Raw genomic sequence first — 56,446 nt, 5'->3', positions numbered from 1 at the left:
TTGCGGGCATGACGAGTACGAGCGCGAGCATCGCGCAGGAGCCCGCGGGCGGTGTCGCCGGGTGGGCGGCGGGGCTCGTCGACACGATGGGCGGGCCGGGTGCCGGGCTCGCCATCGCGCTGGAGAACCTGTTTCCGCCGCTGCCCAGCGAGGTGATCCTGCCGCTGACGGGCTTCGCGGCCGGGCAGGGCGTGATCAGTCTCGCGTCGGCGCTGTTCTGGACGACGCTCGGTTCGGTGGTGGGCGCGATGGCGCTGTACTGGATCGGCGCGCTGTTCGGGCGGCGGCGGATGCACGCGTTGTGGGCGCGGCTGCCGCTGGTGAAGGTCTCCGATCTGGAGCGTACGGAGCGGTGGTTCGCCCGGCACGGCACCAAGGCGGTGTTCCTGGGCCGGATGGTGCCGATCTTCCGCAGTCTGATCTCGGTGCCGGCCGGTGTCGAGCGGATGCCGATGCCCGTCTTCCTCATGCTCACGACACTCGGCAGCCTGGTCTGGAACAGCGTGCTCGTGCTCGCCGGCTACTGGCTCGGGGACGGGTGGGACGTGGTCGAGGGGTACGTGGGGGTGCTGTCGAAGGCCGTGCTGGCGCTCGTGGCGGTGGCGCTGTGCGCGTATCTGGCGGTACGCCTCCGGGGTCGGGGGCGCGCGCAGCACCGCCGCACGTCGTGAGGGCCGCCCCGGAGCCCGTACCCCGGGGAGCGGCGCCGGGGTTAGGCTCGGGAACCGTGGGGGAAGGCGAACGGGCGCGAACGGGCGCCCACTTGAGGTCGATGAGGGCCGTCGGTGTCGTCCTGGGATGTCTGAGCGGCCTGCTCGGCGTCCTGTACTTCCTGGCCGCCGGAACCGCCCTCGGAGCGTTCCTGCTGTGGCCCCGGACCCGGCCGTACGCGCTGGAGATCCTGGTGGCCGGGGCCCGGAGGCCGGCGGCGCTGGAGCGGGGCCGACGCCGGGTCTTCTTCGGCGACCGCTTCCCCGACGCGTACGAGACGTCCGGGCGGCGACTGCTGCGCTACCTGGCCGTCCGCGGCTGGACGGGCCTGGTGTGCGGGATCGTCCTCGGGCTGCTGGCCTTCGGCGTCGTGCTGGCCGGGCTGCTGGCCCGGGGGCTGGTGCGGGGGACGCTCGGCTGGGAGGAGCTGCTCACCCAGCTGCTGCTGGGCGGCGTCCTGCTCTTCCTCGACGTGCAGGGCCTGTACGCGCTGGCCGCCCTCGACGCCCGGCTCGCCCGGGAGTGCTTCGGCCCCTCCGAGGGGGAACTGCTGCGGCGGCGGATCGACGAGCTCGCGGTCAGCCGGGCCGCGGTGGTCCAGGCCGTCGACGCCGAGCGCCGGCGGATCGAGCGCGACCTGCACGACGGCGTCCAGCAACGGCTGGTGGCCCTGGCGATGCTGCTCGGCCGGGCCCGCCGGAGCCGGGACCGGGACCCCGGCCAGGCGGACGCGCTGCTCGAACAGGCGCACCGGGAGGCCCGGGAGGTCCTGTCCGAGCTCAGGGACGTCGCCTGGCGGGCGTACCCGTCGGCGCTCGACGCCCTGGGGCTCGAAGAAGCGCTGGGCGGGGTGGCGCAGCGCTGCGCCGTCCCGCTGCGGGTCCGCTACGAGGCGGGGGACGAGCCGCTGCCCCGGCCGGTGGAGACGGCCGCCTACTTCGTGGTGTCCGAGGCCGTCACCAACGCCGCCAAGCACTCCTCGGCCTCGGCCGTCGCCGTACGGGTGTCCCGCGACGGGCCGCTCCTCACCGTGCGGGTCGAGGACGACGGCACGGGCGGCGCGGACCCGGCCGGCGGCGGACTGACCGGCCTGCGCAGCCGGGTCGCCGCGCTCGACGGCGTCCTGCGGATCGACAGCCCCCTCGGGGGACCCACCACTCTTGTCGCGGAGCTGCCGTGCGCGTGATCATCGCCGAGGACTCGACCCTGCTGCGGGAGGGTCTGGTCCGGCTGCTCGTCGAGGAGGGCCACGAGGTCCTCGCGGCGCTCGGCGACGCCGGGTCCCTGGTAGCGGAGGTCGAGGCGCGCCGGCCGGACGTCGTCGTCGCCGACATCCGGATGCCGCCGACCCACACCGACGAGGGGCTGCGGGCGGCCGTGGAGATCCGCGAGCGGCTGCCCGGGACGGGGGTGCTGGTCCTCTCGCAGTACGTCGAACCCAGTTACGCGGCCCGGCTCCTCGCCACCGGCGCGGACCGGGTCGGCTATCTGCTCAAGGACCGGGTGGCGCAGGTCGAGGAGTTCCTCGACGCGCTCGACCGGATCCACGCCGGCGGCACGGCGCTCGACCCGGAGGTCGTACGGCGGCTGGTCGTGCGCGGCGACCGTGCCGATCCGCTGGCCCGGCTCACCCCGCGCGAGCGGGAGGTCCTGGAGGTGCTGGCCCAGGGGTACACGAACGCGGCCATCGGACGGCAGCTGCACCTTTCGCTGAGCGCGGTGGAGAAGTACCTCAACTCCGTCTTCGACAAGCTGGACCTGCGCCGGACCGACGGCCACAGCCGCCGGATCCTGGCCGTGCTGCGCTATCTGGAGTCGTGAACGCCCGGCGGCTCCCCGGCCCACCGACCGGGGCGCGGCACCGCCCCACCCGGCCGGACACCACGCCGCCCGGCGCGGCACCGCCATCCGGCCGCTTCGCACCCACCGCCCGCCGCGCGGCACCGCCGCCCGGCCGGTCACGCTCGCCACTCGGCGAGGACCTCCTCGGTGTGCTCGCCGGGGAGCGGGGCGCGGCCGGGCGCGTCGGCGGGGGTGGCCGCGAAGCGGGAGGCGGGGGCCGGCTGGAGGGTGTCGCCGATCTCCACGAAGGCGCCGCGGGCGGCGAGTTGGTGGTGTTCGGCGGCCTCGGCCGCGGTGAGGACCGGGGCGACGCCGGCGTCCACGGCGTCGAAGAGCTTCACCCAGTGCTCCCGGTCCCGGGTCTCGAAGCGGCCGGCGATGAGGGCGCGCAGCGCGGGCCAGGCCGCCGGGTCGGCGCGGTCGGGAAGGTCCTCGGCGTCCGCGAGGCCCAGTCGGTCCAGGAGGTTCGCGTAGAGCCGGGGTTCGATGGCGGCGACGGCCAGGTGGCGGCCGTCGGCGGCGCGGTAGAGCGCGTAGTGCGGGGCGTCGGTGACGGTGTTGTTGCCGGGCACGGCGCGCCACTGGTGGACGAGGGTGGCGATCAGGGCGGCGCCGTCCGCGAGGGCGGTGTCGACGACCTGGCCGCGGCCGGAGCGCTCGCGCGCGTGGAGCGCGGCGAGCAGCCCCTGCACGTGGACGTTGGCACCGCCGGCGAAGCTGGAGAGGTACGCGGACGGCGGCGGCACCGGGGCCCCGGTGACCGGGTCGGTGTCCAGGGCGCCGGTCAGGGCGAGGACCGCCAGGTCGTGGGCGGCTCGGCCGGCCCACTCCCCCTCCTGGCCCCAGCCGCTGACCCGTCCGTAGACGAGTCTCGGGTTGCGGGCGAGGGCCGGCTCCGGGCCGATGCCGAGGCGGTCGGCGACGCCGGGGCGGAATCCCTCGACCAGGATGTCGGCGTGCTCGGCTAGGGACAGCGCCCTTTCCACTCCCTCGGCGCTCTTGAGGTCGAGGGCGACCGAACGGCGGCCCCGGGAGAGGGGGTTCTCGGGCGCGCGGCCGCCGTCGGGTGCGGGCGCGGTGGCGGGCGCCCGGTCGACGCGTACGACGTCGGCGCCGAGGTCGGCGAGGACGGTGCCGGCGTACGCGGTGGGCGCCGAGCCCGCGAATTCCAGTACCCGTACTCCGGTCAGCGGTCCCGCCATGGCCAACTCCCTTGAATTTACCGGTCTGTGGTGTTCTCCCACGGTAATTCGGCGCGTATCGGAGAGGACTGCGGAATTCCGTAGCGCCCTGAATTCGGCGGCGTTCGAGACTGGCGGAAGGCTGGGGGAATTCCCCCTTCTCCGATTCGGAAAGGCAGGACACATGGCCGTCGTCTACACCGCCGAGGTCGCCTCCACCGGAGACGGGCGCAACGGCGTCGTGCGCTCCTCCGACGGGCTCCTCGACCTTCCGCTGTCGAGTCCCAAGGCCGTGGGGGGCTCCGGCACCGCGACCAACCCCGAGCAGCTGTTCGCCGCCGGGTACGCCGCCTGCTTCCACAGTGCGCTCCGGGTCTCCGCGCGCGAGTCGAGGACCGCGCTCGCGGACGACACCGTGACCGCCGAGGTGTCGCTGCACAAGGAGGAGGACGGATTCCGCCTCTCGGTGGTCCTCACGGTCGAACTGCCGGGTCTCGACGCCGCCGAGGCGCGGCGCCTGGCCGATGCCGCACACGGGCGGTGCCCTTACTCCAAGGCGATTCGCGGAAATGTCGAGGTCCTCGTGAACCTGGCCGAGTGATCGGGCGGCGCCGGATGGGACATCGGGCGCCGCGTACGCGAACGGGCGGGGAAAAGCCCCCGTGGTCCACGACCACGGGGGCTTTCGCCTGGCGGCGGCCCTGGCGTCAGGGCTTCGCGGCGGCGGCCGCGGCGGCCGCCGCCGGGAGCGCCTCGACGACCCGGCTGACCGCGCGGTCGTCGTGCGAGGCCGAGACGAACCAGGCCTCGAACGGCGAGGGCGGCAGATAGACGCCCTGCCGGAGCAGTTCGTGGAAGAAGGGCGTGTAGCGGTACGACTCGGTGGCGCGGACGCCGTCGAAGTCGACGACCTCGTCCTCGCTGAAGAAGACCGAGAACATCGTCCCGGAGTACTGGACCCGGTGTGCCACGCCCTCCTTGTCGAGGGCGGCGGACACCTCGCGGCCGATGGTTCCGGAGACCTGGTCGAGCCGCTCGTACACCTCGGGGGTGGTGTTCCGGAGGGTGGCGAGGCCGGCGGCGGTGGCGACCGGGTTCCCGGAGAGGGTGCCGGCCTGGTAGACGGGTCCGGCGGGGGCGAGGTGGGCCATGACGTCCGCGCGGCCGCCGAAGGCCGCCGCCGGGAAGCCGCCGCCCATGACCTTGCCGAAGGTCAGCAGGTCGGGGGCGACGCCGTCCCGGCCGTACCAGCCGGAGCGGCTGGCCCGGAAGCCGGTCATCACCTCGTCGGAGACGAACAGCGCGCCGTGGCGGGCGGTGATCTCCTTGAGGCCGGCGTTGAAGCCGGGCAGCGGTGGGACGGCGCCCATGTTGCCCGGGGCGGCCTCCGTGATGACGGCGGCGATCTCGTCGCCGACCTCGGCGAAGACCTTCTCGACGGCGGCGAGGTCGTTGTACGGGAGGACGATCGTGTCGCTCGCCTGGGCGCCGGTGACGCCGGGGGTGTCAGGCAGCGCGAAGGTGGCGAGGCCGGAGCCGGCGGAGGCGAGGAGCGCGTCGACGTGGCCGTGGTAGCAGCCGGCGAACTTCACGATCTTACCGCGGCCGGTGAAGCCGCGGGCCAGGCGGATCGCCGACATCGTGGCCTCGGTGCCGGAGCTGACGAGCCGCACCTGCTCGACGGGGGCGACCCGGCCGACGATCTCCTCGGCGAGTTCGACCTCTCCGGTGGACGGGGCTCCGAAGGAGGTGCCGCGCTCCACGGCCCGGGTGACGGCCTCGACGACGGCCGGGTGGCGGTGGCCGAGGATCATCGGGCCCCAGGAGCAGATGAGGTCGACGTACTCGTTGCCGTCGCTGTCGGTGAGGTACGGGCCCTCGGCCGAGGCGATGAAGCGCGGGGTTCCGCCGACGGCGCCGAAGGCGCGGACCGGGGAGTTGACGCCGCCGGGGGTGACCTTGCGGGCCCGCTCGAAGAGCGCCTTGCTGCGGGTCTCCGTGCCGCTCATCGGCCGGCCTCCTCGGGGGCGTCGGACGCGGGGGTGTCGACGGTGAGCGCCGCGTCCAGGACGACCGCGCCCTTCGGCAGGACGCGGACCGGGTTGAGGTCGAGGGCGAAGCCGGCCGGCCAGTCCTGGACGAGTTCGCCGACCTTGTGGAGGAGTTCGGCGGCGGCTTCGACGTCGACGGCGGCCCGGCCGCGGGCGCCGGCGAGTATCTTCGCGCCGCGCAGCCCGGCGAGGAGCTCGGCGCCCTCGCCCGGGGCCAGCGGCAGGAGGCGGTGGCCGACGTCGTCGAGGACCTCGGTGAAGATGCCGCCTAGTCCGGCGGTGAGCACGGGGCCCAGGTCGGTGGTGTGGACGCCGACGATCAGCTCGACGCCGTCCGGGACCAGTTCCTCGACGAGCACCTGACCGCCGAGCGCCGCGAGCCGGGCGTACGCCGCGGGCGCGGTGTCGGCGGTGACGCCGATCTCGACGCCGCCGGCCTCGGTCTTGTGGAGCAGGCCCGGGACCACCGCCTTGAGCACCGCGCTGCCGCCGGTTTCGGTCACGGCGCGGGCCGCGTCCTCGGCGTCCTCGGCGATCCGCCCCCTGGGCACGGCGACGCCGGCCTCGGCGAGCAGCCGCTTCAGTTCGGGTTCGGTGGCCTCGGCACCGGGTCCGGGGACGGTCCCGGGGCGCGGGGCGTCCGGCAGCGTACGGGGCCGGCTGACCTCCCAGAGCGCGGCGGCGGCGCGCAGGGCGCGGGCCGGTGTGGGGTACTCGGGCAGTCCGGCCTCGCGCAGGTCGCGCGGGGCGTCCGGGGCGAGGAAGTCGGCGCCGGTGCGGGCGACGAGGATCGGCTTGCCGCCCTTCTCGGCGGCCCGGGAGAGGGCGTTGACGGCCTTCTCGACGTCGGGTCCGGCCATCACGCAGAAGGCGGCGACGATGATGTCGACGGTGTCGTCGGCGATCAGGACGTCCAGGGAGCGGTCGAAGAGCGAGGGGTCGCTGAGGACCGTGGCCGTGATGTCGACGGGGTTGTCGATCGCGCCGAAGGCGGGGACGATCTCGGCGAGCGCCTCCTTGCTGCGGGGTTCGAGGGCACTGAGTTCCAGGCCGTGGGCCTCGACGGCGTCGGCGGCGAGGATGCCGGAGCCCCCGGAGGTGGTGACGACGGCGACGCGGTTGCCGGCCGGGCGCCGCTCGGACTCGAAGACCCGGGCGACGTCGAGGAGTTCGTCGATGTCGTCGACGCGGACGATGCCGAGGCCGCGCAGTGTCGCGTCCAGGACGCGGTCGTCGGTGGCGAGGGCGCCGGTGTGCGAGGCGGCGGCGCGGCCGCCGGCCTCCGTGCGGCCCGACTTCAGCAGGGCGACGGGCTTGCCGGAGCCGGCCAGTTCACGGAGGGTGCCGATGTCCGGGGTGTCCTCCAGGTAGCCGAGGAGGCCGGTGACCTCGGGGACGGCGGCGAGTTCGCGGAGGACTTCGAGCGCGGTGACGTCGGCGTCGTTGCCGGTGCTGACGACCCAGCCGGGGCGCAGGCCCCGCTCCAGGGCGAGGCTGGCGGCGCCGAAGCCGAGGGCGCCGCTCTGGGAGACGAACGCGAGGGTGCCGGGCTCGAAGGGCACGGACTCGGCGCCGAAGAGGGGGCTGAAGGTGGCGAGGACGCGGTTCTCGTAGCCGACGGCCCCGATGCAGTTGGGGCCGATGATCCGCAGGCCTCCTGCGCGGGCCTTGGCGACGACCTCGGCCTGGAGGCGGGCGCCCTCCTCGCCGGTCTCGGCGAAGCCGGAGGAGGCGATGACGGCGAGCTTGACGCCGGCGGCCACGCAGTCGTCGACGGCGCCGGGGACCCGCTCGGCGGAGACCATGATCAGCGCGAGGTCGACGGGTCCGGGGGCGTCCTTGACGCTGGGGTACGCGGGGACGCCGAGGATCTCCGGGGAGCGCGGGTTGACCGGGAGGACGCGGCCCTTGTAGCCGTACCGGAGGAGGTAGTCGAGCGGCTTGCGGCCCAGGGCGCCGGGACGCTCGCTGGCGCCGATGACGGCGATGGATTCGGCTTCCCAGAGGGCCGAGATGTCACTCATGCGATGGCCTCGATCTTCTTCTCGTTCGGGTCGTTCGTCCGGTCGCCGTCGTCGCCGTGGGGTTCGGCGGCGGCGAAGAGGCGGGTGAAGGCGGCGATGTGCCGCGCGCCGTCCGGGTCGGCCGCCAGTTCCCGTACCAGGACGGTCGGTTGGTGCAGTGCCTTGTCGACGATCCGTCGCACGCTGCGGCCGATCTCCTGCCGTGCGGCGCCGTCGAGCCCGTCGAGGCGGCGTTCGAGCCGGTCGAGTTCGGCCTCCGCCGCCTCGGTGGCGGCGGTGCGGAGGGCGGTGAGGACGGGCTTGGCGCCGGCGAGGCGCAGGCCGGTGCGGAACTGCTCGACCTCCGCGTCGATCAGTTCGTGCGCGGCCTGGACGCTGGCCGCCGAGATCTCGTCCTCCTGGCCCTCCTCGGCGATGCGGCGCAGGTCGACGAAGGTGACGCCGGGCAGCTCCGCCGCGCCGGGCGCGATGTTGTGCGGCAGCGACAGGTCGAGCAGGAACAGCTCGCGGCCGTCCCGGGCGGCGAGCGCCTCCTCGACGTGCCCGGCGGTGACGAGGTGGCCGGTGGCGGCGGTCGCGCCGACCACCACGTCCACCTCGGTGAGCAGCCGGGGTACGTCCTCCAGGCCGTATCCCGTTCCTCCGGTGGTGTCGGCGAGGCGCTGGGCCTTGTCGGGGGTGCGGTTGGCGACGTGCACCCGGTCGAGGCCGGAGCGGCGCAGTGCGGCGACGACGACCCCGGCGAAGGCGCCGGCGCCGATGACGAGGGCGGTCTTGCCGTGCAGCGAGCCGACCTCGCGCTCGAAGAAGCCGAGTCCCGCGGTGGCGAGCGAACGGCCGGCCTCGTTGAGTCCGGTCTCGTTGCGGGCCCGCTTGCCGACGCGCAGGGCGGTCTGGACGGCCTTGGCGAGGACCCGGCCGGTCCGGTCGAGCCGCTGGGACCGTTCGAGGCCCAGTTTCACCTGGCCGAGGATCTGGTCCTCGCCGACCACGACGGATTCCAGTCCGGAGGCCACGGCGAAGAGGTGGCGTACGGCTCCGTCGGCGTGGTGGCTGTAGAGGTGCGGGGCGATCTCGTCGCGGTCGACGCCGGTGTGCTGGGCGAACAGTTCTCCGAGGTCGCCGAGTTCGCCGGGGCCGGAGGGGCCGCCGCGGGTCTCGGCGTAGATCTCCAGGCGGTTGCAGGTGGAGACGACGACGGCGGCGTCGATGCCGTCGACGGAGGTCGCGTCGGAGACGAGGTCCTCGGCGGGCCGGTCGGTGCCGGCGAGTCTCTCCAGGAGGTCGAGCGGGGCGCTGGCGTGGCTGATGCCGAGGACCAGCATGGTTGCGGACGAGGTCACCGGGTCACCGGTCCAGGCTCTGGGCGAACTCGGAGGCCCAGTAGGTGATGATCTGGGTGGCGCCGGCGCGGTGGATGGAGGCGAGGCTCTCGCGGACGACCTGGTCGCGGTCGATCCAGCCCTTGGCGGCGGCCGCCTCGACCATGGAGTACTCGCCGGAGACCTGGTAGGCGGAGACGGGCACCTGCACGTGGTCGGCGATGAGCCGGACGATGTCGAGGTAGGCGAGCGCGGGCTTGACCATCACCAGGTCGGCGCCCTCGGCCACGTCCAGCGAGACCTCCAGAAGGGATTCGCGGATGTTGCCGGGGAACTGCTGGTAGCCCTTGCGGTCGCCGCGCAGGGTGGACTCGACGGCGTCCCGGAAAGGGCCGTAGAAGTGCGAGGCGTACTTGGCGGAGTAGCCGAGGATGGCGACGGACTGGTGTCCGGCCCGGTCGAGGGCCTCGCGGATGCGGCGGACCTGGCCGTCCATCATGCCGCTGGGGGCGACGATCTGGGCGCCGGCGTCGGCCTGGACGACGGCGGCCCGGGCGTACAGCTCGATGCTGGCGTCGTTGTCGACGTCGCCGTGGGCGTCGAGGACGCCGGTGTGGCCGTGGTCGGTGTACTCGTCGAGGTTGATGTCGCCGATGATCACGGTGGAGTCGCCGACTTCGGCGGTGACGTCGCGCAGGGCGACCTGGAGGATGCCGTCCGGGTCGACGGCGCCGGTGCCGGTGGGGTCCTTGTGCTCGGGGATGCCGAAGAGGATGAGCCCGCCGACCCCGTTGGCGACCGCCTCGGCGGCGGCCTTGCGGAGGGTGTCACGGGTGTGCTGGAAGACGCCCGGCATGGAGGGGATCTCCCGCGGTTCGGTGAGGCCCTCGCGGAGGAAGAGGGGCTGCACGAGGTTGGCGGGGCCCACCCTGGTCTCGGCGGCGAAGCGGCGCAGCGCGGGTGTGCGGCGCAGCCTGCGGGGACGGTAGTAGGGGGCGGCGGGGTCGGTGGCCGCGGTGTTGCGGCCGTAGGCGTCGTACGTCATGAGCGTGACTCCTTCGAGGGCGTGGCGGCGTGCGGGAGCGGGTGCGGGTGCGGGGACACGGACACGGCATCTCCTAGAGGGCCTCGCCGAGGAACACCTGCTCCAGGTGCTTGGCGACGGGCTCCTCGGGGCGGCTGAACCAGTAGCCGTGGCCGCTGCGCTGGAAGAGCTTCAACTCGCCGAGCTGGACGAGGGTTTCGGCGAGCTTCACGGCGAGTCCGGCCGGGTCGATCACCGGGAGGCCGTGCAGCTCGTGGATGCCGAGGTGCCAGAGGATCTCGTTGGGGATGCCCTCGGCGGGGATGATGACCTCGGCGCCGGCCCGGGCGGCCCGTTCGGCTGCGGCCGAGTACACCTCGACGAACTCGTCGAAGTCCCCTTCGAGGGAGCGGTGTACGGAGTCCCAGCCGCCGGGGACGACCTCGTACGAGCTGAGCGAGGACTCCAGGCGGTAGTGGCGGATGTTGGCCCGGATCGGCTCTTCCAGGGGCGGCATGAAGCCGAGGACGCCGAAGCGCTGTCCGGTGAGCGCGGAGAGGAAGAACGCCGTCTCGCCGTAGCCGAGGGTCGGGATGGAGGCGAGGTGGCGGGCGTCGCGCAGACCGGGGTCCTGGCCCGCGGCGATCACCCAGGCGTCGTAGCCCTCCCGCTCCGCGACGAGCGCGGACTCGGAGAAGTGCCGGCTGAAGAGGACCTGGGCGGAGTGGTGGCCGACCAGGCCGAAGGGCGTGCGGTCGGGGTAGGTGTCGGCAGGGAGGGTCTTGATGTCGACGGTGGTGCCGGGTGCGGCGATCGCGTCGAGGTGCTCCCGGTACCACTGGTCGAGCAGCGGCAGGCGTCCCTCAACGGTGTGCTTGTGAAACCAGATCCGCATGTGCGTCACCTTTCAGGGGTCGTGGTGCGACGTCGAGAAGTGATGCCTTGAGCAGGTAGTCGATGGCCGAGCGGGGGTCGGCGGCGGTGCGCCGCAGGGCGGCGAGCCGGGCGGGGAGTCCGGCCGGGTCGGCGAGGCCCGCCGTGCGGGCCTCGCTGCGCGGGAGGACCGCCGACTCGACGACGGAGCGCCGCCGCTCCAGGGCCTCGTCGACGAGGGCTTCTCCCGCGGTGTCGCCGTGCAGGACGGCGGCGAGGGCCCGGCCGGTCTCCACCGCGTCGTGCAGCCCGCAGTTCATGTTCATGCCGCCCGCGGTGGAGGTCAGGTGCGCCGCGTCCCCGGCGAACAGCACCCGGCCGGCCCGGTAGCGGGGCAGCAGGAAGCGCGCGAGCCGGTAGGTGTGCGCGTCGGCGACGCGCACGGCCCGGCCGGCGGCGCCCGGCAGTGCCTGCTCGACCCTGGCCCGTACGGCGTCCGGGGCGAGCACGTCGGCCCGGTCGGTGCCGCGCGGGATCCGGAAGATCAGCCGCCAGTGGTCGGGCATCCCGAGGGCGCTGAACGAGGCCCGCGGGTCGCGGACGTACGCCAAGGGGGCGAGGCCGGGCACCAGTTCGTCGAGCGGGGTCTCGGTGACCACCCGGAGCGCGTAGTCCGGGTACTCCTCGGCCGTTCCCGGGAGCCCGGCGAGCTCGCGCAGCCGGCTGCGGCTGCCGTCGGCCGCCAGGACGTACGGGTGGCGGGTGCGGGTGACCCGTCCCGCCGCGTCCTCGGCCCTCAGCCGCACCCCGGCGCCGGTCTCCTCGGCTCCGGTGACCGTGGTCCCGAACCGCACGTCGGCGAGGCCGGTCGCGGTCAGTTCGGCGAGCAGCAGCGGGGTGAGCCGGGCCTGTTCGACGTGGAGCCGGTACGGGTGCGCGGTGTGCTCGGCGAGCACGGCGTAGCGCAGCTCCGCGTGGACACGGCCGTCCAGGTCGCGCCACTGGACGCGGTCGACGGTACGGCCCTGGCGGCGCAGTGCCGCGGCGACGCCGAGTTCGTCGAGCAGATCGAGGGTGGCCGGGTGGAAGGTGGAGGCGCGCGACTCGGTGGCGAGTTCCTCCCGCGCCTCGAACACGGTCACCGGCACCCCGGACCGGGCCAGGACGAGCGCGGCGGCGAGCCCGACGGGGCCGGCGCCGACGACGGCGACCGGCGGGAGGGCCGCGGGTCGGCCGGTCGGGTGCGGTCCGGCCGCTCCTCCCGGGACGGGCCCGCCGCTCACGACGACGCCACGACGGCGGAACCGGCCGCGGAGCGGGCTCCGGTCCGCTCGGCGAGCCGGCGCAGCAGCGGGTGGGCGTCCGCACCTTCCGCCGGGAGCCCGAGGGCGTCCCGGGCCCACCAGGCGCTCGCCAGGTTGGAGGTGAGGAGGGTGTGCGCGCCGTCCCGGCCGAGCTCGGCCAGGGCGTCGAAGGTGAACATGCCTGTGCCGGTGAACAGCAGCACGGCGTCCTCGGGCAGTTCGGCCTCCCGTACCTGTGCGACGAGTTCGCCGGTGGTGACGTCGTACGGGGAGAAGCGGGCGCCCGCCCGGATCTTGACGACCCGGTCGACCTCGAGGCCGGCCGACTCCCAGTAGGCCCGGGACAGCTCGGTGAGCCAGGGCTCGTACGGCGAGATCAGGACCAGCCGCTCGGCGCCCACGGCCCGCGCGGTGTCGAGGATGGCGAGCGCGGCGGATCGTACGGGGGCTCCCGCCCGCTCGGAGAGTTCCGCGCACAGGGCCCGGTCTCCCTCGGGCGTGAGGAGGTAGTGCGAACCGGTGCAGGCGACGACGGTCGCGTCGAGGCGCAGTCCACCGAAATTCGCCAGCACTTCGGGAAGCAGGTCGTTGTACTTCTCGAGGCGGCCGCGCAGGTCCTTTCCGGGAAGCACCGGAAAACGCGAGGTGTGCACATTGAATTCGGGGCTTACGAGGCTGCCGATCTCGGGTTCGGCCGCGGCGTTTCCCGAGGGAACCACCACGCCGAGTCGAGGCGCCGAATGCAGAGCCATGAACGAGTCCCTCCCATCCGTCGTTGTCGATGACACGACCGTACGGCCGGAACGGTCCGCGCATCGATACGGGATTCCGCACCCGCAGGGCCGCCGCGGAATGCGGAATGCGGAAATACGAACGGCGCCGCACCGTGAATGCGGTGCGGCGCCGTCGCCGGGATGTGAAAGCGGAATTCAGCGGGCCCTGGCCGCCTCGGCCACGAACTCGTCGATCTTCGCCCGGCGGGTCAGTCCGCCGTTCACGGCCCAGTTGCCCTCCGGGACCTCGTGGACGACGAGCCAGACCACGGTGTCGGGCCCGACGGCGTCCCGGACGTGCCGGGTGACCTCGACGGAGAGGGCCTCGTTCCGCTCCGGGGTGAGGAACCCCTCCAGTGGCGTGACCACCACCAGGACGCCCGGCGGCGTGCCGGCCCCGGTGGTCGCGAGGCCCTTGGCGGCCTCGCGGACGTACACCCAGGTGGCGGCGGCGAAGAAGTCGGTGTGGGGCAGCTCCATGGCCGTCAGCACGGAGTCGGCGACCTGCTGCTGCAGGACTCCGGCGGCGGCTTCGGAGAGGGTGCCCTCGGGAACGGTCAACTCGACCAGCGGCATGGTGGATCCCATCGTGCGAGCGTGTGGGTGCGGGAGTGCGACCGAAGGGTCAGCAGGCCAGCGCGGCCTCGAACCGGTCTATGGCAGCGGCCAGTTGGGCGCGTCTGCGGATGTCGAGCTTGCGGTAGATCCGAGTGATGTGCAGTTCCACGGCCCGGGTGGACACCGTGAAGGACTCGGCGATCTGCTTGTTGGTCAGGCCGTCGAGCATCATCGTGGCGATGCGGCGCTCGTGGGCGGTCAGCTCCTCGCGGGCGCGTGCCGGGACGATCGGTGCGACGGGCGCCGGAACGCCCCCGCGTATTCGCTCGTGGGTGCCGGCGCCTCCGGTGGAGCGCTCCAGGCCGGCCAGGACCACGTGTCCCATGACCGCGTTCCATTCCCGGACCCGCAGTTCCCCGATCACCTGGGCCTGTGCGTACGGGTCGGCGTACAGCACCCGTAAGAGGGTGCGGCGGTCGGCGGCCTCACAGACGAGGAGTTCGCCGGTGCCGTCCCGCCAAGGGCCGCCACCGAGCAGGATGCCGCGCGCCGCCATCCTTTTCCAGTAGATCCGGTGGGCCTCTCCGAAACCCAACCGGTCCGTTTCATTGCCACGGAAAACGAGTTCGACCACAAAAGCCACGTACGACTCCCCATAAAGGCCGGGTGTTTCCGTTTCCGACGCTACCACCCGCCACCGGCCCGAAGAATGAACACAATGTTGCGGTCGACGGATCGGCATTTTCCTGGATCTCAGGGGGGAATGGGGTCCACCCGGCCGCCGAAAACGGCCGGGTATCGCCTTGCGGTGCCGGATTTCGACGGTGGTCCGCTAATCGGCCGCCGCTGCCGTCGTCACGGGGGCGGCCTCGGGTGCCGGCGGGGCCGGGGCGGGCTTCGGCTTGCGCCGGAGCAGGCCGGTGGCGGCGAGCACCGCCGCCGCCCCGAGCCACACCGTCCAGCCGAGCGGCTCGCTCAGCACGACGGCGCCGAGGACCACGGCCACGGCGGTCATCAGATAGGTGACGGTGGAGGCCACGGTGGGCCCGTCCTTGATGATCAGCTCGAAGTTGAGCAGGGCGGCGAAGCCGGTGCAGACCACGCCGAGCACGAGGACCGCGATCACCGAGTCGGCGCGCCAGGTCACGGTCTGCAGGCCGAGGAACGGGAAGGCGACCAGGAGCAGCACGGTGGCCGCGCTGAGCTGGCCCCCCGCCAGCATCAGGGGCGGAATGCCCCTGCCCACGAGGAACTTGCCCATGTAGGCGAAGCTGGCGCCGAAGCTGATGGAGCCGAGCACGAAGCAGAGGATGCTCCAACCGGTGCCGGCCGAGGCCGAGTTCCACGGCGAGGCGATGAGCGCGGTGCCGCCCAGGCCGAGCAGGACCCCGCCCGCCTTGAAGCCGGACACCTTCTTCTCCTGGCCGAGCAGCAGGGCGGCCGCCAGGGTCCAGATCGGCGCGCTGCCGTTGACCACGGCGGCGACGCTGCTGGAGCCGTCGATCTCGCCCTCGGCGTACAGGGTCCACGGCACCGCGTTGCCGAGCAGCGCGGCGACGGTCAGATGGCCCCAGGTGGCCGCCTCCTTGGGCAGCCGGAGCCCCTTGGCGTACCCGATGGCGAGGATGACGACGGCGCCGAGCGCGAGCCGGATCAGGACCATCTGCACGGGCGAGAAGCCGTACCCGGCGATCTTGATCCAGAGGAAGACGGAGCCCCAGATCAGGCTCAGCGCGGCCAGCCGCGTGTACGTGGCTTTGGACATGGGTGTTTCCCGCTCTACGAGAAGAGGAGTGAGGGAGGAGAAGACGGGGACGCGCGCCCGGCGGTCCGCGGTACGGCAACGAGCCTCGCACCGGGGTCCGGGCGGGTCCAGCAACAGCTCGTGGACGGTACCGTCCACGAGCCGTGGCGAATCGCGTTCCGCCTGGTCAGGCGGCGACGGCCGCCCGGGCGACGGCGCGGAGCGCGTCCAGGACGGCGGCGATCTCCGGGGACGTCTGACTGCCCTCCCGTACGGCCGCGAAGACCGTGCGGGAAGGGGCCTGCTCGCTGAACGCGCGGATCGTCACCTCGGGCCGCGGCGCCGGCTTGGCCAGGCGCGGGACGAGGGCGACCCCGAGGCCGAGCCGCACCGCCGCGAGCGTGGCGTCCCAGTCGCCGATGGCGTGGGAGGCCTGTGGGGTGAACCCGGCCGCCGTACAGGCGGCGACCCCGATGTCGTGGCACATGCCGGTGGTGGCGAAGATCCAGGTCTCGTCGGCGAGGTCGGCCAGCCGCAGGCTCGGGCTGCCGAGGAGCCGGTGGCCCTGCGGCAGGGCGATGTCGAAGGGGTCGGCGCAGAGCGCGACCCGGTGGAACCGGCCGTCGAGGCGGCCGTCGTCGCCCGTGGGGCCCGGATTGCTCGTGGTGTCCGCGGAGATGACGACGTCGGTCTCGCCGCGGTGCAGCAGGGAGAAGCTCTCCGGGGGGTCGACCTCGGCGAGCGAGGTCCGCAGCAGCGGCCGGGTCTCCCGCAGCCGGGCGACGGCGGGCAGGATGAGCGCCGACAGGGTGGTGGAGAAGCCGGCCACGCCCACTTCGCCGCGCTCACCGCCCTGGTGGGCGGCGAGCTCCGCACGCATCTGCTCGACCTGGGTGAACACGGCGTCGGCGTGCCGGAGCACGATCCGTGCCGCGCCCGTGAGCCGCAGCCGGCGCCCGGACGGCTCGGTCAGCGGTACGCCCAACTCCCGCCCTAGGGCGCTGATCTGCTGCGAGACGGCCTGCGGGGTGAGGTGGAGCGCCCGCGCGGCCGCGCTGACGGTGCCGCGTTCGCTGAGCTCCCGCAGCACGCGCAGTTTGCGCAGGTCCGGATCGGTCACGTCCCGCACCCCCTCCCGCTCCCGCCGTTCGGTCATCGTACGCAGCCGGCGTCCACGTCGATGACCTCCTTGACCAGTGTCTCCAGGACGTCGAGGTCCCGCGCGGTGCGGCCCGGTTCGCGCCGGTCGCCCGGGTAGGTGGGGTCGAGGACGACGGCCCGGGCCCCGATGTCCTGGAGCAGCCCGAGGTCGTCGGCGATCTGCGCGAGGGTGCCTTCGCCGAGGAGTCGGCCGGGTCCGAGCGGCCGGGGCGTGACCCGGAGTTTGATCCGGGGGCAGAGGCCGGGGACGGGGCGCTCCTGTTCCTCCGCGACCTGACGGAGCGTGGGGAGACCGACGCCGAGGAGCCAGTCCCCGGAGGTCGAGGTGGGGTGCCAGGCGTCGCCGAGCCGGACGGCCCTGCGCAGCGCGCCGGGGCTGTGCCCGCCGACCCAGACGGGCGGCCCGGGGCGCTGCACGGGCAGCGGCCCGGTGTGGACCTCGCGGAAGGAGACGTGGGCGCCGTCGAAGGAGGCGACCTCGTCGGCCCAGCAGGCCTTGATGGCGGCGAGGTACTCGTCGCTGATCGCGCCGCGCTTGCGGTACGGCACGTCGAGCACGGCGAACTCCCGGGCGGCCCAGCCGGCCGCGGCGCCGAACACGAGCCGCCCGTTGCTGAACCGGTCGATGTTGGCGGCGACGCGGGCGGTGTGCACGGGGTGGCGGTACGGGAGGATCGTCACCGTGGTGCCCAGTCCGACGGTCCTGGTGACCCCGGCGAGCCAGGCGAGGGTCGCGAAGGGGTCGTAGAACGGGGCGGGGAAGAGGTGCTGGACGTCGGGGGTGAGGGCCACGTGGTCGGAGACCATGGCGTAGTGGTAGCCCATCGACTCGACCCGCAGCGCCCAGTCGGCGAGGGCGTCGGGGGTGGCCTCGGGCCCGTAGTTGGGCAGATTGACGCCGAATTTCATGGCGTGTTCCTTTCCAGGGGCTCGGCCGCGGTCGCGTCCGCGGCTCCGCCCCCGTGCGTGACGTCGTCCGGGAGGTGCGGTCCGGGCCCGGTGTCGCGGCGGGCGACTCTCCGGGCCACGGTGAGGTGGAAGAGGACTCCCGCGCACGCGACCCCGGCGGCGGGGAGCGGGAGCCAGCGGGCGTCGAGCCCGTGGGCGAGGGCGAGGCCGCCGAGCGCCGAGCCGACGGCCCCGCCGAGGTAGGTGGCGGAGCTGTTGAGGCCGACGGCGGCGCCGCCGTCTCCCTCCCCCGCGAGGAGCCGGTGTTGTTGCGGGACGACGAAGGCCCAGCCGACCGCGCCCCAGACGAGCAGCGGCACCAGGACCAGACCGGGTACGGCTCCGGCCCACGGCAGCAGGGCCAGGGCCGCGCCGAGGGTGCCGAGCAGCGTGCCCGCGAGGAGGGCGGGCTTCCCTGTCCGGTCGACGAGGGTGCCGGCGAGGAGGCTGCCGCAGACTCCGCCGATGCCCCAGACCCACAGGTACGGGACCGTGCTCCCCACGTCGGCGACCCGGTGCAGGACCGGTTCCAGGTAGGTGTAGAGCCCGAGGCCGGCCACGGTCTGGGTGAAGGTGACGGCGACGACCACGGCGACCTTGGGCCGGGTGAGGGCGCCGAGCCGGGCCCGCAGCGCGGGCGCCGCGGCTCCCCGGACCGCCGGGAGCGCCGTCGCGACGCCGAGCAGCGCGACCAGGCCGAGTCCGGTGATCAGCCACAGGGCCGCCCGCCAGCCGGAGTCCGCCGCGACGAACAGCCCGAGCGGGACCCCGAGGACGGTGCCCGCGCTCATCCCGCCGAGGACCAGGCCGAGGGCGCGCCCGCGCCGCTCGGGCGGGACGAGCGCGACGGCGGCGGTGGCCGCCGCCGGGGTGAACAGGCCGGCTCCGGCGCCGGCGAGGGCGCGGCTGCCGAGGAGTCCGGCGTACGACTCCGCGAGCGCGCTCCCGGCGTTGGCGACGGCGAAGACGACCAGTGCGGTCACGATGACCGTACGGGTGCCCCGGCGGGCGAGTACGGCCGAGAACAGCGGCGCGGCCAGCGCGTAGCAGAGGGTGAAGGCGGTGACGGACTGTCCGGCGAGCGGCACGGAGACGTCCAGGTCTGCGGCGACGGCCGGGAGCAGCCCCGCCATCGCGTAGGCGTCGGTCCCGACGGCGAAGGAGCCGAGCGCCAGCAGGGCCACCGCGCGCGTGCCGCCCATCGCACCCCCTTGTTCCTCGTGCTCGTGTGTCGTACGGAACGGTCCTCGGGATGCTACTGACCGGGCACGGCCCTCGCGGCCCACAACGCCGAAGAGGGTTCGGGGTTCCGCAGCCTCCCGCCCCCGCACCCCTCGATCCGGCCGGTCACCGGCCTACGGTGGATCTCTCCAGGAACGCCAGGAGGGAGTCCACCGTGCTCGACCTGTCCGTCATCAACGCGATGTTCCCGCCCGATCTGCCGGAACCGGCCGACTGGGAGCGCCGGTTCGGTCCGCGCGACCTGCCGGACGGCGCGGAGGTGACGCGGTTCGCCCCGAGCCCCACCGGACACCTGCACATCGGCGGCCTGTACACGGCGGCCGTGGCCCGGGCACTGGCCCACCAGTCCGGCGGCGTGTACGTCCTGCGCGTCGAGGACACCGACCGCTCGCGCCAAGTCACGGGCGCCGCCGAGGAGTTCTCCCGCCTGCTCGGGGCCTTCGGGCTCGCGCCCGACGAAGGCGGCGGCGCCGGGGTCCGGGCTGCCGGGCACGGGGCTGCCAGGGACGCGGCCGCCGGGGACGGGGAGTGGGGACCGTACCTCCAGTCCGAGCGCCGGGACGTCTACCTCAGCCATGTGCGCGAGCTCCTGCGGCGGGACCGCGCCTACCCCTGCTTCTGCGGCAGGGAGCGGCTCGCCCGCAGTAGCGAGGAGCAGCGGGCGGGCCGGTCCCCGCTGGGCTACTACGGCCGCTGGGCACCGTGCCGGACGCTCGCCCCGGAGGAGGCGGGACGCCGGATCGCGGCCGGAGAGCCGTACGTGGTGCGGTTCCGCTGCCCGTACGAGTTCCCCGGCCGGGTCCGGTTCGCGGACCGCATCCGCGCCTCCGTCACGATGCAGGACAACGGCAACGACATCGTGCTCCTGAAGTCCTCGCAGGAGGAACTGCCCCTGCCCACCTACCACTTCGCGCACGTGGTGGACGACCACCTGATGCGGGTGACCCTCGTCGTGCGCGGCGAGGAGTGGCTCTCCTCGACCCCGGTCCACCTCCAGCTGCACACCGCGCTCGGTTTCGAGCCGCCCTCGTACGCGCACCTGGCGCCGCTGATGAAGGCCGAGGGTGCCTCGCGCCGCAAACTCAGCAAGCGCAAGGACCCCGAGGCGTCGGTGGACTACTACCTGTCCGCCGGCTATCCGCCGGCCGCCGTCCAGCATTACCTGCGCGGTCTCGCCAACATCCGGCTGATGGACGTCCCCACGGCCGAAGCACTCGCCGCCACCGTCCGTCTCGACGGCATGCGCCCCTCGGGCCCCCTCCTCGACCTGCCCAAACTTCACTCGCTGAGCCGGGAGTTCATCGCCTCGCTGGCCCCTGAGGAGGTGTACGCGCAGCTCCTCGCCTGGGCCGAGGAGTACGACCCGGAGCTCGCGTCCGTCCTCGCCCGGCACGAGCGGCTCGCCCTCGCGGCCGTGGCGGCGGGCCGGCCGGCGGGCGCGCCCGCCCGGAAGGACCTGGAGCGCTGGTCGCGCTTCCGCGACCGCTACGGCTTCTTCTTCGCGGAGCTCTTCGGCACGCCGCCGGCCGCCGGGGACGACCGCTACGACGGGCTCGCCCCGGACCTGGTGCGCGCGATCGCCGCGGACTTCGCCGCCGAACCGGCCGCGTCCTCCGCCGACGAGTGGTACGGACGGCTCGGCGCGCTCGCCGTACGCCACGGCTTCGCCCCGGACACCACCACCTGGCGCCGGGACCCGGACCGCTGGGCGGGACCGCCGAGGCAGGTCGCGAACGTGCTCCGAGTCGCCCTCACCGGCGCCACCCGCAGCCCGGACCTGTTCGCCGTGGCCGGCGCCCTGGGCCGGGACGAGGTGGTGCGCCGCCTCACCGCCATGTCAGCGGGGTGAGGCGGCGCGGTTCCGGTTCCGGCCCCGGTTGCCTTTCCGGCCCCGGTTCCGGTCCCTCGAAGGGTCACTCCAGCGGCATGCTCCGGGCCGAGGCGCGGGCACCCGGGGCCGTCGGCGCGAGCGTCTTGAGGAGGCCCTTGTCGCTGGAGCTCGCGGGCTCGGACGCGCCCACCGGGGTGGTGGTCATGGGCCGGGCGGCGGCACAACGCTGCTTCTCCGCCTCGGACATGGGCCCGGTGCGCTGGAGCAGCCGGTCGGGCACGGCCCGGGAGGGGCCGTCGATGACGGCGTGCAGCCGGTAGTCGTCCTTCTTGCTGACGAACCAGCCCTCGACCCGCTCGCGGCTCGGCTGGAGCTCGACCCAGCTCACCTCGCCGGGCTGGATCCGCTCGACGACCGTCCGCTGGTCGCTGCTGAACCACTGCCAGGGCCGCTGCCAGCCCTTCTCGTACGCGAGGGCGAACTGCGCGGCCATCGGCCGCTCCCTGGCCCGCTTCTCGTCCTCCACCCGGTCGCCGCTCGTGGGCAGCCGGGCCACCTCGTTGAGTGCCAGGCCGGCCTCGGCGTACGTCTGGGCGATGCTGTCGTGGCTGCGCTCGGCGTACGCGAGGAGCCGGCTGTGCTCCAGGGTGTTGCGGGTGCAGTTGACGAAGGCCTCGCCCACCACCCGCGCCTTGTCGTAGTAGCGGAAGGACATCCGGGCGTCCGGGCGGAAGACACAGGCGTTCTCGCCGTTGCAGGCTGCCGCCGCGTTGTGGAGGGTGCTCTCGCGGTCGTTGCCCTTGTACGCCTCCGAGGTGCCGAGGCGCGTCTTGTCGACGGTCCTGTCGAGGGCGGGCGGCACCTCGACCGCGCGGATGCGGGCGATCATCGGCGAACAGGTCACGTGGGTGCGGGAGTCGGTGACCCGGGAGGTGAAGGTGAGCACGGGCTCGTTCTCGCCGGCGGTGAACACGTAGGCGCGGCCGGTCCAGCGGCCCCTGCCGGGCGTGCCCTTCACCCGGTCGGGGTCGCCGGCCGTGGTGACCTGCTGGACGGGACCGCCTGAGGCGGTGACCTCGTACGGCTGGCCGTCGACGACCTCGGCGCCGGTGCACTCCTTGGAGACGGCGGGGCTGTCCTCGTAGGTGACGGTCACCCGCGACCCGGCGCGCACTCCGCGGAGCCGCTGCTTGAGCGTGTTGCCGTCCTTCTGCAGGGCCACGCCGTGGGAGGCGTCGGTGCGGCCCGAAGCGGCGGGAGAGTAGCGCTGGTTGAGGCCGGTCCAGAAGTCGATGCCGACGGTGGTGGGGCCGTCGCCCTTCATGACCGGGTCGGCGAAGTCGCCGTTGAGGACCGGGACGGCCTGCTCGGCGGGGGCGGCGGCCGGTGCCGCGTAGGAGAGGGGGACGAGGGGCGGGAGCAGTCCGGCGGCGCCGAGGACGACGAGGGCGGGGAGCGTGGTGCGGTACATGGCGGGTTCTCCTCCCGGGTCAGGAAGCGTCGGCGGGCAGGACGACGACGCGCTTCGGCTCCGCGCCCGGGGGCACGGCCCGCACGGCGGGGACCTCGGCCGCGGTCACCGGGCCGGGGCCGGGCGCGGGGGCCGGGCCGGGGCCGGGGGCCGGGGCGGGAGCGGTGGTTCCGGCGGGCCGCGTGCCGTTGCAGACGCCGGCCGGGGCCGCGTACGTCTGGGCGATGAAGTTGCTGCTGGTGACCATCGAGGGGCTGTCCACGACGATGCCGATGATCCGCTGTCCGGTCCGGGCGACGAGGCTGCCGACCACGCGCCGCATGGCGGCGCTGGCGCCGAAGACGAGCATGTCGTGCGCCTTGACGGTGGTCTTGTAGACGGTCGTCTCGGTGTTCTCGATGGTCCAGGACTTGGAGTACGTGGCCTTGAACGCGGCCTCGAAGGCGAGCTTGGCGCTCAGGGAGCCGGACACCTTGGCGCCGCCGGCGACGGAGGTCTTCGTCCCGTTCGTCGAGGTCGGGCCGTCCTTGAGGTTGGGCGTCTTGTTCTCGCTGGTGATGTCGTTGGAGAGGTTGGTGGTGACCTCGCCGGAGGCGCTGACCGCGCCCTCGGCGGTGATCTTCCCGGAGATCTCGCCGCCGATGTTGTCGGTGCTGCCGGTCTTCAGGGTGACGGTCCGGTCGACGGCCATGTCGCTCTGGGTGCAGTTGATCACCGCGTTGCCGAGCGACTTCACGGCGGTGACGTACTCGCGGCTCAGTTTCGGGTCGATGGTGAAGGCGCAGGCGGAGCGTGCGGCCCCGCAGTGCTTGAGCACGTCGGCGACCTTGGCCGGGCGTCCGTCGGCGGTGAGGGCGCGGGGGACGGGGGTCTCGCCCGGGCCCTCCTCGGCAGCGGCGCCGCGCGGCGCGGCGAGAGGGGCGGCGCCGGCGGGCGGCGCGAGGGGGACGGCGGCGAGGCCGAGGAGGACGGAGAGGGCGGGCAGCAGGGCGGCTCGGGGGCGGCACGCGGGCATGACGGGGGATCCCTTCGGGACGGAGGGGAGCGGGACTGGGTGTGGGGTGCGGTGCGGCTCAGCCGCCGAGGAGGCTGCAGAGCTGGTCGACCGGGAAGGGGGACTGTCCCGGGTCGGTGGAGCCCTGGGGCAGCGAGTCGGGGAAGGACTCGCAGGTCGAGGTCACGGCCTGCGCCGCGTTGTCCGACGGCTCCGGCTCGTACGAGGAGATGGTCTCGGTCATGTCCTTGACGCCCTGCTCCTCGGCGGCGCCCTTGCCGCCGGTCAGCGTGCCCATGCAGGAGGACGAGGACGGCGGGCACTCCTTGAGCTTGTCCCCGGCCGCCTTGATGTCCTTGTCGGCCTGGCCGGCCGCCTCCTGGGTCTTCTTCTGCTGTTCCTCGATCTCCTTGGCCTCCTTGGCGTTGGCCTCCTTGTCCAGGCAGACCTGGTCGTCCGGCTTGCACTCCTCGGCGTGCGCGACGGAGGCCATCGGCAGGGCGAGGGTGGCGGCGAGGACGGCGGCGGTCAGCACACGACGTGCCGATGCCTTCAGCGCGGGCATGAGAACTCCCTTGGGACAGGGGTGGGTTGGGGCGGCTCGGGCGCGTTGCCAGGGGCGGACAGGGGACTGCCCTCAAGATCACCGAGCGCGTTCCGACGCTAGCCGCCGAGGCCCCGGTGCCCCGGCACGACACACGGCGCGGCGCGTGCCCGCGGACCCGCTCACCACTTCGGCGGAGCGCACTCGGGGCCGCCCCGAAGGGCCTGGTCAGGGGTGCCGGCGAGCCGCACCCTGGCCGTCCGGTCCACCCTTTCGTAGGGAATCGGGGAGACGGCCGAGAGGGCGGACGGCCCTGCGCGGCGGGGGTCCTCACTCCCCCGGCCGCCGCCGTTCGGCGGCCCGCCGGATCCGACCGCGACGGCCCCGGCGGAGTGCCTCCGGAGGGCGAACGCGCCCCCGGGAGCACGGCCCCGAACGGGCGTCCGTCAGACGGGTGTTTCAGCGGGTCCGACTCGCCGCGGTGATCGTTCTCGGTCAGTCTGCTCATGTGCCCGGCGGCCCGTCCCGGTCGCCGCACCCGGCCGTGGGCGCCCCATGCCCAAGGGCCCGGCACGGCCTGTCCGCATGACCCGCGCCCGACCCGTGTGCGCCTCCGCCCTCCCCCGCGGAGCCACCGGCCGACCGGGCGCAGCGCTCCCGTGTGTCCCCATCGAAGGAGAGCAGAGCCATGTCCCGTACACGCCGCAGTCCCCTGCGTACGCCCTTCCCCCGGAGGCCCTGGGCGACCGCAGTCGTCGTCACCGCAGCCGCCGCGCTCGCCGCCGTACCGGCCCTCGCCCCCGCCGCGAGCGCCAACGAGGGCAACCCGACCGTGCTGAGCTGGGGCGCGGGCCGCACCGGCCAGCTCGGCAACGGCACCCTGTCCGACAGCCTGAGCCCGTCCTCGGTCACCAGCCTCTTCCGCGGCGACGTCGACCAGGTCTCGGCCGGCGGCACTTCGTCGGCCGACTCGTTCGCCCTCGCCCGCACCGACAAGACGGTCAAGTCCTGGGGTCACAACTCCTCGGGACAGCTCGGCAACGGCGGCAACACCAACCAGACCGTGCCCACCACCGTCCCGCGCCTGACCAACATCAAGGACATCGCGGCCGGCGGAAAGCACGCCCTCGCCCTCGACACCGCCGGCCAGGTCTACTCCTGGGGCGACAACGCCTACGGCCAGCTCGGCAACAACCGCACCGGCGACAGCCGAACCGTCCCCGACCGCGTCCAGGGCATGCCCAAGGTCAAGCAGATCTCGGCCGGCTGCGACTTCAGCCTCGCCCTCCTGGAGAACGGCAAGGTGTACGCCTGGGGCCGCGGCATCCACGGCCAGCTCGGCACCGGCAACCGCGCCACCAGCTCCGTACCCCGGCTGGTCGTCGGCCTGGAGAACATCGTCGAGGTCGACGCCGGCTGCCATCACGCCCTCGCGCTGACCGCCGACGACACGGTCAAGTCCTGGGGCTACAACCTCTACGGTCAGCTCGGCAACTCCTCCACCCAGTCCTCCACCCTCCCCGTCGACGTCGACTGGGTCGAGGGCGTCTCCGACATCGAGGCGGGCGCCTTCCACAACTACGTCAAGACCAGCGACAGCCACGTCTGGGGCTGGGGCAACAACCAGTACGGCCAGCTCCTCGAGGGCGACGAGGCCTTCGGCGACAACGTCTCCCGCACCAACCGCACCGCCCCCGTCGAGATCCCGCGCCTCGAAGGCGTCCAGCACCTCGTCGCGGGCGCCCGGCACGGCGTCGCCGTCACCGCCGACGACGTCTTCGCCTGGGGCCACAACGGCGAGGGCCAGCTCGGCAACGGCACGACGGTCTCCCGCTACGAGTCGGTGAAGATCCTCAACGAGGGCTCGGCGATCAAGGACGTGGCCGTGTCCTTGGGCGGCAACACGACGTACGCGTACTGAGGCCGGTGAACGGCATGACGTACGCCTACGTGCGCGGCCTCGCGACGGCCCTCGTCCTGGTGGCGCTCACGGGCCGGGCCCACGCCGAACCCCGCGATCCCTGGGTACGGGCCTGGGGCCTGAACAACGCCGGACAGCTCGGCAACGGCAGCACGCTGGACCAGCGAACGCCGGCGCCGGTCAGGGGCCTGGCCCGGAACGACGTGCGCGAGCTGGCAGCCGGCGGCGCGAGCTCCAACCGGCCGTTCGCGGTGGCCGTACTCCAGGACGGCACGGTGCGCTCGTGGGGCGGCAACGACAGCGGGCAGCTCGGCGACGGCACGACGACCGAGCGGGGGTTCCCCGGCTCCGTCGCCGGGCTCGACGGGGTGTCCGACGTCGCGGCGGGCCACCGGCACGCCCTGGCGGTCCGGAAGGGGCGCGTCCTCGCCTGGGGCTACAACGCCCACGGCCAGCTCGGTAACGGCAGCACCGCGCAGAGCACCGATCCACCGATCACCCGCCCCGTCGCCGTACAGAGCCTCGACCGCGTCAAGGACATCGCCTCCGGTTGCGACCACGCCGTGGCGCTCCGCGAGGACGGCACGGTCTGGACCTGGGGCGCCAACCAGAGCGGCCAGCTCGGCATCGGCTCCACCACCAGCCAGAACACGCCGAAGAGGGTGGCCGGTCTCCAGGACGTCGTGTCCGTGGCCGCGGGGTGCCTGCACTCCGTCGTCCTCCTGGCCGACGGCACCGTACGGGCCTGGGGCCGCAACGCCAACGGCCAGCTCGGCATCGACAGTACGGAGAACAGCCCCGTCCCCGTCGAGGTCAAGGAGCTCCACGGCGTCGTCCGGGTCTTCGCCGGCTGGTACCACACCTTCGCGACGCTCGACGACGGCGGCGTCCGCGCCTGGGGCTGGAACCAGTACGGCCAGCTCGGCGACGGCAGCTCTGTCGACCGCACCACCCCGGTGCCCGTCCCCTCGCTCACCGGCGTCACGGCACTGTCCCTCGGCCGGCACCACACCGTAGCCGTCCTCGACGACCAGTCCGTCCTCGCCTGGGGGGACAACGGCTCCGGGCAGCTCGGCGAGCCCGGCACCACGGTCTCCGCGACCCCGGTCGGCGTGCTGCCCGCCGGAAGCGGCACGACCCGCGTCCCCGCCTCCACCTCATGGACAACCAGCTACGCCTACTGATCCCACCGAACGAAAGGCACGCAGATGACCCCACCCCTGCGTCTCACCCTCCTCGCCGCGCTGTCCCTCGCGGCCCTCACCACCACCGCCCTCCCCGCCCACGCCACCCACGCAGGCACCGACCCCTGGGTCCGCGCCTGGGGCGAGAACGCCCAGGGGCAGCTCGGCAACGGCAGCGTCCTCGCCCAGCAGACCCCCGCCGCCGTCACCGGCATCACCCGCGACGACGTCCGGGAGCTGTCCGCCGGCGGAGGCGGCGCGGCCGCGGCCGCCAACCCCTTCGCCGTCGCCCTCCTCAAGGACGGCACCGTGAAGAGCTGGGGCAACAACACCACAGGGCAGCTCGGCAACGGCACCACCACCGCCCAGTCCTTCCCGGGGACGGTCGCGGCCCTCTCCGGCGTCAGCGAGGTCTCCGCCGGCCTCAACCACGCCCTCGCCGTCAAGAGCGGCCGCGTCCTCGCCTGGGGCAGCAACGCCTCCAAGCAGCTGGGCACCGGCCAGGACACCACCAGCCCGTACAAGGTCCCGATCCCCGTGCAGAGCCTGGACAAGGTGAAGGACGTCGGCGCGGGCTGCGACTTCAGCGTGGCCCTGCGGCAGGACGGCACCGTCTGGACCTGGGGCAAGGGCGACAACGGGCGGCTCGGCACCGGGAACAACACCACCCGCGAGACCCCGCAGAAGGTCCCCGACCTCGCCGACGTCGAGTCGATCGCCGTGGGCTGCGACCACGTCCTCGCGCTCACCGCCGACGGCGCCGTCAAGGCGTGGGGCAAGGGCGCCGAGGGTCAGCTCGGCAACGACTCCACCACCGACAGCAACAAGCCCGTCGACGTCGCCTACCTCGACGCCGTGGCCAGGATCTTCGCCACCTCGGCGTCCGGCTTCGCCGTCCTCGACGACGGCAGCCTGGCCGGCTGGGGCAAGAACACCGACCGCCAGCTCGGCGACGGCACGAACGCCAACCGCACCACCCCGGTGGTCCTGGACGCCCTCAAGGGCGTCCAGAGCATCGCGGGCGGCGCCGACTTCACGATCGCCGCGCTCGACGACGGCTCGGTGATCGGCTGGGGCGCGAACGGCGCAGCCCAGCTCGGTGACGGCTCGACCGCCAACCCCACCGGCACCACCACGGCCCTCCCGCCCGGCAGCGGCATCACCCAGGTCGCCACCACCATGACGGGCAAGTCGGCCTTCGCCTACTGACACCCGCCCGGCCAGGCGCGCCGGGCGCCGCGCAGTCCCGCGCGGGCGTCGGCGCGCCCCCGGGGACCGGCCGTGCGCGCCGGCCCCGGCCCGGCGGCCGGGCACACCGCGCAGTCGTGCCCGCACCCGCGCGCGGCCCCCTCGCCGGGGCCGCGCGGCACTCCTCACAGGGTCGAGCCTGGTCAGGGCCGGTGGTGAGCTGGCAGGATCGCGGCATGTTCGCCTCGCTCTCCCGTGCCGCCCGCCGCCGTGTCCTGGCGGTCTCGGCCGCGCTGCTCGCGGTGTGCGGGGTGCTGGTGTGGTGGCTGGTCCCCTTCGGGCCCCCCGCCCCGAGCGGCTCGGTCACGTTCAGTACGGGTGTCCCCACCGGCGTCTACCAGCAGTACGGGGAGCTCCTCAAGGGGGCTCTGGCCCAGGACCTGCCCGAGGTGTCGATACGGCTCACGAACAGCGAGGGTTCGCAGCAGAACCTGGCCCGGCTGGCATCGGGCGAGGCCGACTTCACGATCGCCACGGCCGACGCCGTGGCCCAGTACCAACGGGAGCGCCGACCCGGCTTCGAACAGTTGCGCGCCTGTGCACGGCTCTACGACGACTACGTCCAGCTCGTGGTCCCCAGGGACTCCCCCGTCCGCAAGGTGCAGGACCTGAAGAACCTCCGGGTCGGCGTCGGCCAGGACGGCTCCGGCGTACGGCTGATCGCCGACCGGGTGCTCGCGGCGGCGGGGATCACGCCCCTCCGGGACATCGAGCCGGTCGCGGCGGGCATCGACACCATGCCCGACCTCCTGGAGCAGGGCCGGCTCGACGCCTTCTTCTGGTCGGGAGGCCTGCCCACCGAGGCCGTGCAGGCGCTCGCCGACCGCTTCCTCGTCCGGCTGATCCCGCTGGACGCGCAGGTGGTCGACCGGCTGCACGACGTCGGCCCGTCGACCCGCCACTACCGGTCGGCGGAGATCCCGGCCGACGCGTACGCGCAGGCGCAGGACGGCCGGCCGATCGACACGCTGGCCGTGGCGAACCTCCTGGTCACCACCGCCAAGGCCGACGTGGACCTCGTCGAGGGATTCACCCGCACGGTGATCCGGAGCCGCGACCGGATCGGCGCCCAGGTCCACCCCGCCCAGCTCGTGGACCTCCGCACCGCCGTCTACACCGAGCCCCTCACCCTCCACGAGGGCGCCCGCCGCTACTACCGCTCGGTGAAGCCCTGAAGCCCTGAAGCACTGAAGCACTGAAGCCCTGAAGCCCTGAGAACTCGATGTCCCGCCCGTACGTCTACGCCTTCGTGAAACCCTGACCCGCCCCGGGGCCCCCGCCCCGGTCCGCGGGTGCGTGGCGGGGGACGGTGACGGTCACGCGGAGGCCGTGGGGCTCGTTCGGGGCGAAGGCGATGCCGCCGCCGCCCGCCGTGAGCAGGACGCGGGTGATCGAGAGGCCGAGCCCGGAGCCCTTGATGTTCTGGTGCCGGCCGGAGCGCCAGAAGCGGTCGCCGACGCGGGCGAGCTCGTCCTCGGTGAGGCCGGGCCCCCGGTCGGCGACGACGACGTCGACGCTCTCCCCGCCCGGGGAGACCGCGACGGAGACCGCGACCTCCTCTCCGGCGGGGGTGAACTTCAGCGCGTTGTCGATCACCGCGTCGAGGGCGCTGGAGAGGGCCACGGGATCGGCCCAGGCCGTGACGGCCGCGCACTCACCGGAGAGCAGGACGTCCTTGTCCTCGGCGACGGGCCGCCAGGACGCGACGCGCTCGTCGGTGAGCGCGCCGACGTCGGTGAGCCGCAGCTCGGCGGCGGCGTGCTCGGCGAGCGCCAGGTCGAGGAGGTCGTCGAGGACCTGGGCGAGGCGCTTGCCCTCGGTCCGTACGGACGCGATCTCCGCGTTGCCCTCGGGGAGTTCCAGGGCGAGCAGCTCGATGCGCAGGAGCAGCGCGGCCAGCGGGTTGCGCAGCTGGTGGGAGGCGTCGGCGACGAAGGCCCGCTGCTGTTCGAGCGCTTCCTCGACGTTGTCGGCCATCTCGTTGAACGAGCGTGCGAGGCGCCGCAGTTCGGGCGGCCCGCCGGTCGCGGCGACGCGGGAGTTCATCCGCCCGGTGGCGATGTCGTGGGTGACGGAGTCGAGCACGCGCACCGGCCGCAGGACCCAGCCGGTGAGCCGGAAGGCGGCGCCGACCGCGAGGAGCATCGCGGCGGCCTCGCCGGCGAAGATCACCAGCCAGCCGCGCAGGACGCGCAGCCGGAGGTCTCCGGTGGGCGAGTCGGTGACGACGACGGCGACGACGTCGCCGTCCCGGACGACCGGGGAGGCGATGGTGAGCCGCGCGTGGCCCTGCCAGGGCCACACCTGGGGCGGGTCGTGGCTGCGGCGGCCGAGGAGCGCCTCCTTGAAGGCGCGCCTGCCCTCCCCCGTGTCCGGGACGACCCAGTCCTCGGGGGCGGCCGCCATGGCGCGGTTGTCGCGGTAGAAGATCCCGGCCCGGATGCCGTACACGTCGTGGTAGCTGGCGAGTTCGCCGCTGAGGGTGGTGCGCCGCTCGTCGGTGCCGGGGTTGCTCTCGTTGACGAACTGGGCGAGGGCGGCGAAGCGGGCGGCGTCGTCGAGGCGGTCGACGACGACCCGCTGCTGCTCGGAGGCGGCGAGGCTGGCGGCGAGGGGGAAGCCGAGGGCGAGGAGCACCCCGGCCATCAGGATGATGAGGAGCGGGAGGAGTCGGGTGCGCACGGTTCGGAGTTACGCGGCCGGGGCGACGAGGCGGTAGCCGACGCCCCGCACGGTCTCGATGAGCGCGGGCATCCGCAGCTTGGAACGCAGGGAGGCGACGTGCACCTCCAGGGTGCGGCCGGTCCCCTCCCAACTGGTGCGCCAGACCTCGCTGATGATCTGTTCGCGGCGGAAGACGACTCCGGGGCGCTGGGCGAGGAGGGCGAGCAGGTCGAACTCCTTGCGGGTGAGGGGCACGGCCTCGCCGTCGACGCTGACCCGGCGGGTGGGCAGCTCGATGGTGACGGAGCCGAGGTGCAGATGCGTGCCGTCGGCGGCGCCGGTGGGGCCGGTGCCCTCCTCGGGTCCGGCGTTGCGCCGGCTGACGGCGTGGATCCGGGCGAGGAGCTCGCCGGGGTCGTAGGGCTTGACGACGTAGTCGTCGGCGCCGAGGTTGAGCCCGTGGATCCGGGAGCGGACGTCGCCACGTGCCGTGACCATGATCACGGGGGTGGTGGTGAGCTTCCGGATGCGGCCGCAGACCTGGTAGCCGTCCTGGTCGGGCAGGCCGAGGTCGAGCAGGATCACCCCGTACGAGGGGCGCTCGCCCTGTGCGGTGGGCAGGACCGCCTGGAGGGCCTCCTCACCGTTGCGGGCGTGCGTGACCGTGAAGCCGTGCTTAGCGAGGATCGCGGAGAGGGCGGCGGCGACGTGGTCGTCGTCCTCGACGAGCAGCAGTCGCATGCGTACCTCCTCCGTGGTGACCTGTCGATGGCGGCTCTCTGTGTACCAGGTGGTACCAGGGCATGAACACCGAACATGGGTGTCACAGTCAAGTGTCCCCCTGTGACACCGCCGTTTCCGTTATGCAGCCGGTACGGCTCCGGGCAGGGCGTTCACACACCGTGCCCGGTCGCGGCCGGATCGTTATCCTCAATTTCCGCTCAGATGTGATGACGGTCGTCACATCAGGTCTCTAGTGTCCTCCCCAACCGAGGAGGACGGAGCAAGAGGCCGATGAGCGGAGAGTCAGTGTCCAAGGGTCCCGAGGACACCCCTCGCGCCGCGGACGACCTGGTCGTACTGTCCGGCGTGAACAAGCACTTCGGCGCACTGCATGTCCTCCAGGACATCGATCTGACGATCACGCGCGGCGAGGTCGTGGTCGTCATCGGACCCTCCGGGTCCGGCAAGTCGACGCTGTGCCGCACGATCAACCGGCTGGAGAGCATCGACTCCGGCACCATCACCATCGACGGCAAGGCCCTTCCGGAGGAGGGCAAGGAGCTCGCCCGGCTGCGTTCCGACGTCGGCATGGTGTTCCAGTCGTTCAACCTCTTCGCGCACAAGACGGTGCTCGAGAACGTGATGCTGGGCCAGATCAAGGTCCGCAAGACGGAGAAGAAGGCCGCGGAGGCCAAGGCCCGTGCCCTGCTCGACCGGGTCGGGGTCGGCACCCAGGCGGACAAGTACCCGGCGCAGCTCTCGGGTGGCCAGCAGCAGCGCGTGGCGATCGCCCGCGCGCTGGCCATGGGCCCGAAGGTCATGCTCTTCGACGAGCCGACCTCGGCGCTCGACCCCGAGATGATCAACGAGGTCCTGGAGGTCATGCAGCAGCTGGCCCGGGACGGCATGACGATGGTGGTCGTCACCCACGAGATGGGTTTCGCCAGGTCCGCCGCCAACCGGGTCGTCTTCATGGCCGACGGCCGCATCGTCGAGCAGGCGGCGCCCGAGGAGTTCTTCAGCAACCCGCGCAGCGACCGCGCCAAGGACTTCCTCTCCAAGATCCTTCACCACTGAGCGAGTTCGGATCTACGCTTCCCAACTCACGCCTACTCAAGGGACTTTCCTCCATGAAGCTTCGCAGCACCTCCGCCGCCGCCGCGGCCGCCGTCGTCCTCGCGCTGACCGCCACCGCCTGTGGCGGCGGCTCCGACTCCGGGAGCAACGGTGACAAGATCACCGTCGGCATCAAGTTCGACCAGCCCGGCCTGGGCCTGAAGACCCCGGACGGCACGTACGCCGGCTTCGACGTCGACGTCGCCCGTTACGTCGCCAAGGAGCTCGGCTACGCCGAGGACAAGATCAACTTCAAGCAGGCGCCGAGCGCCGAGCGCGAGAACCTGATCAAGAACGGTGACGTCAAGTTCGTCGTCGCCAGCTACTCGATCAACGAGAAGCGCAAGAAGGAGGTCGACTTCGCCGGTCCGTACTTCCTGGCCCACCAGGACCTGCTCGTGCGCGCCGACGACAGCTCGATCACCAAGGTCGAGGACCTCAACACCAAGAAGCTCTGCTCGGTCACCGGCTCGACCTCCGCGCAGAACGTCAAGGACAAGCTGGCTCCGAAGGCCGACCTCCAGCAGCTCGGCGGCTACTCCGAGTGCCTCACCGGCCTGGAGAACAAGGCCGTCGACGCCCTGACCACCGACGACTCCATCCTCGCGGGTTACGCCTCGCAGAAGGAGCACGCCGGCAAGTTCAAGCTCGCCGGCCTCCGGATGAGCGACGAGAAGTACGGCATCGGCGTCAAGAAGGGCGACGACGAGCTGCGCGGCAAGATCAACAAGGCGCTGGAGAAGATGGTCTCCGACGGCACCTGGGAGAAGCTCGTCAAGCAGCACTTCGGCCCGTCCGGCTACAAGTACGAGGCCGCGCCGAAGGTCGAGAACTGACCTGACCCGCTCCGGCCGTGACGGCCGCCGCCCGGCGGCGGCCGTCACACCGGCACCGGCCGCTGCCCACGCACCGGCCGTCACACCGACCGACCACCAGGGGAGAGCGCGGGCATCGTGTTCGACTTTCTTGATTCCGGGCAGTACGACCTGCTCGGCGCCTTCTGGGTGACGGCGCAGCTCGCCCTCTACTCGGCGATCGGCTCGCTGATCTGGGGCACCGCCCTGGTCTCCATGCGGGTCAGCCCGGTGCCGCTGATGCGCGCCTTCGGCACCGCCTACGTGAACATCGTCCGGAACACTCCGCTGACGGTGGTCCTCGTCGCCTGCCTTCTCGGCCTCAACCAGACGCTGCTCATCACGCTCGGCGGTGAACGCTCCGAGGGCATCGGCTTCCGGCTCGCCGTACTCGGACTCGTCGCGTACACCGGCACGTTCGTCTGCGAGGCCCTCCGCTCGGGCATCAACACCGTCCCGGCCGGCCAGGCCGAGGCCGCCCGCGCGCTCGGCCTGAGCTTCACCCAGGTGCTCACCCTGGTGGTCCTCCCGCAGGCGTTCCGCGCGGCGGTGACCCCGCTCGCCAACGTTCTGATCGCCCTCACCAAGAACACCACCGTGGCGGCCGCGATCGGCGCCGCCGACGCGGCGTTCCTGATGAAGGAGATGATCGAGAACGAGGCCGACGCGCTGTTCGCGGTCTTCGCCGTCTTCGCCTTCGGCTTCATCGTCCTCACCCTCCCCACCGGCCTGATCCTGGGCTGGGCGGCCAAGCGACTGGCGGTGAAGCGATGAGCTCCGTCCTGTACGACACCCCCGGCCCGCGCGCGAAGCGGCGCAACGTCCTCTACACGATCGTCTTCCTGGCGGCCCTCGGCCTCGTCGGCTGGTGGGTGCTCGCCGCCCTCGCCGACAAGAACCAGCTGGCAGCCGACAAGTGGAGTCCGTTCGTCACCGACTCCGAGGTCTGGACGACGTACCTGCTGCCCGGTCTGACCGAGACCCTCAAGGCAGCCGGCCTGTCCATCCTGATCGCGCTTCCCCTCGGCGCCGCCCTCGGCATCGGCCGGCTCTCCGACCACCGCTGGGTGCGGGTGCCCGTCGGAGCGCTCGTGGAGTTCTTCCGCGCCATTCCGGTGCTGCTCCTGATGATGTTCGCCAACCAGGCCTACCGGGAGTTCACGACCGTCAGCTCCGACTTCCGCCCGCTGTACGCGGTGGTCACCGGACTGGTGCTCTACAACGCCTCGGTGATCGCCGAGGTCGTCCGGGCCGGCGTGCTCTCGCTGCCCCGGGGCCAGGGCGACGCGGCCGTCGCGCTCGGCATGCGCAAGGGCCAGACCATGCTGTACGTCCTGCTCCCGCAGGCCGTGACCGTCATGCTGCCCGCCCTGGTCAGCCAGCTCGTCGTCATCGTCAAGGACACCGCGCTCGGCGGCGCCCTGCTCGGCTTCGCCGAGCTGCTCAGCCAGAACCGGCAGATCACGGCCAACTACGGCGCCAACACGATCGCCACGCTCACGGTCATCGCTCTCATCTACATCGTCATCAACTTCGCCCTCACCAGCTTCGCGGGCCGCCTGGAGCAGCGGCTGCGACAGGGCCGGAAGTCCGCGGCGGTGACCCTCCCGGCCCAGGCCGGAGCCCCCGATGAGAAGTCGAAGGCCGTCAGCGACGCCTGACGCCGAAGAGGCCACCGGGACCACAGGGGTGGGCCGGAGCGGTACCGACTCGATGTCGACCGCACCGCGCCCACCCCGTCGCTTGACGCAAGCACCCTCAGTGGGTTGCATACGGTCTGTGATCAACCACCGGGCTCGTGCCACACTCAGCTGTGCTGCCCCCATGACCGTCCGGCCTACAGGAGCCGCGCCGTGGACCCGGTGATCATCGTGGGCGCGGGGCCGGTCGGCCTCGCGCTCTCCCTCGCGCTCGCCGCCCAGGGCGTGCCCAGCATCGTCCTCGACGAGGGCCCCGGCAAGGACGAGCCGCGCCCCGCCCGCAGCGTGCTGCTGCGCGCCGACATGGCCGCCATGGTCGAGCGCCTGGGCTGCACCACCCTCCGTGACGAGGGGGTCCGCTGGGTCGGCTGGCGCAGCATGCGCCGCGGCCGGCTGCTCCGCCACCTCCCCCTCGACCTGGGACTCAGCGGTACGGAGGAGTGGGCCGAGGACCCGGCCGCGCCCGCCGCTCCGGCCGCCCCGCTGCACATCCCCCAGCACGCCCTCGCACGCGGGCTGCGCGACGCCATCGGCCGCGAGAAGCTGATCCGGCTCGTCACCGAGGCCCGGCTCGACACCGTCGAACAGGACCAGGACGGGGTCACCGCCCACACCCGGGGCCCCGACGGCACCTGGTGGCGCGGCAGCCACCTCGTCGGCTGCGACGGCGCCCGTTCGACCGTGCGCAAGCTGCTCGGCATCCGCTTCCCGGGCCGTACGGCGGTGGAACGCCACGCGGTCGCCGCCCTGCGCACCGAACTCCCCTGGCCGGGCGAGGCCCTGATGCACCGCCAGCCGCCGTGGCGGGGCGCCCCCGACGAGATCACCGCCCGCCCGCTGCCCGACGGGGTGTGGCGGATCGACTGGCTGCTCCCGCCCCGCGGCGACCTGGTCACCCCGGACGCGCTGGTCTCCCGGATCCGGGAGACCCTCGCCGGCTGGTGCGACGGGGTGACACCCCCGTACGAGCTCATCGACACCGGCGTCCACACCCTGCACCACCGGCTCGCCCGCCGCTGGCGCGTCGACCGGGTGCTGCTCGCCGGGGACGCGGCGCACCTGCTCGGGGCGGTCGGCACGCAGGGCCTCGACGAGGGGTTCCGCGACGTCGACAACCTCGCCTGGAAACTCGCCCTCACCTGGCACCACGGCGCCTCGGACCGGCTGCTCGACAGCTACCAGAGCGAGCGGCGGACGGCCGTCGCCTCCCGGCTGCGCGCCGCGGACCAGTCGCTGCCCGCGCTGCGCGGCGGCGGTGGCCTGCGGACGTACCTCCCCGGCTCGTCCCGTGGCCACGACGCCCTGCTGACCGAGGGTCACGTGGGGCGCGGCCCGCTCGGCGCGCCCCCCGCGTACCCGCACTCCCCCCTCGCGCCTCCGTACTCCGACGGGCTGACGCCGGTCGGCACTCCGCCGGGCGCCCCGGTCGAGGACGTCCGCGTGACCGCCCCGGACGGCACGACCGTACGGCTCCGCGACCGGCTCGGCCAGGGCCGGCTCCTGGTCGTCCTCGTCGCCCCCGGCACCGGGGTGTGGGACCGCCGCCACTGGCGCAGCGCGGGTGTCATGCCCCGGCTCGAAGAGGCCGTCGCCGCCCTTCCGACGAAGGCCGAGGTCCTGGTCACCGAGGCATACCCGGGCGCCCCCGCCCACGCCGTCCTGCTCGTACGGCCTGACGGCCACCTCGTCGCCTCCTTCTCCGGGGTCCTCCCGGAGGAGCTGTACGCGGCGGCAGATGCGGCCCGCGGCGGCTCCCCCACCGCCCAGGTGCCCACCGAGGTCCCCGCCGCCGACGTGTCCGCCGCCGGTGACCGCACGGCGGACATGCATTGATTCCCGCGGGCGCGCATGGTGTACTCCGGAGCGTGACCGACACCTCTGCGCGCCTGTGGCGGCGGGTCCACATGGACCTCGTCCGCTACGCGGGCTGCGTGTGTCGCCCCTCCTGCTGATCTCGCCTCCTTCCCGCGCGCGCCCCGCCGCCGACGCCCGTCCGGACGTCCGCGCCGCCGTGAGCCGTCGCGCCCTTCGCGAACCTCAGGACGGTCACCCGTGTCCCCACACGCCTCCACGCCCTCCCCCACCGACTCCGACACCCCCTTCGGCCCTACCGCGGACACCCCCTCCGCGTCTCCCGTCGGTACGACCCCCGGCGTCGGTACGGCCCCAAGCCCCGGTACGGCCTCCAGCGCGTCCGCCGGGCCGACGGCGGCCGATCTGCTCGACTTCGTCCGCCGCACGGCCGCCGACCGGGAACTCGTCGACTCGCTGCCGCTCGACCCCGAGGGCCGCACCTGGGTACGCCTCGACGGCCCCGGGGGCAGCGAGGCCTGGCTCATCGGCTGGCCGCCCGGCACGGGCACCGGCTGGCACGACCACGCCGAGTCGATCGGCGCCTTCGCCACCGCGCGGGGCACGCTCACCGAGAACGCCCTCGCGGTCCGGCTGCCCGCGAGCGGCTGGAAGACCCTGGAACTGGCCGACGGCCTCGACCGCTCCCGCCGGCTGGCGGAGGGCGGGGGCCGTGCCTTCGGCCGCCACCACGTGCACGAGGTGCTCAACGAGTCCCAGGACACCCACGCGGTCTCGGTGCACGCGTACTACCCGCCGCTCCCGCTGATCCGGCGGTTCAGCAGGACGGGCCCGGTCCTCCGCCTCGAGCAGGTCGAGCGCCCGGAGGACTGGCAGTGAGCGACGAGACGTCGATCGGCCGAGCGGTGAACGAGCGACGAGCGGGGACGGCACACGTGGGCGACGGACAAGCGAGGCCGGGAACGGGACACGTGGGCGACGGACAAGCGAGGCCGGGGACGGCACACGTGGGCGACGGACAAGCAGGGACGGGGACGGCACACGTGGGCGACGGACAAGCGAGGCAGGGAACGGGACACGTGGGCGACGGACAAGCAGGGACGGGAACGGCACACGTGGGCGACGGCGGACGAGCGGTCGACGGCCGCGTGGGCATCGACGAACTCCTGGAGCAGGTCAGGTCGGGCCTCGACCGGATCGAGCCCCGCGACGCCTACCAGGCGTACGAGGCGGGCGACGCGCTCCTGGTGGACACGCGCTACTCGGCCCTGCGGGAACGCGACGGCCTGATCCCGGGCGCGCTGATCGTCGAGCGCAACGAACTGGAATGGCGGCTGGACCCCCTGGGCAGCCACCGCGCGGCGGAGGCGGACAGCCACGACCTCCGGGTGGTCGTCCTCTGCAACGAGGGCTACGCCTCCTCCCTCGCGGCCGAGTCCCTACGCCGCCTCGGTCTGCACCGGGCAACCGACCTCATCGGCGGCTTCCAAGCCTGGAAAGCCGCCGGCCTCCCCGTCCTCCTGCCGGCCACCCGCGCCTGACCACGGGCCGACCGAGCTGCGGGCGGCCTCCGCCGGGCGTTTCGGCCCGACCGGACGCCGTGCCGTACACGACCGTCCCGGCCGCGCCTGACCACAGGCCGCCCCCCGGCCGTCCGGCGCCCGCCCCCGGGCCGACGGGACTTGCCCGTCGCCTTCCCGGCCCCCGGCGTCCGACCCCGGGCCGGGCTCCCCCGCAGGCTGGACGAGTCCTTCTGTCCCCCCGTGTCAGAAGGACTCGTCCAGCCCGTCCGTGTCCTCGCCCTCGGCCTCCAGCGCCTGGCGGACGACGCGGAGGGCCATGCCCTCCGGGTATCCCTTGCGGGCGAGCATTCCGGCGAGCCGGCGCAGGCGGCGGTCGCGGTCGAGGCCCTGGGTGGCGCGCAGCTTGCGGGCGACCAGCTCGCGCGCAGTGGCCTCCTCCTGGTCGGAGTCGAGCCGGCTCACCGCCTCCTGGATGAGGGTCGGCTCGACGCCTTTGGTCCGCAGCTCCCGGGCGAGGGCTCTGCGCGCGAGGCCCCGGCCGTGGTGGCGGGACTCCACCCACGCTCCCGCGAAGGCGGCGTCGTCGATGAGCCCGACGTCCTCGAAGCGGGAGAGGATCTCCTCCGCCACGTCGTCGGGGATCTCCCGCTTGCGCAGCGCGTCGGCGAGCTGCTTTCGCGTGCGCGGGGTCCCGGTGAGCAGGCGCAGGCAGATCGCTCGCGCCCGCTCAGCCGGATCCTGGGGTGACAGCTCCTTCTCGGCCCTCGACGAGTCGGGGCTGTCACCCGGCCATTCGGTGCGACCGGTCACCGGTTCAGCTCTTGACCGCGGTGGCCTTGGTCGCCTTCGCGGTCTTGGTCGCGGGTGCCGGGACGGTCTTGGCGTCGTCCGCGCCGGCCGTGTCCGCGGCGCCCGCCGCGTCCGTCGCCGCCTCGGCCTTCGCGGCGTCGGGCCGGACGCCGACGCCCAGCTTCTCCTTGATCTTCTTCTCGATCTCGTCGGCGAGGTCGGGGTTGTCCTTCAGGAAGTTGCGGGCGTTCTCCTTGCCCTGGCCGAGCTGGTCGCCCTCGTACGTGTACCAGGCGCCGGCCTTGCGCACGAAGCCGTGCTCCACGCCCATGTCGATCAGGCCGCCCTCGCGGCTGATGCCCTGGCCGTAGAGGATGTCGAACTCGGCCTGCTTGAAGGGCGGCGCGACCTTGTTCTTGACGACCTTGACGCGGGTGCGGTTGCCGACCGCGTCCGTGCCGTCCTTGAGGGTCTCGATGCGGCGGATGTCGAGACGCACCGAGGCGTAGAACTTCAGCGCACGGCCACCGGTCGTGGTCTCCGGCGAGCCGAACATGACGCCGATCTTCTCGCGGAGCTGGTTGATGAAGATCGCGGTGGTCTTGGACTGGTTGAGCGCGCTGGTGATCTTCCGGAGGGCCTGGCTCATCAGTCGGGCCTGCAGACCGACGTGCGAGTCGCCCATCTCGCCCTCGATCTCCGCACGCGGGACGAGCGCGGCGACGGAGTCGATGACGATCAGGTCGAGGGCGCCGGAGCGGACCAGCATGTCGACGATCTCGAGGGCCTGCTCGCCGTTGTCCGGCTGGGACAGGATGAGGTTGTCGATGTCGACGCCGAGCTTCTTGGCGTACTCGGGGTCGAGGGCGTGCTCGGCGTCCACGAAGGCGACCTGGCCGCCGGCCTTCTGCGCGTTGGCCACGGCGTGCAGGGTCAGGGTCGTCTTACCGGAGGACTCCGGGCCGTAGATCTCCACGACACGGCCGCGCGGCAGGCCGCCGACACCGAGCGCGATGTCGAGCGCGGTCGATCCGGTGGAGATCACCTCGATCGGCTCCTGGGTACGGTCACCCATGCGCATCACGGCGCCCTTGCCGAATTGGCGTTCAATCTGTGCGAGTGCGGCGTCGAGCGCCTTCTCGCGGTCGGTTCCTGCCATGGGTTCCACCCGGTTTGCTTGAGTCGATCGCTTCATGTGAAAGACGCTAACCCCTGCCACTGACAATGGGCCCCGACGTCCCCTCCGGCCTGTGGACAACTCGTCGACAACCCAGTGTTCCCAAGGGCCGGACTCCCATGAGAATGGATGTTCGATTTCAGTGTCAAGCGCGCCACGCCCACCCCTCGGCCCCTGCGCGAGCGGCTGCGAGGCGGTGCGGAACCGCTGTCACAGGCAGTCGCACCCTGTGCTGTAGAGAAACAGGAACAAGCCCGTCGAGGCGGTCAACGTGAAGACGGCCGTGGTCACGGCGGCGAGGCGCCGGCGGCGGCGACCCTTCGTGGGATCGCGGAAGGTCCTCCAGGCGCCGTGGGCGAGGACCAGGCTGAGCAGTCCGGCGCCCGCGACGGTCAAGCGCGGGCTGAAGGACCAGCTCAGGTGGGCGATCAGAACCAGGCAAGCGAGCAGAGCGCAGGCGAGCAGGGTGAGGATCAGGTCCGCGACGGCCTCCCCGACCGTCTCCAGCAGGAACTCGCCGATGCCCTTCGCTACCCGTCGGACTCCCACGGCGCTCCCCCGTCCTCACCCACCACGTGGCCCGCCCAGGGCCTCGGCGTGGAGGACCCGTGCGGGGCCGGAATGGTTGCCAGGGCCGTGTGCGCCGACGTTCCCGCGGCCCGTACGCGTCCTTCTCGCACGGGGCGCCGAGCGGCCTCAGCGAGCGGTGCCCGCCACCTCCGCGAGCCATTCCAGCGCCTCCGGTCCGCCGCTCCGGAGCACCGAGACGTGTCCGTCGGGCGGGCTCGGACGCAGTTCCGCCGTGGGGCAGCGGCCGGCCAGCCAGCGGGCGTGCGAGTCGGGCACGACGCGGTCCTCGCCGCCGTGCAGCAGGAGCACAGGCGCGGCGATCCGGGTGGGGTCGAAGCCCCACGGAGCGACGTACGCCAGGTCGTCGTCGATCAGCCCGCCGGGACCCGACGCCATGGCCGGACCGACGACGTCGCCGAACCAGGACCACTCGCCGGCGAGCGCCTCGTGGTCGGCCGGGGTGAACATCTCCGGGTCGTACGCGGCGGTCGCCTCGTACGCCTCCTTCGCCGCCCGCCCTTCCGCCGCCGCGCGCAAGGCCGCCGCGCCGGACTCCGTCATCCCCCCGAACCAGTCGAGTCCCTCGGCGCCGTACGGCGCCAACCCGGCCACGCCGACGACTCCGATGACCCGCTCGGGCAGCAGGGCCCCGCACGCGAGCGCGTGCGGGGCGCCACCGGAGTGCCCCATGACCGCGAAGCGGCCGATGCCCAGCGCGTCGGCGACGGAGCGCACGTCGGCGGCGGCCGACGCGACGTCCCGTCCCGGGCGGGAGCCGGATCCGCCGTAGCCGGGGCGGTCGTACGAGACCCAGCGGATCCCCAGCCGGGCGGCGGCGGGGAACAGGGGCTCGGGAGGGGCGCCGATGTTCGGCGTTCCGTGGTGCCAGAAGACGACGAGTCCGTCGCCTGAGCCGCCGTCCCCGGTGTCGTAGACGTGCAGCCCGCTTCCGTCGGCCAGTTCCACGTCGCTCTCGACCACGTCGCACTCGGCCATTCCGCCCCCGTCCCCCGGCCGTACCCGGGCGTCGTCGCCACTCCGGCGCCACGACGCTACTGGCCTCCCGCCACACCGGCAACGACCGCCGCCCTCGCCCGCTCGCACGACTCCGGTCCCTCGCCCGCGCGCACAACTCCGGCCCCTCGTCCCCGCGCACAACTCCGCTCCCTCGCCCCTCCGCGCCCTGGCCGGTCCCGGCGCCGAGCCGTCGCCGCCCCCTATCCTTCGACGCATGCCCCTCCCCCTCCGCGCCCCCGGCGGCGGCCGCACGTCGCCGCGGACGGCCGACGCTCTCGTGGCGGGTGTCGTGCTGCTCGTCGTCGCGGTCTGGACGCTGGTCTCGGCGCGGTACGCGAGCGAGCCGGCGCTCCGCACGGTGCTCGGCTGGGCTCTGATCCTGGTCGGCTGCGGGGCCCTGTACTTCCGGCGGCGGCAGCCCGTCGCCGTGGCCGTGGTCACGCTCCTCGCCTGCGTCGTCTACTACCCGCTGTCCGCCCAGGACGGCCCGCTCATGATCGCCTTCGCGCTGGCGCTGTACACGACCGCCGCCGAGGGCCGGTTCGCGGCCGCCGTCGCGCTCGCGGCCGTCACGCTGCTCGCGGTGGGGGTCGGCGAGATCCGGCAGCAGCCCGGGCACCGGCAGATCGACGACACCTCGCTCGCGATGCTGGCGGGCTGGCTGATCAGCCTGGTCGCCGTGGGCCGGGCCCAGCGCACCCGGACCGCCTATCTGCACGAGGTGGAGCAGCGGGCACTCGCCGCCGAGCGGGAGCAGGAGGCCCGGGCCCGGCAGGGTGCCACCGAGGAGCGGCTGCGGATCGCCAGGGAGGTGCACGACGTGCTCGGCCACAGCATCTCGCTGATCAACGTCCAGTCCGGTGCGGCGCTGCACCGGCTCGGCAAGGGACCGGCCCCGGAGGCGGGTCTCGCCACCGCCACCGAGGCCCTCGAGGCCGTGAAGGCCACCAGCAAGGACGCGCTGCGCGAGCTCCGGGCGACCCTCGGGATGCTGCGCCGGGCCGACGAGGCCACCCCGACCGCCCCGGCCTCCTCCGGTCTCGCGCTCCTCGGCGACCTGGTCGAACGTGCCCGCGGCGCCGGGCTCGACGTCCGTACGAGCACCACGGGCACCCCCGTGCCGCTGCCGCCGCCGGTCGACCTGGCCGCGTACCGGATCGTGCAGGAGTCGCTGACGAACGTCACCCGCCACGCGGGCGCGGGAACCGTGCGCGTCACCCTCGACTGGGGCGCGGACGCGGTGCGCCTGCGGATCGCCGACGACGGCGTGGGCGCGCCGGAGGACGGGCCGCTGGGCAGCGGCATCCGGGGCATGGCCGAACGGGCCCGCGCGTTCGGCGGGCAGCTCACCGCCCGGAACGCCGACGGCGGCGGCTTCGTCGTGGACGCCCGGCTACCCCTTGCCCCGCCGGGCGCGCCCGGACCCCGGCCCGGCTCCGACGAGCCGCCACGCACTCCGCCCGCGTCACCCCGTACTCCGCCCGCCTCCTCCGAAGGGGACCCCCGATGATCCGCGTCGTGCTCGCCGACGACCAGACCCTGGTCCGGGCCGGCTTCCGGTCGATCCTGTCGGACGAGGAGGACATCGAGGTCGTGGGCGAGGCGGGGGACGGGGAGCAGGCGATCGGTCTCGCCCGTGAACTGCGCCCGGACGTGGTCCTGATGGACATCCGCATGCCGGTCCTCGACGGCCTCGAGGCCACGCGGCGCATCACCGCCGACGAGCGCCTGGAGGGGGTCCGCGTGGTCATCCTGACCACCTTCGACGCCGACGACCACGTGTACGGGGCGCTGCGCGCCGGCGCGTCCGGGTTCCTCGTCAAGGACACCGAGCCGATGGAACTGCTTCACGCGGTAAGGGTGGTGGCGCGCGGCGACGCCCTGATCTCACCGGCCGTGACGCGCCGCCTGATCGCCGAGTTCGCCGGGCTCGTCGGGCGGCAGCCGGACCCCAGCCCCCGGCTGAACGCCCTCACCGAGCGGGAGCGCGAGGTCCTGGGTCTCGTCGGGGCGGGCCTCTCCAACGACGAGATCGCCGGCCGGCTCGTCCTCTCCCCCGCCACCGCCAAGACCCACGTCAGCCGCATCATGACCAAGCTGGCCGTACGGGACCGGGCGCAGCTGGTGATCCTGGCGTACGAGTCCGGAATGATCACCCCCGGCTGGCTGGCCTGACGCCGGGGCGTGCCGAATCCGGCGGGATGCTTCGGACACCCCGGTGCCAGGCTTCGCGGGCCCGGCCCCGACCGGCACAGGACACCCCTAGGGGACGGGACCGGCCAGGGACGACTCCTGGGGTACGCGCGCGTGGGGCGGCGCAACCGACGGGGTACGGCGGGTGTCCTCCGTGGGGTGACGCCGGGCACCTGACCGTGCGCCCACGCTGACCGGGTGAATCAGGACGTACTCGATCTCGCGCGGCTGCAGTTCGCCCTCACGGCGGGCGGCCACTTCCTCTTCGTCGCCCTCACCCTGGGGCTGGTGACGGTCGTGGCCGTGCTCCAGACCAGGGCCACCCTCAGCCGGAAGCCGCTGCACGCGCGCATGGTGCGCTTCTGGGGCCAGTTGTACGTGATCAACTACGCGGTCGGCATCGTCACGGGCCTCGTGATGGAGTTCCAGTTCGGCATGGCCTGGAGCGGGCTCACCCACGAGGCGGGCAACGTCCTCGGCGCCTCGCTCGCCGTGGAGACGATCGTGGCGTTCTTCGTCGAGTCGACCTTCCTCGGCCTGTGGATCTTCGGCTGGAACCGGCTCGGTCGCTGGGCCCACCTGGCCGCGATCTGGATCGTCTGCCTGACCGCCTACCTCTCGGCGTACTGGATCCTCGTCTCCAACGGCTTCCTCAACCACCCGGTGGGGTACGGCTCCGAGAACGGCGAGCTGGTCCTCGACGACCCGGTCGCGGTCCTGACCAACCCGTCGGCGCTCCTCGCCTTCGGGCACGTCCTGGCGGGCGCCCTGCTCACCGCAGGGTTCTTCATGGCCGGAGTGAGCGCGTACCACCTGTTCCGGCGCACCCCCGAGTGGGAGTTCTTCGGCCGCAGTCTGCGGATCGGGGTGTTCCTGTCGGCGCCGGCGCTGATGGCGGCGGCGGTCTTCGGCGGGCTCCAGTTCGGCGTCCTGGCCACGTTCCAGCCGATGAAGTCGGCCGTCTTCAGCGGCGAGGCGGCGGAGATCGCCCGGCTCCAGACGGAGATGACGGCCCGTTTCGGGCCGGGCGACTACGTGCCGTCGGAGGCCTGGACCCGGGGCGGCGGTCTCGTGATGCTGATCGCCTTCGCGCTGATGATGTACCTGTGCTTCGCCGGGGTGATCCTGGCCTGCTTCAAGAAGGTCGTCTTCCGGTTCCGGTTGTGGCACCTCGCCCTGATGGCGGCCGTACCGCTGCCGTATCTGGCCATGATCGGCGGCTGGGTCTTCCGGGAGGCCGGGCGGCAGCCCTGGGTGGTCTACGGGCTGCTCAGGACGGAGGACGCGGTCTCGGACCTCTCCCCCGCCACCATGCGTCTCTCCCTCGCCGTCTTCACCACGGTCTTCGTCCTGCTCGCCGTGCTCAACGCCTGGCTGCTGACCCGGCACGCCCGCCGCGGCCCCGTCGAGTCCGGCCTCGGCCACGACGAGCGGCCCTCCGGCGCGGCGGACGGGCCCGACCCCGCCGACGCCCTGCCCGCACCGCGCTACTGACGCCGCCCCCGTCGAGGAACACCCGAGGAGTCCCCGTGGAGACCCTGTCCATCGCCCTGCTCGCCTTCTTCGCCGCGGGCTGGTTCGTGCTCGCCGGCGCGGACATCGGCACCGGCATGCTCACCCCCTGGCTCGGCCGGGACGACCGCGAGCGGCGCCTCGTCCTCGCCTCCTTCGCCCCCTTCTTCCTGGGCAACGAGGTCTGGCTGGTCGCCGCCGCGGGCGTGCTCGTCGGCTGCTTCCCCACTCTCGAAGGGGAGCTCCTCAGCGGCCAGTTCCCGGTCCTCGTGGCCCTCCTGACCGGCTGGATCGTCCGGGACGCGGGGCTCTGGTCGCGCGGCCGGGGCCCGGGCCCCCGCTGGCGCGCGGGCTGCGACACCGCCGTGACGTGCGGCAGCTGGACCGTGGCGCTCTCCTGGGGGTGGCTGCTCGCGGCCCTGCTCACAGGACGGCCGTACGCGTCGGCGACCGGCCCGACGGCCGCCCTCACCGCGCTCGCCGTGGCGGCGCTGTTCGCCGCGCACGGCCTCGGCTTCGCCACGCTCCGGCTCACGGGACCGCCGTACGAGCGGGCCCGCCGGCTCGTCGGACGCACCGGGCGCCCGTGGTGGTCCTTCGCGTTCACCGGTGTCCTGCTCGCCGGGCTGCCGCTCGCCGCGGGGACCGCTCTCCCGCTGGCCGGGCGGACGGCGGCCCCGGCCACGCTCGCCCTGCTCGTGCCCGCCCTGCTCGCCGTCACCCCGCTCCTGGTCGCCGTCCAGGCCTGGACCTGGCACGCCTTCCGGCACCGGGTGACCCGGCCCTCCTACCTCTGACCCACGCGCGCGGGGCCCGGTCAGGACTCGTCGGGCGAGGACTCCTTCTTGTGGTGCAGGGCCTTCTGGAGCCGGGCCACCACCGCCTCGCCGTACCGCCGGTGGCCGTGGACGCGCGGGTCGTCGGTGACGTCGTACCGCTTCACGTAGGCGCCCAGGAAGGCCTGCAGGGTGGCGACGGCCGGGATGGCGATCAGCGCGCCGACGGCGCCGAGCAGCGCCGTGCCCGCGATGACCGAGCCGAAGGCCACCGCCGGGTGGATGTCCACGGTCTTGGAGGTCAGCTTCGGCTGGAGCACGTAGTTCTCGAACTGCTGGTAGACCACGACGAAGCAAAGCACCCACAGCGCGTACCAGGGGTTGACGGTGAAGGCGATCAGCATCGGCAGCGCGCCGGCCAGGTAGGTGCCGATCGTCGGGATGAACTGCGAGACCAGGCCGACCCACACGGCGAGCGCGGGGGCGTACGGCACGCCGAGGATCTCGAAGAGCACGAAGTGCGCGACGCCCGAGATGAGGGCCATCAGGCCGCGTGAGTAGAGGTAGCCGCCGGTCTTGTCGACCGCGATCTCCCAGGCCCGCAGCACCTCGGTCTGGCGGGCGGGCGGCAGGACGGAGCACAGGGCGCGCCGCAGCCGGGGCCCGTCGGCGGCGAAGTAGAACGAGAACAGGAAGATCGTCAGGAGCCGGAACAGGCCGCCGAGGACGGTGGCGGAGACGTCGAGGACTCCGGACGCGCTGTTCTGCACGTACTTCTGCAGCCAGTCGGAACGCAGCACGCTGTCCTGGACCTCGACCCGCGAGAGGTCCGTGTGGAAGCTCTGGTTGATCCAGTTGATCAGCGAGTCGAGGTACTTGGGGAAGTTCTCGACCATGTCGACGATCTGGCCGGCGAGCATCGACCCGAGGAGGACGACGAAGCCGACGCCGAAGACCAGGACGGCGAGGAAGACCAGGAAGGTGGCGAGGCCCCGGCGCATCCCGCGCGCCGCCATCCGCCCGACCGCCGGCTCGATGGCGAGGGCGAGGAAGAAGGCGAGCAGGATGTTGACGAGGAGGCCGACGAGCTGGTGGAAGGCCCAGCTGCCGAGCAGGAAACAGGAGTAGAGCGCGAGGGCCAGGACGAGGGCGCGCGGCAGCCAGCGCGGCATCCGCGCCGCCGTGGCCGCCGAGGGCGCGGGCGGCGCCGCCACGGCCCCGGAGGCGGAGGGCTCCAGAGCGCCTCTGTCGCTCACCTCGCCGGTCCCCTCGCGGGAGCCGGCGGTCACGTCCGCGGGAGCCGTCGGTTCGGTGGGCGTCGCCGGTTCGGTGGGGGCTGTCGGTTCTGTCTTGTCGCTGTCGTCAGTCGGGGCCACCCCGCCAGTCTCGCGCACCGCGCGGACATTCCACCCGGGGCCCCGCACATCGCCGCTTGTCACCCGGCCGTTCGCCGGCCGGTCACCGCTTGTCGGCCGGTACGCCGACGGCCGCGCAGACCGCCCGCCACACGTCCTTCGCCTCCCAGCCGGCGTCCAGCGCTTCGCGCACCGTCCGCCCGCCGAGCTCCGCCATCACGTGGTCCCGCGCGAAGGACTCGGCGTAGGACGAACCGAAGTGGTCCGCCATCCGTTCCCAGAAAATCGTCAACCGCATGACTCCAGTATCCCGCTCCCAAGAGTGCAGCCCGCTCCTCAGGCCTTGTCACCGCGACTTTCCGCCCTACGGTCGGAGCATGGCCGAAAAACCCCTCTCCTCCCCGCCCTCGACCCCCCTGGCACGCGCCGAGCGTTTCGTCTGGCTGACGGCCCGGGTCCTCGAACAGCACCGCTTCGCCTACCACTTCCTGCGCGGCGGCCCGGACCAGGTCGAGGCGGCCCTCCTCGCCTACCTCAACGAGGACGGCGGCTACGGCCACGCGCTCGAACCCGATCTCCGCGGACCGGTCAGCCAGCCCCTCCACACCGCGCACGCGTTGCGGGTCCTGGACTCCATCGGCCGCTGCGGCGGGCTGCGCGTGGAGCGGATCTGCCGCTACCTCACGGACGTGTCGACGCACGACGGCGCGCTGCCGGCGATCCACCCGTCCCAGGCCGACTACCCCTCGGCGCCGTTCGTCCCGGTCGTCGACTCCCCGCCGAGCTCCCTGCTCGCGACCGGTCCCGTGGTCGGGCTGCTGCACCGCAACCAGGTCTGGCACGCCTGGCTGTTCCGGGCCACCGAGTTCTGCTGGGCGGCCGTCGAGTCGCTGGAGAAATCGCATCCGTACGAGGTCCAGGCCGCCGTCGCGTTCCTCGACGGAGCCCCGGACCGCTCGCGCGCCGAGGCCGCCGCCGACCGGCTGGGCCGACTGGTCCGCGAGCAGCGGCTCGCCGTCCTGGACCCGGACCGGCCGGACGACTACCCGGTCGCGGACGGGTACGCGCCCGGTGAGCACCACTTCCCGCACGACTACGCGCGCGTGCCGGACTCGCTGGCGGCGCACTGGTTCACGGACGAGGAGATGGCCCGCTCCCTGGACCGGCTCGCGGCGGACCAGCAGGAGGACGGCGGCTGGCCGATCCGCTGGCGCGCCTGGGCCCCCGGCTCCGCCCTGGAGTGGCGCCCGATCGTCACGGTCGAGGCGCTGCGCACCCTCCGCGCCCACGGCCGCTCCATCGACTGAGCCCGGCGGCGGTGGCCCCGGGCGACCCGGCGGCCGGGGTCGCCGCCGTTCGTCTCCCGCTCACCAGCCCAGGGCCCGCACCCCCGCGGTGACCGCGACGGCCGCGCCGACGACGACCAGGAACGGGGCCCGCAGGACGAGCGCGACGGCGGCCGCGGCCAGCCCGGCTGCCCGTGCGTCCAGGACGAGCGAGCCGCCGGCGCTGAACGTCTGCTGGGCGGTGAGCGCGGCGAGCAGGGCGACGGGCAGCAGGGCCGCGAGCCTCTGCACGAGCGGCCGCTCCAGCGTTCCGGCGGGGACGAGCAGGCCGACCAGTTTCATCAGGTAGCACCCGGCGGCGGTCAGGCCGATCGCGATCCACACGTTCATCGGGAGTCCTCCTCCTTCGTCTCCGGGCCCGCCTCGGCGGCGCGGTCGGTCCGTTCGGCGCCACCGGGTGCGGCGCTCGCCCGCCGGCCCCGCAACCAGAGCACGGCGGGCGCGGCCAGGGCCGCGGCGAGGACCGGGACGCCGGCGGGCAGGACGGGCAGCAGCCCGAGGCCGAGCAGGACGGCGATGCCGGCGGTGGCCCGCTCGGTCGCCGTCTTGAGCATGGGGGCGAGCAGGGCCAGGAAGACGGCGGGACCGGCCGCGTCGAGGCCCCAGGCCGCCGTGTCGCCGAGTGCCTCGGCGCCGAGCGCCCCGAGCAGCGTGGTGACGTTCCACAGGACGTAGAGCGTGAGGCCGGTGACGGTGAAGCCGACGCGCGCCGCCCGGCGGGACGGCTGCGCGAGGGCGACCGCGGTCGTCTCGTCGATCACCCAGTGCGCGGCGAACGGCCTGACGGCCTTCGGCAGGGCGAGGAGCTGGGAGAGCCGAAGCCCGTAGAAGGCGTTGCGAGTGCCGAGGAAGAAGGCCCCGGCGGCGGCCGTGAACGGGTTGCCGCCCGCGGCGAGCGCGCCGACGAGGGCGAACTGCGACGCGCCGGTGAAGACGAGCAGGCTGAGCGCGCAGGTCTGGAGGAGGCCGAGTCCGGCGCCCGCCGAGGTGACGCCGAAGGCGAACCCGGACAGGCCGACGGCGACACCGACGCCCAGGGCGTCGCGCACGACCGCCGCGTCGGGTTTCGCCGGTGTGCCGGGGTCGCGTATGACGGGGGGAGCTGTCTGTTCTGCCACGTCAGGGACGTTACGACAGTCCGAGGCGGCCGGTCTTGTACGTTCTTGCGCCCGCCTTCACGGCCCGGTCGGCTCGTCCCGCACACCCTGCCCACCGCTCCCGCGCACACCACGCGCGCGCTGGTAGGCGCCCGGCGGCACCCCGACGCTGCGGGTGAAGTGCCGGTTGAGGTGCGACTGGTCGGTGAACCCCACGGCGGCGGCCGCGTCCGCGGGCGGCGTCCCCGCGTCGAGGAGCCGTCTGGCCCGCCGTACGCGCGCGTCCGTGAGCCACGTGTGCGGGGGCATCCCGTACGCCGACCGGAAGGCCCTGAGGAGGGCGAAGGGGCTGGTGCCCAGGTCCCCGGCGAGGCGCTCCAAGGTCGGCGGCTCGGCCATCCGCTCCTCCAGGACGGCACGCGCGCGTGCCGCGTCCCGAGCGCCCGCCGAGCGGGGCGGGAGCGGTGTGATCAGCCCGCCGTGGCTGCGCAGCATGCGGGCCGTGACGAGCCGGAGCAGGCTGTCCGCCGCGAGCGCGTTGCCCTCCTCGGCGGCCCGGTGGACGCCGACGACGAGCCGGGCGGCGTACGGGTCGTCGACGACGGGCGTCGTGAAGCCGGCCGAGCCGCGCAGGGCGAGGGTGTCGGCGGCGATCGAGCGGACGATCTCCGCGTCGGGGTAGATCGTGCGGTACGTCCACCCCTCGGGCACGCCCGCGTGCCCGGTGTGCGAGGTGTCCGGGTTGACCAGGGCTATCTGCCCGGGACCCGCGTGGACGAGTTCGTCGCGGTAGTGGAAGGCCTCGACGCCCTCGGTGATCGCGGCGAGGACGAAGGTCTCGTGGGTGTGCCGTGCGAACGCCTTGCGGATGTAGTGGGCGTGCAGCAGGTCGACGCCGGGCAGCTCGGAGTACTGCCAGTAGCGCGCCCGCTCCCCACTCGTCATGCCTCCCATTCTGCGCCCGGGGGCCGGCGGAGACTTCTGCCCCGGGTCCGGGCGTCCTCGACGCGGGGGCGCCCGCGGGTCCCGGCGGGGTCGCGGCACGGTTTTCCACAGGTCCGGGCGGTTGTCAGTGGCGGGGTGCACGATGGGTGGCATGGTCAGGTCCGCGCTCGACTCGTTCTCCCCCGCGACCCGTGGTTGGTTCACCGGGGCCTTCGCCGCGCCCACGGCGGCGCAGGAAGGCGCCTGGAAGGCCATCGGCGAGGGCTCCGACGTGCTGGTCGTCGCGCCGACCGGCTCGGGCAAGACGCTGGCGGCCTTCCTCGCCTCCCTGGACGCGCTGGCCTCCACGCCGCCGCCCGCCGACGCGAAGAAGCGCTGCCGCGTGCTGTACGTGTCACCGCTGAAGGCCCTCGCCGTGGACGTCGAGCGGAACCTGCGCTCGCCCCTGACCGGCATCCGGCAGGAGTCGGTGCGCCTCGGGATGCCGGAGCCCGACGTCCGGGTCGGGATCCGCTCCGGTGACACCCCGCCCGCCGAGCGCCGGGCACTCGCCACCCGCCCCCCGGACATCCTGATCACCACGCCCGAGTCGCTGTTCCTGATGCTGACCTCCGCGACCCGCGAGGCCCTGTCTGGCGTGGAGACGGTCATCCTGGACGAGGTCCACGCGGTCGCGGGCACCAAGCGGGGCGCACACCTGGCCCTCTCCCTGGAGCGGCTCGACGAACTGCTGCCCCGCCCCGCGCGCCGGATCGGCCTGTCGGCCACGGTCCGCCCGGTGGACGAGGTGGCCCGCTACCTCTCCCCGAAGCGCGCCGTGGAGATCGTCCAGCCGCCGTCGGGCAAGGAGTTCGACCTCTCCGTGGTCGTGCCCGTCGAGGACATGGGCGAGCTGGGAGGCTCACCGGCGTCCGAAGGCAAGGAGGGCGGGGACAAGCCGTCGATCTGGCCGCAGGTCGAGGAACGGATCGCCGACCTCGTCCAGGCCCACCGGTCGACGATCGTCTTCGCCAACTCCCGCCGCCTGGCCGAGCGCCTCTGCAACCGGCTGAACGAGATCGCGTACGAGCGGGCGACCGGCGAGCCGCTCCCCGAGGGCGCTCCCCCCGCCCAGGTCATGGCCCAGTCGGGAGCGGCGCACGGCGCCCCGCCGCTGCTCGCCCGGGCCCACCACGGCTCGGTGTCGAAGGAGCAGCGCGCCCAGGTGGAGGAGGACCTGAAGGCGGGCCGCCTGCCCGCCGTGGTCGCCACCTCCAGCCTGGAGCTGGGCATCGACATGGGCGCGGTCGACCTGGTCGTCCAGGTCGAGTCGCCGCCCTCGGTCGCCTCCGGACTCCAGCGCGTGGGACGCGCGGGGCACCAGGTCGGCGCGGTGTCGACGGGCGTGGTCTTCCCCAAGTACCGGGGCGACCTGGTGCAGGCCGCGGTGGTCACCGAGCGGATGCGCACCGGCTCCATCGAGTCGATGCGGATCCCCGGCAACCCGCTGGACGTCCTGGCCCAGCAACTGGTCGCCATGGTCGCGCTCGACACCTGGCAGGTGGACGACCTGCTGGCCGTGGTGCGCCGGGCGGCGCCGTTCTCGTCGCTGCCGGAGTCGGCGTTCACCGGCGTCCTGGACATGCTCGCGGGGCGCTACCCCTCGGACGCCTTCGCCGATCTGCGCCCGCGCGTGGTGTGGGACCGGGTGACCGGGACGGTCACCGGACGGCCCGGCGCGCAGCGACTCGCCGTCACCTCCGGCGGCACGATCCCCGACCGGGGCCTGTTCGGCGTCTTCCTGGCGGGCTCGGACCCCAAGAAGGGCGGCGGCCGCGTCGGGGAGCTCGACGAGGAGATGGTGTACGAGTCGCGCGTCGGCGACGTCTTCACGCTCGGTACCACCTCGTGGCGCATCGAGGACATCACCCGGGACCGGGTGCTCGTCACGCCCGCGCCCGGGGTGCCCGGCAGGCTGCCGTTCTGGAAGGGCGACCAGCTCGGCCGGCCCCTCGAACTGGGCCGTGCCGTCGGCGCGTTCCTCCGCGAGGTCGGCGCCCTCTCCGACGAGGACGCGCGTCTGCGGCTGCTCGCCGCCGGCCTGGACGCCTGGGCCGCGGACAACGTCCTCGCCTACCTCAGGGAGCAGCGCGAGGCCTGCGGGCACGTGCCGGACGACCGGACGATCCTGGTCGAGCGCTTCCGGGACGAGCTCGGGGACTGGCGGGTCGTCATCCACTCCCCCTTCGGCGCGCAGGTGCACGCTCCCTGGGCGCTGGCGCTCGGCGCCCGCCTGGCCGAGCGGTACGGCATGGACGCGCAGGTGATGCACGCGGACGACGGCATCGTGCTGCGCCTGCCGGACGCGGACCTGATGGGCCTGGAGATGGGCCTCGACCTCCTCGACCACGAACCGGTGGACCCGGGCCGGCACCTGGACACGACGTACGACGCCGACAAGGCGCCCATCGGCGCGGCCGACGCCCTCTTCGACAAGGGCGAGATCGGGCAGATCGTCACCGACCAGGTGGGCGGCTCCGCGCTGTTCGCCTCCCGGTTCCGCGAGTGCGCCGCCCGCGCCCTGCTGCTGCCCAAGCGGAATCCCGGCAAGCGCACCCCGCTCTGGCAGCAGCGGCAGCGCGCCTCGCAGCTCCTCCAGGTGGCGAGCGAGTTCGGCTCGTTCCCGATCGTCCTCGAAGCGGTCCGCGAATGTCTCCAGGACGTCTTCGACGTCCCCGGGCTCACGGAGCTGATGGGCGACATCGAGGCCCGCCGCGTCCGACTGGTCGAGGTGACCACCCCCGAGCCGTCCCCCTTCGCCCGCTCACTGCTCTTCGGCTACGTCGCGCAGTTCCTGTACGAGGGTGACTCCCCGCTCGCCGAGCGGCGGGCGGCCGCGCTGTCCCTGGACTCCCGGCTGCTCGCCGAGCTCCTCGGCCAGGCGGAGCTGCGCGAACTGCTGGACCCCGAGGTCCTGACCGAGCTGGAGCGGGAGCTCCAGTGGCTGACGGAGGACCGGCGGATCAAGGACGTGGAGGGCGTCGCCGACCTGCTGCGGGTCCTGGGGCCGCTCACCGACACCGAGCTCGCCGAGCGGGGCGCCGAGCCGGGCTGGGCGCCGGAGCTCGCGACCGCGCGGCGCGCCATCCGGGTCCGGATCTCGGGCCTGGAGCACTGGGCCGCGATCGAGGACGCGGGCCGGCTCCGGGACGCCCTGGGCACGGCCCTGCCCGTCGGCGTGCCCGAGGCCTTCACCGAACCGGTCAAGGACCCGCTGGGCGACCTCCTCGCCCGGTACGCGCGCACCCACGGCCCGTTCACGTCCTCCGGAGCCGCCCACCGCTTCGGCCTGGGGGCAGCCGTCACCGACGGCGCCCTCCAGCGGCTCGCCGCGTCGGGCCGCGTGGTCCAGGGCGAGTTCCACCCCTCCGGCATCGGTCAGGAGTGGTGCGACGCCACCGTCCTGCGCCGGCTGCGGCGCCGCTCCCTGGCGGCCCTGCGCCACGAACTGGAACCGGTGCCCCCGGCGGCCCTCGCCACCTTCCTGCCGCAGTGGCAGCACCTGGGGAGCAACAGTCTGCGCGGCATCGACGGCCTCGCCCGCGCGATCGAGCAGCTCCAGGGCGCTCCGGTCCCCGCCTCCGCCCTGGAGAAGCTCATCCTGCCGTCGCGGGTCAGGGACTACTCCCCTGCGCTCCTGGACGAGCTGACGACCACCGGCGAGGTCCTCTGGGCGGGTGCCGGGTCGCTTCCCGGCAAGGACGGCTGGGTCTCGCTCTACCTCGCGGACGCGGCACCCCTGCTCCTGCCGCCCCCGCACCCACTGGAGCTGTCCGCACTGCACGAGTCGGTGCTCACCGCCCTCTCCGGCGGGTACGGCCTGTTCTTCCGCCAGATCGCCGACCAGATCCGGGCCACCACCCACCCGGACGCCACCGACCCCCAGCTCGCCGACGCCCTCTGGGACCTGGCCTGGTCGGGCCGGCTCACCAACGACACCCTGGCCCCGCTGCGCGCGCTGCTCGGCTCGGGCCGCACGGCCGGCTCCACCGCCCACCGCGCACGCCGCACGGTCCCCCGCGGCCGGTACGGCACCCTCACCGCGGCCGCCCGCCCGGCCTCCCGCACCGGCCCGCCGACGGTCTCCGGCCGCTGGTCGCTGCTGCCGCCCGCCGAGCCCGAACGGACCCACCGGGCCCACGCCCTCGCCCGCACCCTCCTGGACCGGCACGGCGTCGTCACCCGCGGCGCGGTGGCCGCCGAGGGCGTCGAAGGCGGCTTCTCCGCGACGTACCGCATCCTGTCCGCCTTCGAGGACAGCGGCCAGGCCCGCCGCGGCTATGTCGTCGAGGGGCTCGGCGCGGCCCAGTTCGCGATGGACGGCGCGGTGGACCGGCTGCGCGCCGCCGCGACCGCCCGCGACCGCGGCGCCGAAGCCGCCACCGGCCCCCGCGCCCTGGTCCTCGCCGCGGCCGACCCGGCGAACGCCTACGGCGCCGCGCTCCCCTGGCCCGAGCCCCCGACCGGCGCCGGCCACAAGCCTGGCCGCAAAGCCGGCGCGATGGTCGTCCTCGTCGACGGCGAACTCACGCTCTACATGGAGCGCGGCGGCAAAACCCTCCTCTCCTGGGCGACCGCCCCCGACGACCCCGCCCTCACCGCCGCCGCCGAGGCCCTCGCCGCGGCCGCCCGCCTCGGCTCCCTCGGCACCGTCACCGTCGAGCGCGTCAACGGCACCACCTCCCTCACCTCCCCCCTCTCCCGCCCCCTCGAATCCGCCGGCTTCCACGCCACCCCCCGAGGCCTCCGCCTCCGTCCCTAACCCCACCACCCCGCCCCCCGCACAGGCCTCCACGCCCCTGGGCCGCCGCCCGCCCATCCGAGCCTCCACCCGCCTGGGCCGCCGCCCACCCCGTGCGCGCCCGCCCCCATCCGAGCCTCCACCCGCCTGGGCTGTCCCCTCGCCCTGTGCGGGCTGCCACGCCGCACCCCCGTGCGAGCCCGCGCCCGCTGCCGTGCGGGCTGACACACCACACCCCCGTGTGGCCCACGTCCACGTGGGCCTGCCGCCCCGCCCCCGGGCGGCCCGCACCCGCGTGGGCCCGCGCCCGCTGCCATGTGGGCCCGCGCCCGCTGCCGCGTGGGCTGGCCACGCCGCACCCCCGTGTGGGCAATCGTCCCGCTGGGGCGGGACGGGTGGGCACACGGGACGGCGCCCTCGGCGGCGCCTCCGCCCCTGTTGCCCTGGCCCGCACCCGTTGCGCACCGCACTGTCCGTGCGGGTTCAGGCGCGGAAGCCTGGGCCCGGCAAGGGGCGCCGTCCGTTGTGCCCACCCGTTCCGCCCCA

51 protein-coding genes are annotated in these 56,446 nt (G+C 73.6%); 23 read left to right on the top strand and 28 right to left on the bottom strand.

Annotated elements, in window-relative coordinates:
- Positions 1-8 precede the first annotated feature (8 nt).
- The 3 genes from OO54_RS29905 (at position 9) to OO54_RS29895 (ending at position 2,532) form a co-directional block, all read left to right on the top strand.
- On the top strand, positions 9-671 hold the full coding sequence (locus OO54_RS29905) for a DedA family protein (protein ID WP_033208567.1): 663 nt from the start codon (positions 9-11) through the stop codon (positions 669-671).
- 101 nt (positions 672-772) lie between these two features.
- Positions 773-1,897, top strand: a complete 1,125-nt coding sequence (locus OO54_RS29900; protein ID WP_033208555.1) for a sensor histidine kinase — start codon at positions 773-775, stop codon at positions 1,895-1,897.
- Positions 1,897-2,532 (top strand): response regulator transcription factor, encoded by a 636-nt coding sequence (locus OO54_RS29895; RefSeq protein WP_106970123.1) that lies wholly within the window; start codon positions 1,897-1,899, stop codon positions 2,530-2,532. Before OO54_RS29900 ends, OO54_RS29895 begins: the two co-directional genes overlap by 1 nt.
- A 137-nt stretch (positions 2,533-2,669) precedes the next feature.
- Here the strand turns inward: OO54_RS29895 and OO54_RS29890 are convergent, their stop codons facing one another.
- Entirely contained in the window at positions 2,670-3,755 is a 1,086-nt protein-coding gene (locus OO54_RS29890; RefSeq protein ID WP_033208551.1) for a CaiB/BaiF CoA transferase family protein, read from the bottom strand.
- A gap of 163 nt (positions 3,756-3,918) precedes the next feature.
- Between OO54_RS29890 and OO54_RS29885 the strand changes: the two genes are divergently transcribed.
- Positions 3,919-4,335, top strand: a complete 417-nt coding sequence (locus OO54_RS29885; protein WP_033208544.1) for an organic hydroperoxide resistance protein — start codon at positions 3,919-3,921, stop codon at positions 4,333-4,335.
- Between the two features lie 106 nt (positions 4,336-4,441).
- On the opposite strand, the gene hemL is transcribed toward OO54_RS29885, so the two are convergent.
- The 13 genes from hemL to OO54_RS29820 form a co-directional block, all read right to left on the bottom strand.
- A complete protein-coding gene (gene hemL / locus OO54_RS29880) occupies positions 4,442-5,743 on the bottom strand; it encodes a glutamate-1-semialdehyde 2,1-aminomutase (RefSeq protein ID WP_033208541.1) in 1,302 nt (433 codons plus the stop codon).
- Positions 5,740-7,809, bottom strand: a complete 2,070-nt coding sequence (locus OO54_RS29875) for an acetate--CoA ligase family protein (RefSeq protein WP_033208538.1) — start codon at positions 7,807-7,809, stop codon at positions 5,740-5,742. The genes hemL and OO54_RS29875 overlap by 4 nt, the downstream gene beginning before the upstream one ends.
- Complete coding sequence (gene hemA / locus OO54_RS29870) at positions 7,806-9,152, bottom strand: glutamyl-tRNA reductase (protein ID WP_033208536.1); 1,347 nt, start codon at positions 9,150-9,152, stop codon at positions 7,806-7,808. The genes OO54_RS29875 and hemA overlap by 4 nt, the downstream gene beginning before the upstream one ends.
- 4 nt (positions 9,153-9,156) lie before the next feature.
- Entirely contained in the window at positions 9,157-10,176 is a 1,020-nt protein-coding gene (gene hemB / locus OO54_RS29865; protein ID WP_017237780.1) for a porphobilinogen synthase, read from the bottom strand.
- Positions 10,177-10,249: 73 nt separating this feature from the next.
- Positions 10,250-11,050, bottom strand: a complete 801-nt coding sequence (locus tag OO54_RS29860; RefSeq protein WP_017237779.1) for an aspartate/glutamate racemase family protein — start codon at positions 11,048-11,050, stop codon at positions 10,250-10,252.
- Positions 11,019-12,311 (bottom strand): FAD-dependent oxidoreductase, encoded by a 1,293-nt coding sequence (locus OO54_RS29855; protein WP_033208533.1) that lies wholly within the window; start codon positions 12,309-12,311, stop codon positions 11,019-11,021. The genes OO54_RS29860 and OO54_RS29855 overlap by 32 nt, the downstream gene beginning before the upstream one ends.
- A complete protein-coding gene (locus OO54_RS29850) occupies positions 12,308-13,084 on the bottom strand; it encodes a maleate cis-trans isomerase family protein (protein ID WP_033208531.1) in 777 nt (258 codons plus the stop codon). The genes OO54_RS29855 and OO54_RS29850 overlap by 4 nt, the downstream gene beginning before the upstream one ends.
- Before the next feature lie 177 nt (positions 13,085-13,261).
- On the bottom strand, positions 13,262-13,693 hold the full coding sequence (locus OO54_RS29845) for a tautomerase family protein (protein ID WP_234439236.1): 432 nt from the start codon (positions 13,691-13,693) through the stop codon (positions 13,262-13,264).
- 37 nt (positions 13,694-13,730) lie between these two features.
- Positions 13,731-14,258: a LuxR C-terminal-related transcriptional regulator gene (locus OO54_RS29840; protein WP_234439235.1), complete on the bottom strand. Its 528-nt coding sequence runs from the start codon at positions 14,256-14,258 to the stop codon at positions 13,731-13,733.
- Between the two features lie 237 nt (positions 14,259-14,495).
- Positions 14,496-15,428: a DMT family transporter gene (locus tag OO54_RS29835; RefSeq protein ID WP_033208529.1), complete on the bottom strand. Its 933-nt coding sequence runs from the start codon at positions 15,426-15,428 to the stop codon at positions 14,496-14,498.
- 166 nt (positions 15,429-15,594) lie between these two features.
- Positions 15,595-16,563, bottom strand: a complete 969-nt coding sequence (locus tag OO54_RS29830) for a LysR family transcriptional regulator (protein ID WP_051787274.1) — start codon at positions 16,561-16,563, stop codon at positions 15,595-15,597.
- On the bottom strand, positions 16,560-17,477 hold the full coding sequence (locus OO54_RS29825) for a TIGR03619 family F420-dependent LLM class oxidoreductase (protein WP_033208528.1): 918 nt from the start codon (positions 17,475-17,477) through the stop codon (positions 16,560-16,562). The genes OO54_RS29830 and OO54_RS29825 overlap by 4 nt, the downstream gene beginning before the upstream one ends.
- Entirely contained in the window at positions 17,474-18,718 is a 1,245-nt protein-coding gene (locus OO54_RS29820; RefSeq protein ID WP_033208526.1) for an MFS transporter, read from the bottom strand. The genes OO54_RS29825 and OO54_RS29820 overlap by 4 nt, the downstream gene beginning before the upstream one ends.
- 194 nt (positions 18,719-18,912) lie before the next feature.
- Here OO54_RS29820 and OO54_RS29815 point away from each other — a divergent pair, with 194 nt between their 5' ends.
- Positions 18,913-20,607, top strand: a complete 1,695-nt coding sequence (locus tag OO54_RS29815) for a glutamate--tRNA ligase (RefSeq protein ID WP_033208525.1) — start codon at positions 18,913-18,915, stop codon at positions 20,605-20,607.
- A 64-nt stretch (positions 20,608-20,671) separates the two neighbouring features.
- Here OO54_RS29815 and OO54_RS29810 read toward each other — a convergent pair whose 3' ends face one another.
- From OO54_RS29810 to OO54_RS29800, 3 genes are read right to left on the bottom strand one after another with little or no spacing between them, the layout of a single operon-like run.
- Entirely contained in the window at positions 20,672-22,060 is a 1,389-nt protein-coding gene (locus OO54_RS29810; RefSeq protein ID WP_033208524.1) for a hypothetical protein, read from the bottom strand.
- A gap of 19 nt (positions 22,061-22,079) precedes the next feature.
- Positions 22,080-23,075 carry a hypothetical protein gene (locus tag OO54_RS29805; protein WP_033208523.1) on the bottom strand — a complete coding sequence of 332 codons (996 nt, stop codon included), beginning with the start codon at positions 23,073-23,075 and terminating at the stop codon, positions 22,080-22,082.
- Positions 23,076-23,133: 58 nt separating this feature from the next.
- Positions 23,134-23,619, bottom strand: coding sequence for a hypothetical protein (locus OO54_RS29800; RefSeq protein WP_033208522.1), 486 nt, complete (start codon positions 23,617-23,619; stop codon positions 23,134-23,136).
- Positions 23,620-24,286: 667 nt separating this feature from the next.
- Here OO54_RS29800 and OO54_RS29795 point away from each other — a divergent pair.
- From OO54_RS29795 to OO54_RS29780, 4 genes are all read left to right on the top strand, one after another.
- The gene (locus tag OO54_RS29795; RefSeq protein ID WP_051787273.1) at positions 24,287-25,519 is read left to right on the top strand and encodes an RCC1-like domain-containing protein; all 1,233 of its coding nucleotides are present in this window, start codon (positions 24,287-24,289) and stop codon (positions 25,517-25,519) included.
- 14 nt (positions 25,520-25,533) lie between these two features.
- Positions 25,534-26,703 (top strand): RCC1 domain-containing protein, encoded by a 1,170-nt coding sequence (locus tag OO54_RS29790; RefSeq protein ID WP_033208559.1) that lies wholly within the window; start codon positions 25,534-25,536, stop codon positions 26,701-26,703.
- A gap of 24 nt (positions 26,704-26,727) precedes the next feature.
- Positions 26,728-27,912 (top strand): RCC1 domain-containing protein, encoded by a 1,185-nt coding sequence (locus OO54_RS29785; protein WP_033208520.1) that lies wholly within the window; start codon positions 26,728-26,730, stop codon positions 27,910-27,912.
- Positions 27,913-28,127: 215 nt separating this feature from the next.
- On the top strand, positions 28,128-29,126 hold the full coding sequence (locus OO54_RS29780) for a TAXI family TRAP transporter solute-binding subunit (protein WP_033208517.1): 999 nt from the start codon (positions 28,128-28,130) through the stop codon (positions 29,124-29,126).
- Between the two features lie 64 nt (positions 29,127-29,190).
- On the opposite strand, the gene OO54_RS29775 is transcribed toward OO54_RS29780, so the two are convergent.
- Together OO54_RS29775 and OO54_RS29770 are read right to left on the bottom strand one after the other, a co-directional pair.
- Entirely contained in the window at positions 29,191-30,633 is a 1,443-nt protein-coding gene (locus tag OO54_RS29775) for a sensor histidine kinase (protein ID WP_033208514.1), read from the bottom strand.
- A 9-nt stretch (positions 30,634-30,642) separates the two neighbouring features.
- Positions 30,643-31,356, bottom strand: a complete 714-nt coding sequence (locus OO54_RS29770) for a response regulator transcription factor (RefSeq protein WP_033208512.1) — start codon at positions 31,354-31,356, stop codon at positions 30,643-30,645.
- 273 nt (positions 31,357-31,629) lie between these two features.
- Between OO54_RS29770 and OO54_RS29765 the strand changes: the two genes are divergently transcribed.
- The 8 genes from OO54_RS29765 (at position 31,630) to OO54_RS29735 (ending at position 38,361) form a co-directional block, all read left to right on the top strand.
- Entirely contained in the window at positions 31,630-32,415 is a 786-nt protein-coding gene (locus tag OO54_RS29765; protein WP_033208509.1) for an amino acid ABC transporter ATP-binding protein, read from the top strand.
- Between the two features lie 53 nt (positions 32,416-32,468).
- A complete protein-coding gene (locus OO54_RS29760) occupies positions 32,469-33,290 on the top strand; it encodes a glutamate ABC transporter substrate-binding protein (RefSeq protein WP_017237762.1) in 822 nt (273 codons plus the stop codon).
- Positions 33,291-33,407: 117 nt separating this feature from the next.
- Positions 33,408-34,082 carry an amino acid ABC transporter permease gene (locus tag OO54_RS29755; RefSeq protein WP_017237761.1) on the top strand — a complete coding sequence of 225 codons (675 nt, stop codon included), beginning with the start codon at positions 33,408-33,410 and terminating at the stop codon, positions 34,080-34,082.
- Positions 34,079-34,969 (top strand): amino acid ABC transporter permease, encoded by an 891-nt coding sequence (locus OO54_RS29750; protein WP_033208506.1) that lies wholly within the window; start codon positions 34,079-34,081, stop codon positions 34,967-34,969. The genes OO54_RS29755 and OO54_RS29750 overlap by 4 nt, the downstream gene beginning before the upstream one ends.
- Before the next feature lie 192 nt (positions 34,970-35,161).
- Positions 35,162-36,841 (top strand): FAD-dependent monooxygenase, encoded by a 1,680-nt coding sequence (locus OO54_RS29745; protein WP_033208504.1) that lies wholly within the window; start codon positions 35,162-35,164, stop codon positions 36,839-36,841.
- A 32-nt stretch (positions 36,842-36,873) separates the two neighbouring features.
- Positions 36,874-36,960 carry a putative leader peptide gene (locus OO54_RS48860; RefSeq protein WP_337523638.1) on the top strand — a complete coding sequence of 29 codons (87 nt, stop codon included), beginning with the start codon at positions 36,874-36,876 and terminating at the stop codon, positions 36,958-36,960.
- Positions 36,961-37,060: 100 nt separating this feature from the next.
- A complete protein-coding gene (locus OO54_RS29740; RefSeq protein ID WP_033208501.1) occupies positions 37,061-37,699 on the top strand; it encodes a cupin domain-containing protein in 639 nt (212 codons plus the stop codon).
- A gap of 236 nt (positions 37,700-37,935) precedes the next feature.
- The gene (locus tag OO54_RS29735; RefSeq protein ID WP_033208498.1) at positions 37,936-38,361 is read left to right on the top strand and encodes a rhodanese-like domain-containing protein; all 426 of its coding nucleotides are present in this window, start codon (positions 37,936-37,938) and stop codon (positions 38,359-38,361) included.
- A 225-nt stretch (positions 38,362-38,586) separates the two neighbouring features.
- On the opposite strand, the gene recX is transcribed toward OO54_RS29735, so the two are convergent.
- The 4 genes from recX to OO54_RS29715 all read right to left on the bottom strand — a co-directional run bounded on the left by recX (position 38,587) and on the right by OO54_RS29715 (position 41,875).
- Positions 38,587-39,153 carry a recombination regulator RecX gene (gene recX / locus OO54_RS29730; RefSeq protein ID WP_033208495.1) on the bottom strand — a complete coding sequence of 189 codons (567 nt, stop codon included), beginning with the start codon at positions 39,151-39,153 and terminating at the stop codon, positions 38,587-38,589.
- A gap of 4 nt (positions 39,154-39,157) precedes the next feature.
- The gene (recA, locus tag OO54_RS29725) at positions 39,158-40,291 is read right to left on the bottom strand and encodes a recombinase RecA (protein WP_033208492.1); all 1,134 of its coding nucleotides are present in this window, start codon (positions 40,289-40,291) and stop codon (positions 39,158-39,160) included.
- Between the two features lie 228 nt (positions 40,292-40,519).
- Positions 40,520-40,858 carry a hypothetical protein gene (locus OO54_RS29720; RefSeq protein ID WP_033208490.1) on the bottom strand — a complete coding sequence of 113 codons (339 nt, stop codon included), beginning with the start codon at positions 40,856-40,858 and terminating at the stop codon, positions 40,520-40,522.
- A 147-nt stretch (positions 40,859-41,005) separates the two neighbouring features.
- The gene (locus OO54_RS29715) at positions 41,006-41,875 is read right to left on the bottom strand and encodes an alpha/beta fold hydrolase (protein WP_033208487.1); all 870 of its coding nucleotides are present in this window, start codon (positions 41,873-41,875) and stop codon (positions 41,006-41,008) included.
- A 235-nt stretch (positions 41,876-42,110) separates the two neighbouring features.
- Between OO54_RS29715 and OO54_RS29710 the strand changes: the two genes are divergently transcribed.
- The 4 genes from OO54_RS29710 to OO54_RS29695 all read left to right on the top strand — a co-directional run bounded on the left by OO54_RS29710 (position 42,111) and on the right by OO54_RS29695 (position 46,398).
- Positions 42,111-43,406, top strand: a complete 1,296-nt coding sequence (locus OO54_RS29710) for a sensor histidine kinase (protein ID WP_033208484.1) — start codon at positions 42,111-42,113, stop codon at positions 43,404-43,406.
- Positions 43,403-44,071, top strand: a complete 669-nt coding sequence (locus tag OO54_RS29705) for a response regulator (protein WP_033208481.1) — start codon at positions 43,403-43,405, stop codon at positions 44,069-44,071. Before OO54_RS29710 ends, OO54_RS29705 begins: the two co-directional genes overlap by 4 nt.
- A gap of 216 nt (positions 44,072-44,287) precedes the next feature.
- Entirely contained in the window at positions 44,288-45,583 is a 1,296-nt protein-coding gene (locus tag OO54_RS29700; protein ID WP_033208478.1) for a cytochrome ubiquinol oxidase subunit I, read from the top strand.
- Positions 45,584-45,618: 35 nt separating this feature from the next.
- Complete coding sequence (locus OO54_RS29695; RefSeq protein ID WP_033208476.1) at positions 45,619-46,398, top strand: cytochrome d ubiquinol oxidase subunit II; 780 nt, start codon at positions 45,619-45,621, stop codon at positions 46,396-46,398.
- Between the two features lie 20 nt (positions 46,399-46,418).
- Here the strand turns inward: OO54_RS29695 and OO54_RS29690 are convergent, their stop codons facing one another.
- Both OO54_RS29690 and OO54_RS29685 read right to left on the bottom strand, forming a co-directional pair.
- Positions 46,419-47,549 (bottom strand): AI-2E family transporter, encoded by a 1,131-nt coding sequence (locus OO54_RS29690; protein WP_033208557.1) that lies wholly within the window; start codon positions 47,547-47,549, stop codon positions 46,419-46,421.
- Positions 47,550-47,835: 286 nt separating this feature from the next.
- Entirely contained in the window at positions 47,836-48,030 is a 195-nt protein-coding gene (locus OO54_RS29685) for a DUF3046 domain-containing protein (RefSeq protein ID WP_033208473.1), read from the bottom strand.
- Between the two features lie 79 nt (positions 48,031-48,109).
- On the opposite strand from OO54_RS29685, the gene OO54_RS29680 reads away from it, so the two are divergent.
- Positions 48,110-49,039, top strand: a complete 930-nt coding sequence (locus tag OO54_RS29680; protein ID WP_033208470.1) for a hypothetical protein — start codon at positions 48,110-48,112, stop codon at positions 49,037-49,039.
- 60 nt (positions 49,040-49,099) lie between these two features.
- Here the strand turns inward: OO54_RS29680 and OO54_RS29675 are convergent, their stop codons facing one another.
- Genes OO54_RS29675 through OO54_RS29665 form a run of 3 tightly spaced genes read right to left on the bottom strand, consistent with a single transcriptional unit; the run spans position 49,100 to position 51,120 of the window.
- The gene (locus tag OO54_RS29675) at positions 49,100-49,408 is read right to left on the bottom strand and encodes an AzlD domain-containing protein (protein WP_017237745.1); all 309 of its coding nucleotides are present in this window, start codon (positions 49,406-49,408) and stop codon (positions 49,100-49,102) included.
- Complete coding sequence (locus OO54_RS29670) at positions 49,405-50,196, bottom strand: AzlC family ABC transporter permease (protein ID WP_033208468.1); 792 nt, start codon at positions 50,194-50,196, stop codon at positions 49,405-49,407. Before OO54_RS29670 ends, OO54_RS29675 begins: the two co-directional genes overlap by 4 nt.
- A 57-nt stretch (positions 50,197-50,253) precedes the next feature.
- A complete protein-coding gene (locus OO54_RS29665; protein WP_399523826.1) occupies positions 50,254-51,120 on the bottom strand; it encodes an AraC family transcriptional regulator in 867 nt (288 codons plus the stop codon).
- 151 nt (positions 51,121-51,271) lie between these two features.
- Here OO54_RS29665 and OO54_RS29660 point away from each other — a divergent pair, with 151 nt between their 5' ends.
- Positions 51,272-55,921, top strand: a complete 4,650-nt coding sequence (locus tag OO54_RS29660) for an Lhr family ATP-dependent helicase (protein ID WP_033208462.1) — start codon at positions 51,272-51,274, stop codon at positions 55,919-55,921.
- Positions 55,922-56,446: the final 525 nt, after the last annotated feature.

This window comes from Streptomyces wedmorensis (genome assembly GCF_000716445.1).
Taxonomy (GTDB): Bacteria; Actinomycetota; Actinomycetes; order Streptomycetales; family Streptomycetaceae; genus Streptomyces; species Streptomyces wedmorensis.
Note: the sequence above shows the minus strand (reverse complement) of the source record. Positions and strands in the feature narration are given on the sequence as shown.

Bases quoted from the DNA above. Each gene is read 5' to 3' on its own strand.
- OO54_RS29905 (WP_033208567.1), top strand. From the start codon at position 9: ATGACGAGTACGAGCGCGAGCATCGCGCAGGAGCCCGCGGGCGGTGTC.
- OO54_RS29900 (WP_033208555.1), top strand. From the start codon at position 773: ATGAGGGCCGTCGGTGTCGTCCTGGGATGTCTGAGCGGCCTGCTCGGC.
- OO54_RS29890 (WP_033208551.1), bottom strand. From the start codon at position 3,755: ATGGCGGGACCGCTGACCGGAGTACGGGTACTGGAATTCGCGGGCTCG.
- OO54_RS29885 (WP_033208544.1), top strand. From the start codon at position 3,919: ATGGCCGTCGTCTACACCGCCGAGGTCGCCTCCACCGGAGACGGGCGC.
- hemL (WP_033208541.1), bottom strand. From the start codon at position 5,743: ATGAGCGGCACGGAGACCCGCAGCAAGGCGCTCTTCGAGCGGGCCCGC.
- OO54_RS29875 (WP_033208538.1), bottom strand. From the start codon at position 7,809: ATGAGTGACATCTCGGCCCTCTGGGAAGCCGAATCCATCGCCGTCATC.
- hemB (WP_017237780.1), bottom strand. From the start codon at position 10,176: ATGACGTACGACGCCTACGGCCGCAACACCGCGGCCACCGACCCCGCC.
- OO54_RS29860 (WP_017237779.1), bottom strand. From the start codon at position 11,050: ATGCGGATCTGGTTTCACAAGCACACCGTTGAGGGACGCCTGCCGCTG.
- OO54_RS29850 (WP_033208531.1), bottom strand. From the start codon at position 13,084: ATGGCTCTGCATTCGGCGCCTCGACTCGGCGTGGTGGTTCCCTCGGGA.
- OO54_RS29845 (WP_234439236.1), bottom strand. From the start codon at position 13,693: ATGGGATCCACCATGCCGCTGGTCGAGTTGACCGTTCCCGAGGGCACC.
- OO54_RS29835 (WP_033208529.1), bottom strand. From the start codon at position 15,428: ATGTCCAAAGCCACGTACACGCGGCTGGCCGCGCTGAGCCTGATCTGG.
- OO54_RS29830 (WP_051787274.1), bottom strand. From the start codon at position 16,563: ATGACCGAACGGCGGGAGCGGGAGGGGGTGCGGGACGTGACCGATCCG.
- OO54_RS29825 (WP_033208528.1), bottom strand. From the start codon at position 17,477: ATGAAATTCGGCGTCAATCTGCCCAACTACGGGCCCGAGGCCACCCCC.
- OO54_RS29820 (WP_033208526.1), bottom strand. From the start codon at position 18,718: ATGGGCGGCACGCGCGCGGTGGCCCTGCTGGCGCTCGGCTCCTTCGCC.
- OO54_RS29810 (WP_033208524.1), bottom strand. From the start codon at position 22,060: ATGTACCGCACCACGCTCCCCGCCCTCGTCGTCCTCGGCGCCGCCGGA.
- OO54_RS29805 (WP_033208523.1), bottom strand. From the start codon at position 23,075: ATGCCCGCGTGCCGCCCCCGAGCCGCCCTGCTGCCCGCCCTCTCCGTC.
- OO54_RS29800 (WP_033208522.1), bottom strand. From the start codon at position 23,619: ATGCCCGCGCTGAAGGCATCGGCACGTCGTGTGCTGACCGCCGCCGTC.
- OO54_RS29795 (WP_051787273.1), top strand. From the start codon at position 24,287: ATGTCCCGTACACGCCGCAGTCCCCTGCGTACGCCCTTCCCCCGGAGG.
- OO54_RS29790 (WP_033208559.1), top strand. From the start codon at position 25,534: ATGACGTACGCCTACGTGCGCGGCCTCGCGACGGCCCTCGTCCTGGTG.
- OO54_RS29785 (WP_033208520.1), top strand. From the start codon at position 26,728: ATGACCCCACCCCTGCGTCTCACCCTCCTCGCCGCGCTGTCCCTCGCG.
- OO54_RS29780 (WP_033208517.1), top strand. From the start codon at position 28,128: ATGTTCGCCTCGCTCTCCCGTGCCGCCCGCCGCCGTGTCCTGGCGGTC.
- OO54_RS29770 (WP_033208512.1), bottom strand. From the start codon at position 31,356: ATGCGACTGCTGCTCGTCGAGGACGACGACCACGTCGCCGCCGCCCTC.
- OO54_RS29765 (WP_033208509.1), top strand. From the start codon at position 31,630: ATGAGCGGAGAGTCAGTGTCCAAGGGTCCCGAGGACACCCCTCGCGCC.
- OO54_RS29760 (WP_017237762.1), top strand. From the start codon at position 32,469: ATGAAGCTTCGCAGCACCTCCGCCGCCGCCGCGGCCGCCGTCGTCCTC.
- OO54_RS29750 (WP_033208506.1), top strand. From the start codon at position 34,079: ATGAGCTCCGTCCTGTACGACACCCCCGGCCCGCGCGCGAAGCGGCGC.
- recA (WP_033208492.1), bottom strand. From the start codon at position 40,291: ATGGCAGGAACCGACCGCGAGAAGGCGCTCGACGCCGCACTCGCACAG.
- OO54_RS29715 (WP_033208487.1), bottom strand. From the start codon at position 41,875: ATGGCCGAGTGCGACGTGGTCGAGAGCGACGTGGAACTGGCCGACGGA.
- OO54_RS29710 (WP_033208484.1), top strand. From the start codon at position 42,111: ATGCCCCTCCCCCTCCGCGCCCCCGGCGGCGGCCGCACGTCGCCGCGG.
- OO54_RS29705 (WP_033208481.1), top strand. From the start codon at position 43,403: ATGATCCGCGTCGTGCTCGCCGACGACCAGACCCTGGTCCGGGCCGGC.
- OO54_RS29690 (WP_033208557.1), bottom strand. From the start codon at position 47,549: ATGCCGCGCTGGCTGCCGCGCGCCCTCGTCCTGGCCCTCGCGCTCTAC.
- OO54_RS29685 (WP_033208473.1), bottom strand. From the start codon at position 48,030: ATGCGGTTGACGATTTTCTGGGAACGGATGGCGGACCACTTCGGTTCG.
- OO54_RS29680 (WP_033208470.1), top strand. From the start codon at position 48,110: ATGGCCGAAAAACCCCTCTCCTCCCCGCCCTCGACCCCCCTGGCACGC.
- OO54_RS29675 (WP_017237745.1), bottom strand. From the start codon at position 49,408: ATGAACGTGTGGATCGCGATCGGCCTGACCGCCGCCGGGTGCTACCTG.
- OO54_RS29665 (WP_399523826.1), bottom strand. From the start codon at position 51,120: ATGACGAGTGGGGAGCGGGCGCGCTACTGGCAGTACTCCGAGCTGCCC.
- OO54_RS29660 (WP_033208462.1), top strand. From the start codon at position 51,272: ATGGTCAGGTCCGCGCTCGACTCGTTCTCCCCCGCGACCCGTGGTTGG.